The sequence below is a fragment of the Orenia marismortui DSM 5156 genome (assembly GCF_000379025.1).
Classification (GTDB): domain Bacteria; phylum Bacillota; class Halanaerobiia; order Halobacteroidales; family Halobacteroidaceae; genus Orenia; species Orenia marismortui.
The window spans coordinates 13,207-70,877 of sequence record NZ_KB900619.1; the positions used below are offsets into that span (position 1 = coordinate 13,207).

48 protein-coding genes, 1 tRNA gene and 2 pseudogenes (1 of these 51 running past the window's edge) are annotated in these 57,671 nt (G+C 31.3%); 9 read left to right on the forward strand and 42 right to left on the reverse strand.

Features of this window, described 5'->3' with window-relative positions; genetic code table 11:
* Positions 1-581: 581 nt before the first annotated feature.
* The 4 genes from OREMA_RS18340 to OREMA_RS0108415 form a co-directional block, all read right to left on the reverse strand.
* Complete coding sequence (locus OREMA_RS18340; RefSeq protein ID WP_018248826.1) at positions 582-1,781, reverse strand: TrmH family RNA methyltransferase; 1,200 nt, start codon at positions 1,779-1,781, stop codon at positions 582-584.
* 657 nt (positions 1,782-2,438) lie between these two features.
* Positions 2,439-2,579, reverse strand: coding sequence for a hypothetical protein (locus OREMA_RS18835; protein ID WP_018248827.1), 141 nt, complete (start codon positions 2,577-2,579; stop codon positions 2,439-2,441).
* A gap of 180 nt (positions 2,580-2,759) precedes the next feature.
* A complete protein-coding gene (locus OREMA_RS18345; protein WP_018248828.1) occupies positions 2,760-4,691 on the reverse strand; it encodes a methyl-accepting chemotaxis protein in 1,932 nt (643 codons plus the stop codon).
* 214 nt (positions 4,692-4,905) lie between these two features.
* Positions 4,906-6,798, reverse strand: a complete 1,893-nt coding sequence (locus OREMA_RS0108415) for a methyl-accepting chemotaxis protein (protein WP_018248829.1) — start codon at positions 6,796-6,798, stop codon at positions 4,906-4,908.
* Positions 6,799-7,608: 810 nt separating this feature from the next.
* Here OREMA_RS0108415 and OREMA_RS0108425 point away from each other — a divergent pair.
* From OREMA_RS0108425 to OREMA_RS0108440, 4 genes are read left to right on the forward strand one after another with little or no spacing between them, the layout of a single operon-like run.
* Positions 7,609-9,144: a spore germination protein gene (locus tag OREMA_RS0108425; RefSeq protein WP_018248831.1), complete on the forward strand. Its 1,536-nt coding sequence runs from the start codon at positions 7,609-7,611 to the stop codon at positions 9,142-9,144.
* Positions 9,137-10,288, forward strand: a complete 1,152-nt coding sequence (locus OREMA_RS0108430; RefSeq protein WP_018248832.1) for a Ger(x)C family spore germination protein — start codon at positions 9,137-9,139, stop codon at positions 10,286-10,288. Before OREMA_RS0108425 ends, OREMA_RS0108430 begins: the two co-directional genes overlap by 8 nt.
* A 2-nt stretch (positions 10,289-10,290) precedes the next feature.
* The gene (locus tag OREMA_RS0108435) at positions 10,291-10,497 is read left to right on the forward strand and encodes a hypothetical protein (RefSeq protein WP_018248833.1); all 207 of its coding nucleotides are present in this window, start codon (positions 10,291-10,293) and stop codon (positions 10,495-10,497) included.
* 48 nt (positions 10,498-10,545) lie between these two features.
* Positions 10,546-11,628, forward strand: coding sequence for a GerAB/ArcD/ProY family transporter (locus tag OREMA_RS0108440; RefSeq protein ID WP_018248834.1), 1,083 nt, complete (start codon positions 10,546-10,548; stop codon positions 11,626-11,628).
* Positions 11,629-12,020: 392 nt separating this feature from the next.
* Here OREMA_RS0108440 and OREMA_RS0108445 read toward each other — a convergent pair whose 3' ends face one another.
* The 13 genes from OREMA_RS0108445 to OREMA_RS0108505 all read right to left on the reverse strand — a co-directional run bounded on the left by OREMA_RS0108445 (position 12,021) and on the right by OREMA_RS0108505 (position 25,831).
* A complete protein-coding gene (locus OREMA_RS0108445) occupies positions 12,021-14,234 on the reverse strand; it encodes a BglG family transcription antiterminator (RefSeq protein WP_018248835.1) in 2,214 nt (737 codons plus the stop codon).
* A gap of 109 nt (positions 14,235-14,343) precedes the next feature.
* A complete protein-coding gene (locus OREMA_RS0108450) occupies positions 14,344-15,261 on the reverse strand; it encodes a transketolase family protein (RefSeq protein ID WP_051076775.1) in 918 nt (305 codons plus the stop codon).
* Between the two features lie 124 nt (positions 15,262-15,385).
* On the reverse strand, positions 15,386-16,204 hold the full coding sequence (locus OREMA_RS0108455) for a transketolase (protein ID WP_018248837.1): 819 nt from the start codon (positions 16,202-16,204) through the stop codon (positions 15,386-15,388).
* A gap of 14 nt (positions 16,205-16,218) precedes the next feature.
* Complete coding sequence (locus OREMA_RS0108460) at positions 16,219-17,577, reverse strand: PTS ascorbate transporter subunit IIC (protein WP_018248838.1); 1,359 nt, start codon at positions 17,575-17,577, stop codon at positions 16,219-16,221.
* A 24-nt stretch (positions 17,578-17,601) separates the two neighbouring features.
* Positions 17,602-17,868: a PTS sugar transporter subunit IIB gene (locus OREMA_RS0108465; protein ID WP_018248839.1), complete on the reverse strand. Its 267-nt coding sequence runs from the start codon at positions 17,866-17,868 to the stop codon at positions 17,602-17,604.
* A 20-nt stretch (positions 17,869-17,888) separates the two neighbouring features.
* On the reverse strand, positions 17,889-18,347 hold the full coding sequence (locus tag OREMA_RS0108470) for a PTS sugar transporter subunit IIA (protein ID WP_244871498.1): 459 nt from the start codon (positions 18,345-18,347) through the stop codon (positions 17,889-17,891).
* Positions 18,348-18,969: 622 nt separating this feature from the next.
* Positions 18,970-19,233 (reverse strand): DUF3343 domain-containing protein, encoded by a 264-nt coding sequence (locus OREMA_RS0108475; RefSeq protein ID WP_018248841.1) that lies wholly within the window; start codon positions 19,231-19,233, stop codon positions 18,970-18,972.
* Positions 19,234-19,248: 15 nt separating this feature from the next.
* Positions 19,249-20,295, reverse strand: a complete 1,047-nt coding sequence (gene selD, locus OREMA_RS0108480; RefSeq protein ID WP_157280053.1) for a selenide, water dikinase SelD — start codon at positions 20,293-20,295, stop codon at positions 19,249-19,251.
* A gap of 38 nt (positions 20,296-20,333) precedes the next feature.
* On the reverse strand, positions 20,334-20,903 hold the full coding sequence (gene yedF / locus OREMA_RS0108485; protein WP_018248843.1) for a sulfurtransferase-like selenium metabolism protein YedF: 570 nt from the start codon (positions 20,901-20,903) through the stop codon (positions 20,334-20,336).
* 67 nt (positions 20,904-20,970) lie between these two features.
* Positions 20,971-21,069, reverse strand: a tRNA-Sec gene (locus OREMA_RS0108490).
* Between the two features lie 49 nt (positions 21,070-21,118).
* Entirely contained in the window at positions 21,119-23,026 is a 1,908-nt protein-coding gene (selB, locus tag OREMA_RS0108495; RefSeq protein ID WP_018248844.1) for a selenocysteine-specific translation elongation factor, read from the reverse strand.
* Between the two features lie 2 nt (positions 23,027-23,028).
* The gene (gene selA, locus OREMA_RS0108500; RefSeq protein ID WP_018248845.1) at positions 23,029-24,453 is read right to left on the reverse strand and encodes an L-seryl-tRNA(Sec) selenium transferase; all 1,425 of its coding nucleotides are present in this window, start codon (positions 24,451-24,453) and stop codon (positions 23,029-23,031) included.
* Between the two features lie 229 nt (positions 24,454-24,682).
* Positions 24,683-25,831 (reverse strand): aminotransferase class V-fold PLP-dependent enzyme, encoded by a 1,149-nt coding sequence (locus OREMA_RS0108505; RefSeq protein ID WP_018248846.1) that lies wholly within the window; start codon positions 25,829-25,831, stop codon positions 24,683-24,685.
* Between the two features lie 356 nt (positions 25,832-26,187).
* Between OREMA_RS0108505 and mnmH the strand changes: the two genes are divergently transcribed.
* The gene (mnmH, locus tag OREMA_RS0108510; protein WP_018248847.1) at positions 26,188-27,252 is read left to right on the forward strand and encodes a tRNA 2-selenouridine(34) synthase MnmH; all 1,065 of its coding nucleotides are present in this window, start codon (positions 26,188-26,190) and stop codon (positions 27,250-27,252) included.
* A 161-nt stretch (positions 27,253-27,413) separates the two neighbouring features.
* On the forward strand, positions 27,414-28,334 hold the full coding sequence (locus OREMA_RS0108515) for a RelA/SpoT domain-containing protein (RefSeq protein ID WP_018248848.1): 921 nt from the start codon (positions 27,414-27,416) through the stop codon (positions 28,332-28,334).
* A gap of 300 nt (positions 28,335-28,634) precedes the next feature.
* On the opposite strand, the gene OREMA_RS0108520 is transcribed toward OREMA_RS0108515, so the two are convergent.
* On the reverse strand, positions 28,635-30,545 hold the full coding sequence (locus tag OREMA_RS0108520) for a DNA/RNA helicase domain-containing protein (RefSeq protein ID WP_018248849.1): 1,911 nt from the start codon (positions 30,543-30,545) through the stop codon (positions 28,635-28,637).
* Between the two features lie 443 nt (positions 30,546-30,988).
* Between OREMA_RS0108520 and OREMA_RS17480 the strand changes: the two are divergent.
* Both OREMA_RS17480 and OREMA_RS17485 read left to right on the forward strand, forming a co-directional pair.
* Positions 30,989-31,986: pseudogene (locus OREMA_RS17480) on the forward strand (IS30 family transposase).
* Between the two features lie 289 nt (positions 31,987-32,275).
* Positions 32,276-33,219 (forward strand): annotated as a pseudogene (locus OREMA_RS17485) (IS30 family transposase); the annotation flags it as partial.
* A 264-nt stretch (positions 33,220-33,483) separates the two neighbouring features.
* On the opposite strand, the gene OREMA_RS17490 reads toward OREMA_RS17485, so the two are convergent.
* The 16 genes from OREMA_RS17490 to OREMA_RS0108610 form a co-directional block, all read right to left on the reverse strand.
* Positions 33,484-33,717: a LysM peptidoglycan-binding domain-containing protein gene (locus tag OREMA_RS17490; RefSeq protein ID WP_018248851.1), complete on the reverse strand. Its 234-nt coding sequence runs from the start codon at positions 33,715-33,717 to the stop codon at positions 33,484-33,486.
* Between the two features lie 127 nt (positions 33,718-33,844).
* The gene (locus tag OREMA_RS0108540; protein ID WP_018248852.1) at positions 33,845-34,396 is read right to left on the reverse strand and encodes a host-nuclease inhibitor Gam family protein; all 552 of its coding nucleotides are present in this window, start codon (positions 34,394-34,396) and stop codon (positions 33,845-33,847) included.
* A gap of 233 nt (positions 34,397-34,629) precedes the next feature.
* The gene (locus OREMA_RS0108545; RefSeq protein ID WP_018248853.1) at positions 34,630-34,827 is read right to left on the reverse strand and encodes a hypothetical protein; all 198 of its coding nucleotides are present in this window, start codon (positions 34,825-34,827) and stop codon (positions 34,630-34,632) included.
* An 83-nt stretch (positions 34,828-34,910) separates the two neighbouring features.
* Positions 34,911-35,057: a hypothetical protein gene (locus OREMA_RS18840; protein ID WP_018248854.1), complete on the reverse strand. Its 147-nt coding sequence runs from the start codon at positions 35,055-35,057 to the stop codon at positions 34,911-34,913.
* Positions 35,058-35,213: 156 nt separating this feature from the next.
* Positions 35,214-35,657, reverse strand: coding sequence for a hypothetical protein (locus OREMA_RS0108555; RefSeq protein WP_018248855.1), 444 nt, complete (start codon positions 35,655-35,657; stop codon positions 35,214-35,216).
* A gap of 184 nt (positions 35,658-35,841) precedes the next feature.
* Positions 35,842-37,038: an ABC transporter permease gene (locus OREMA_RS0108560; RefSeq protein WP_018248856.1), complete on the reverse strand. Its 1,197-nt coding sequence runs from the start codon at positions 37,036-37,038 to the stop codon at positions 35,842-35,844.
* Complete coding sequence (locus OREMA_RS0108565; protein ID WP_018248857.1) at positions 37,035-37,712, reverse strand: ABC transporter ATP-binding protein; 678 nt, start codon at positions 37,710-37,712, stop codon at positions 37,035-37,037. Before OREMA_RS0108565 ends, OREMA_RS0108560 begins: the two co-directional genes overlap by 4 nt.
* A complete protein-coding gene (locus OREMA_RS0108570) occupies positions 37,712-38,764 on the reverse strand; it encodes an efflux RND transporter periplasmic adaptor subunit (protein WP_018248858.1) in 1,053 nt (350 codons plus the stop codon). Before OREMA_RS0108570 ends, OREMA_RS0108565 begins: the two co-directional genes overlap by 1 nt.
* On the reverse strand, positions 38,748-40,172 hold the full coding sequence (locus OREMA_RS0108575; RefSeq protein WP_018248859.1) for a TolC family protein: 1,425 nt from the start codon (positions 40,170-40,172) through the stop codon (positions 38,748-38,750). The genes OREMA_RS0108570 and OREMA_RS0108575 overlap by 17 nt, the downstream gene beginning before the upstream one ends.
* Positions 40,162-41,235, reverse strand: a complete 1,074-nt coding sequence (locus OREMA_RS0108580) for a TolC family protein (RefSeq protein ID WP_018248860.1) — start codon at positions 41,233-41,235, stop codon at positions 40,162-40,164. The genes OREMA_RS0108575 and OREMA_RS0108580 overlap by 11 nt, the downstream gene beginning before the upstream one ends.
* A 169-nt stretch (positions 41,236-41,404) precedes the next feature.
* Positions 41,405-42,229, reverse strand: coding sequence for a CREC-EF hand family protein (locus OREMA_RS0108585; protein WP_018248861.1), 825 nt, complete (start codon positions 42,227-42,229; stop codon positions 41,405-41,407).
* A 252-nt stretch (positions 42,230-42,481) separates the two neighbouring features.
* A complete protein-coding gene (locus OREMA_RS0108590) occupies positions 42,482-42,988 on the reverse strand; it encodes a hypothetical protein (protein WP_018248862.1) in 507 nt (168 codons plus the stop codon).
* Positions 42,989-43,235: 247 nt separating this feature from the next.
* Positions 43,236-44,651 carry a sensor histidine kinase gene (locus tag OREMA_RS0108595; RefSeq protein ID WP_018248863.1) on the reverse strand — a complete coding sequence of 472 codons (1,416 nt, stop codon included), beginning with the start codon at positions 44,649-44,651 and terminating at the stop codon, positions 43,236-43,238.
* Positions 44,635-45,315 carry a response regulator transcription factor gene (locus OREMA_RS0108600; protein WP_018248864.1) on the reverse strand — a complete coding sequence of 227 codons (681 nt, stop codon included), beginning with the start codon at positions 45,313-45,315 and terminating at the stop codon, positions 44,635-44,637. Before OREMA_RS0108600 ends, OREMA_RS0108595 begins: the two co-directional genes overlap by 17 nt.
* 288 nt (positions 45,316-45,603) lie before the next feature.
* Positions 45,604-46,239 carry a flavodoxin family protein gene (locus tag OREMA_RS0108605; RefSeq protein WP_018248865.1) on the reverse strand — a complete coding sequence of 212 codons (636 nt, stop codon included), beginning with the start codon at positions 46,237-46,239 and terminating at the stop codon, positions 45,604-45,606.
* 368 nt (positions 46,240-46,607) lie between these two features.
* A complete protein-coding gene (locus OREMA_RS0108610; protein ID WP_018248866.1) occupies positions 46,608-47,369 on the reverse strand; it encodes an IclR family transcriptional regulator in 762 nt (253 codons plus the stop codon).
* A gap of 229 nt (positions 47,370-47,598) precedes the next feature.
* On the opposite strand from OREMA_RS0108610, the gene OREMA_RS0108615 reads away from it, so the two are divergent.
* A complete protein-coding gene (locus OREMA_RS0108615) occupies positions 47,599-48,111 on the forward strand; it encodes a nitroreductase family protein (RefSeq protein WP_018248867.1) in 513 nt (170 codons plus the stop codon).
* 204 nt (positions 48,112-48,315) lie between these two features.
* Here the strand turns inward: OREMA_RS0108615 and OREMA_RS0108620 are convergent, their stop codons facing one another.
* From OREMA_RS0108620 to OREMA_RS0108655, 8 genes are all read right to left on the reverse strand, one after another.
* Positions 48,316-48,645 (reverse strand): LysM peptidoglycan-binding domain-containing protein, encoded by a 330-nt coding sequence (locus tag OREMA_RS0108620; protein ID WP_018248868.1) that lies wholly within the window; start codon positions 48,643-48,645, stop codon positions 48,316-48,318.
* Positions 48,646-48,916: 271 nt separating this feature from the next.
* Positions 48,917-50,167, reverse strand: coding sequence for an NAD(P)/FAD-dependent oxidoreductase (locus OREMA_RS0108625; protein WP_018248869.1), 1,251 nt, complete (start codon positions 50,165-50,167; stop codon positions 48,917-48,919).
* Positions 50,164-50,613, reverse strand: a complete 450-nt coding sequence (locus tag OREMA_RS0108630) for a 4Fe-4S dicluster domain-containing protein (RefSeq protein ID WP_018248870.1) — start codon at positions 50,611-50,613, stop codon at positions 50,164-50,166. The genes OREMA_RS0108625 and OREMA_RS0108630 overlap by 4 nt, the downstream gene beginning before the upstream one ends.
* Before the next feature lie 414 nt (positions 50,614-51,027).
* Complete coding sequence (gene cooS, locus OREMA_RS0108635) at positions 51,028-52,908, reverse strand: anaerobic carbon-monoxide dehydrogenase catalytic subunit (RefSeq protein WP_018248871.1); 1,881 nt, start codon at positions 52,906-52,908, stop codon at positions 51,028-51,030.
* 123 nt (positions 52,909-53,031) lie between these two features.
* Positions 53,032-53,448 carry an RrF2 family transcriptional regulator gene (locus OREMA_RS0108640; RefSeq protein ID WP_018248872.1) on the reverse strand — a complete coding sequence of 139 codons (417 nt, stop codon included), beginning with the start codon at positions 53,446-53,448 and terminating at the stop codon, positions 53,032-53,034.
* Between the two features lie 226 nt (positions 53,449-53,674).
* Positions 53,675-54,664, reverse strand: a complete 990-nt coding sequence (locus OREMA_RS0108645; protein ID WP_018248873.1) for a helix-turn-helix transcriptional regulator — start codon at positions 54,662-54,664, stop codon at positions 53,675-53,677.
* Between the two features lie 119 nt (positions 54,665-54,783).
* Positions 54,784-57,054: a leucine-rich repeat domain-containing protein gene (locus OREMA_RS18350; RefSeq protein ID WP_018248874.1), complete on the reverse strand. Its 2,271-nt coding sequence runs from the start codon at positions 57,052-57,054 to the stop codon at positions 54,784-54,786.
* On the reverse strand, positions 57,041-57,671 hold the 3' end of the coding sequence (locus tag OREMA_RS0108655) for a DUF726 domain-containing protein (RefSeq protein WP_018248875.1). It continues 3,095 nt past the right edge of the window; 631 of the gene's 3,726 nt are visible here — the last part of the coding sequence; the start codon falls outside the window, past its right edge; the stop codon is at positions 57,041-57,043. The genes OREMA_RS18350 and OREMA_RS0108655 overlap by 14 nt, the downstream gene beginning before the upstream one ends.

The following is a 57,671-nucleotide window of genomic DNA, read 5'->3' on the forward strand; positions in this document are numbered from 1 at the left end:
ACATCTTTTATCACTCCCGGGAGGTTTGTTGTTTGTGATGATTCAACATATCTTTCCCGGGTTTTAACTTTTCTATGCGGAGCATTTCATATAACTTAATTTAAACGACACCAATGTCATTTATATCACTGTATATAGGATTTTAACGAAGTTGATGTCGTTAAAATCCTATATATCTATAAAATTTATTTCAAGTTAATCTATTTTCTCTACTTAAACTGAATATACTGTACGTTCATCTTATCCATCAACAGTAAATAAGATAACTCTTCTTTAATTAGATCTTAATTATTATAATTTCTTCTACTCATTCTTGTTACTAGAATATCTTTTATAGCTTTATCACTAATTCTAATATCTTCACAAGAAGGAAAATCAATTAATTCACTATTTTTTAGAAAATATTTTTGACTTGTTAGTTTAATGCCTTTCTCTTAATCTATTGCTAACTAATTTCATCTAGTCCAATTATCAGACTTAAAAAAATTACGCATTTATTTTATAATCATCATCATATTAAAACTTCTTTCTAAATATAAAACCTTAAATAAAATATATCTATTTCTTTTTTCAAGATACTCTTAAGCTTCATACTTCATTATTTTTATGCAGTTTTGTTGAATCTTTTCCAAATAACTTTTTAGATTTTTTCTCTCTTCTCCTGTTAAACCTTCTAATAATATATTTTCAGTTTTCTCATGGATAGGCCATAATTTTGCCAATAAATCTTCTCCAGCCTTAGTAATTTCAATCTCTTCATACTCTTTTTTGATTAATTTATTTTCATATAAAGGACTAATGAACTTTTCCATCCTATCTCCAAAATATCCAAACTGCTCCTCAATCTGCTCTTCATTCATCTGCGACTTTCTTTTTAATACCATTAAAAATATGATCTGATCCCCACTAAACTCACTTATCTCCTTTAATTTAATATCAAAAGCTCTTCTAATCAGCTTTGAAGTCACACTAACTTCTCTTCCTAAACTAGATATAATCTTTTCTGCTAACATTGTTAAAACCTCCTTTAATCTTAATTCATAAATACTAATTCCAGTAGCCACTCCTACATTAAGAGATTCAACTCCTGTATGCATTGGTATTTGAACAATATGGTCAGCGGCTTCTAAAACTTCATTACAAACCCCCGCACTCTCATTGCCAATTACTAAAGCTATCGGCTTTTTATCCAACTCAACTGTAGATTGTAATGATTTTCCATAAGGGCTTGTAGCAACTATTTGATATCCTTTTTCTTTCAAAAAAGCAACTGCTGTTTGTGGAGTTTTATATCGCTTGAAGTTTACTTTAAAAGCAGTTCCACGAGAAGCATCAATAGTTTTAGGTATATAAGGATCAAAATCATCATTAGTTGTAATAAAATCATTAATTCCATATGCCTTGCCAGTTCTAATTATAGTTCCTATATTCCCATGGTCTTTAACATCATCTAATAATAGAACAAAGTCATCAAAATCATCATTATTAGGGGTAGCTTCAGCCACTCCAACACAAGGAATTAAATAATTTGTTTCAGTAATCTTCTTTAAAATCCCATTGGAAGTTTGATAAATAGGAGATGAGAAACCACTATAATCATCTACATTTTGATCTTCACTGATAAAGATACTCTTTATCTTAAGTCCAGCATATTTAGCCCATATCAACTGCTCCAAACTGCGCAATTGTATTTTATTTTTAAGAATTCTTTTCTTACTACTTGATAATTCTCTTGCTTCTTGGACTAACGGGTTTTTTAATTTATCAATCTTGTTTATCATTATTTTTGCCTCCATAAATTTTTATTAAGATGATTAGCTTAAGCTTAATTTATGTAAAATATTTCAAGAGTGTAATATCTTAATTAAGCTCTACAATTAGCTATCGTTGATATATTTTTAACAGTAATAGCCATCCTAATTTAATTAGACCTTTTTGAAAAGATTAAAATTATTAATCAGAAATTTTTCTTCTCTTCTAAAAAATCTAATCTTAATACTATTGATACTATTATAATTAAATACTTTATTCCTTTTATTTTCTATATAAAAGTTTATTTACCTCCAAAAATATCCATAAAACTCAAAATTATCACTTCTTATCAAGACAGATATTATAGTACTATAGTATAAATTAAATTTATAAATACTAAACTACAAATTACAAACTAACCTTTATCTTTTTATTTCCAAAAGCTATTGATATAAAAACGAAGAAACATTTAACTTTTATCATTCTTTATAACTATTGGCTTGCCATAGTTTCTTATATTCTATCTAAACTAAAAACATCTAGACCTAGGTCTAGATGTTTTTAGTAAGAAATTTAAGATTTTATGAAGAGTTAACTTCTTCTTTCTTGTGTAAATTAATAGATATTTCTTGAGCTTTTGTTTATGAGATCACCTTTCCCTGATGTAGAGAATACCTAATAGTAAACTATCTTCTAATGATATCATATTCATTTTCATCAGATAGTATAATTTTTCCTGCTACTATTCCAAGAAGTTTAACACTATTATAAGTAATTAAGTTAGTTATTTCATAATAGCCCATTAACTGACAGATATAAACCCTCAATATAATATATTTCCTATTTCTATCAGATAAATATATCTCTATTAAGAAAATATTTCTTATAATAGCATGAATATTTCGCTAAACATCAAAAATACCATATAAGAATATAATCCCAATTTACCATTAGTTACTTTCCTGCAAAATCTCTCTTTATATATAAGAATTCCATAATCTCTATCTTTAAACCTTAAACTTCTCCACTAAAGTTTGTATTTCTTCGGCCATAACTGCTAATTGTTGGGATGAATTAGCCACTTCATCAGACATCCCCTTGACATCCCTAGATGAACTCATAATAATATCAGTATCATCTGCTAACTTTTGGGTAGCTAGAGCTGTTTGCTCAATTTGTGCTGAAGTCTTTTCAGTAAAATCTTCTATTATTCTAAATAACTCACCACTCTTATCGGCCATTTTTTGACCTAAGCTGGCTTTATCTTCTACTTCTTCAATTGCCCTTAAACCATTTTCTGCTTGTTCTTGGGTCTGATTAACTAAAGCAGATATCTCTTCTGTAGCCTTAGCAGTTTCTTCTGCTAAAGTTCTAATTTCCTCAGCAACCACTGCAAATCCTTGACCATGTTCTCCTGCTCTAGCCGCTTCAATAGCAGCATTTAAAGCTAATAAATTAGTCTGATCAGCTATATTAGTAATTAACTCAATAATTCGACCTATCTTTTCAGAATTTAATTCAAGGTTATTAATAATCTTAACAGTCTTTGCTACAGAATTATTAACATCTTTGATACTATTAACAGTATCTTCAATCTTTTGACTACCTAATTGAGTTTGAGAGCTACTTTCTTCAGCCAACCCTGTAACCTCTTGAGTACCACTAGAAATCTGTTGGATGCTTGAGGACATACCTTCAATTAATTGATCAGTTGAATCAATACTAGCACTCCCCTCTTCTGCTGCTGCTGATAATTCTTGGCTATGTGCTGATAGATCTTCTGCATTATTTTTTAATTGAAGAATAATATTATATAGCTCATCCATAAAGGCATTAAACCAATAACCCAACTTTCCAATTTCATCTTTAGAATTAACCTCAATTCTTCTAGTTAGATCCCCACCACTTTGAGCCATCTCTTTTAAGAATTTAACAACTCTAAGCACTGGTTTAGTAATTATTCGAGTAACTATAACTGCAAATGTAATTCCAAAAGCTACTCCTAGTAGAAGAATCAATAGTAACTGTTTAACTCCTGAACTAACTGACTCTTCTATCTCATTATTCTTCCTTAGAGCCAAATTATTGAGTTTAGTTGATACCTGATCACCTAAGTTAACCATAATTTCTTTTTGTTCATCCTTTATCTTTTCACTTGTTACAATATCATTAAAAGAATCTCTTCCAACCTTTAAGGATACTAATAACTGCTCTGCTCTTTCAATATCTGAGCTTTCTTTAAAGACTCTTCTTAATCTATTTAGTTCTTCTTCAGCTTTATCAAAATAATTTAAAGCCTGATTAATATACTCATCTTGTCTATCATCATTAGCAAAGTTTATTACTAAATTTCTTTCCTGCTTGCCAATTTCATTGATATATTTAATTAAGTCTTGAATTATATTGATACTTTCCTCTTTAGCTTCTATAATCTCTATATCCTCATTTTCTTCAATTGCAGAATCTAATTCTTGATCCTGCAATTTAAATAATTGATATAATGGTTGAACTATAGCTGATTCTTTATTTAAAAATATCTTTCTATATTCTTGCTGCCTATAAGTTGTATTAGCATAGTTATTAAAGGCACCTTTGAAACTAGCAACTAATTGATTTACTCTTTCCATTTCTGCTTTCTCAACTTCTATCTCCATCTGATTTTGAATTTGTAATATCTTCTTTTCAAGTTTAGCCAATGAATTATTAATCTCTGTTCCTTTCTGTTTATTACCAGTCCTCATAAATTTAACCTCATCTATTCTAATCTTCAGCATTAATTTTAATATCTCGTTAGCTCCATCACCAATATCAACCTTATGAGAAACTAGTCTTAAACTTGAATAACCTACCAAAACCATTAAAGAACTTAAAATAATTAAAACTATAAAACTACTAGCAAGTTTGACGGATATACTTGAATCTTTCAACTTTTTCATCATATTTTATATCTCCTTTTCTCTTTAATTACAATAGTTTAATATTATATATTAAGACCTTCTTATTAGAATTGCATATCATTATCAATTTTCCTGCTTAAAAAATAATTTTTTTAATTTATATAGGTGAAAATTATAATAAAAAATAAAAAAAGCACTCAGACTAGTCTGAGTGCTTTTTGACAAACTTAATTTAAATTTTAAATAAATAAAACTTTTAAACTTCAAATTCTGAAATAATACTCTGAAGTTTTTGAGCCATTATTGCTAATTCTTGAGAAGAATTAGTCACTTCATGGGACATATTACTAATCTCATTAGCAGCATCCATTATATCATTACTATTTTGAGCTAAACTTTGAGTAGAAGCTGCCGTCTGTTGAATATGTGCTGAAGTCTGTTGACTAGACTCCTCTATTTCTTCAAAAACAGCATCAGTTTCTTTGGCTATATTCTTTCCTTCTTTAGCTTTAGCCTCTACCTTTGTAATTGAATCTATACCACCCTTTGTCTGTTGCTGAGTTCCCTTGACTAAGCTACTTATATCATCAGTTGCCTTAGATGTCTCTTCAGCTAATTCTCTAATTTCATCGGCTACTACGGCAAAGCCCTGACCATGTTCACCAGCTCTAGCAGCCTCTATAGCTGCATTTAAAGCTAATAGATTCGTTTGCTCTGCAATATTAGTAATTAATTCTACAATCTGTCCTATCTCTTCTGAAGTATTATCTAATTCATGCATTACCTTTACTGTCTTTTCTACTGCATCATTAATCTCATTAATACTATTGACTGTATTCTCAATATTCTCTCTACCTACATTGGTTTGAGCATTAGCTTCTTCAGCAAAACTAGTTACTTCTTGAGCACTAGCAGAAATCTGTTGAATACTAGCAGACATCTTTTCAATCAATTCATTAGTTGTCTCTATCGTAGCATTACCCTCTTCTGCACTAGCAGATAGTTCTTCACTATAAGCTGATAAATTCTCTATTGAATCTACTAAACCAACTATCAAATTCTTTAAATTATCCTTCATCTGATTAAAGTTTAGCTCTAATAGACCAATCTCATCTTTTCTATCAATATCAATGTTTTCTGTTAAATTACCATTGGCTACTTTCTTCATTCTTTCAATTAGATCTTTAATTGGTAATAACAATAACCTATTAATAACTAGATAAATTATAAAGCTTAATATCACTATAACAGCAACACTAAATATAATAATTTTATTTGTTAATGCTCCTCTAGCAGCATAAACTTCTTTAAACGTTTGCTGACCAAAAATAATCGCATTTATCCTATCAAGCTTAACATAAGAAGCTAGCTTTTCTTCTTTAGTATCAATATCTTCATACTCTAAGGAACCTATACCTTGCTCCCATAACGGTTTGATCTTGAAATCTCGATTGAGGTCATACCCCTCTTCTACTAATTTATATTTAGGGTGAGCCAGCATCTTTCCACTTTTAGCTACCATATATGCATAACCTGTGTTACCTATCTTCTTTTCATCTATTTTGTTACTTAATTTTTCTAAGCTTACATCAATTCCTAATACTCCAATAAAGTTCCCTGCTTTATCATAATGGGGAATAGCTACAGTAATTACAGGTTTCTTAGTATTAGCATCTAAATAAATATCAGTCCAAATCAGCTTATCCTCTGATGTAGCTTTTTTATACCAAGGTCTTGTTCTAGGGTCATAATTACTAAAATCAGCATCAGGATAAGCAATCATATCTCCTTTATTAGTTCCTAAATAAATAAAAGCAAAATCTGAGTACTCCTTTTTGATCTCTTCAAACCTTTCTTTCATCAAATCCAAATTATTACTTTCTAACTCTGTTTCACTATTAACTAAGCGCACAATGTGCTCTATCCCAATTAAATATTCATTAAATTCACTTTTTAATCCTTTTGCTACTTCTAAGTTTCTAGTCTTTGTTAATTGAGTTACCTCTTTATCAACAGATTTATTAATTATTACCCCTAAGATAAACATAGCAAAAATTAAAAATAAAATTATTATTCCATTAACCTTAGTTGTTAAACTATTTTTAAGAAGAATGTCCTTTCTTTTTTTATCTTTGTTATTGAAGTTCATTATAATTTCCTCCTCTACTTCTATTAATTGCTTTATTAGTCATTATTCTAGATAAAACTCTAACAACCTTCTTTGTTTTCATGGGAAATATTGTTTATAATTAGCTAGCTTCAAAAAAATATTTTAATGACTATTGAAGCTTAATTTACCTCTAATTAATATAATTTCCCAAACTATAATTTTCTAAAATATTATGATTTTTTAGCAAATTTTATTAATTAATATCTTTTTTAACTAAATTACAAAATAAAACACAACATATTTAATATTAACAAAAATTAGTTGGAAAATCTACTGTTAATATAAATTTGAAATATTCTGAATTCGAGCAGCCAATCTCCTACTAATTCTTCTGATATTAACTCTAATTTCAAATCAAAAATATTATTTGATTTATATAATTAGATTCTAAATTCAGTTTCAAATTGAAAATCTAATTATTTTGTAGCTCTGTTGAATTAATACTATTAATTAATAGAAAATAATGTTTTCGCTCATATAATCTGAAATAAATTTATCAAACTCTTATCTATTCCTTCCATTTCATCATCTAATAAATCATTTGCTTCGGCTTTAATTTTCATCTTGTCTTTTAATCTATTTATTTCTTTTAACTTATCCTATATTAATAAGCAACACTTTTAGATATAATAATAATTATGCCAACTTATTGTAATGCAAATATATTGCCAAGTATTAGCAATAGCTAGTTTGAATTTCAAAGCTTAAACTATGAATTAAGATTTAATTTATGTTAATAATACACTAATGAAAGCTTAACTTAATTATCTTATAAAAGGAGGTGCTATGATGTTCAAATTATTAAAAAGATTCTTAACTAGCAATAATAAAGAAACTAGTCTCCCACGTCATAAGCCACTCTTAAAAGAAAATATAGAAGATAATATCGACCTATTTGAAGACATTTTCAATAATGATGAAAGTATTAATTATCGCAGTTTTGAAAGTGATGATAATCTTAAATACTGTTTAATCTTTGCAAGTTCTGTAAGTAATCAAAATTTAATTAATAGAGATATTTTAAAGCCTCTAATGGAGAATAAAGCAAAAAATAAAATAAGTTCTACTGAAGAATTAAAAACTTTAATAACTCAGATCATTCCTTCTAGTAAGATAGAAAGAATATCTGATATTGATAAACTTGTAGGATCGATCTTATATGGAGATACTTTATTATTGGTTGATGGTATTAAAGAAGCTTTATTAATAGAGACTAAAGAATGGAAAATTAGAGCTATTGAGGAGCCAGTAACAGAAAAAGTAGTTAAAGGGCCACGGGAAGGTTTTAATGAATCAGCAATTATTAATATTTCTTTACTTAGAAGAAAACTTAAAACTCCAGATTTAAAATTCAAATTTAAAGAACTGGGATTAAGAACTAAAACTAATATTTGCATAGCCTATATCGATGACCTAGTTAATAAAAAGATACTGAAAGAATGTATTAAAAGAATTGATGAAATAAAGATAGATGGAATCTTAGACTCTAATTATATCGATGAACTGATTAAAGATTCTCCATTTTCCCCTTTTAGAACGATTGGATATACTGAAAGACCAGATGTTGCAGTAGCTAAATTATTAGAGGGCAGGATTATAATTATAGTAGATGGAACACCAATTGTCTTAACCTTACCTTTTTTATTTCTAGAACATTTTCAAGTTAATGAAGATTATTATCAGAATTTCTTTTTTGGTAGCTTTAATAGATGGCTGAGATATTTAGGCTTCTTCTTAACTATCAGTACACCTGCTATCTATCTAGCCTTTGCTACCTTTCACCAAGAGATGATTCCAACCCCTTTACTATTAAGCATCACAGCTGCTAGAGAAGGTGTCCCCTTTCCTACAATAGTTGAAGCCTTGATCATGATGGTATTATTTGAAATTTTAAGAGAAGCAGGAGTAAGATTACCAGAACCTGTGGGAGGGGCTATTAGTATTGTAGGGGCTTTAGTCTTAGGTCAAGCTGCTGTTAATGCTAGATTTGCTAGTGCACCAATAGTAATCATCATTGCAGTTACTGCAATAGCCTCTTTTTTGAACTATAAGATGGCTGGATCTTTAATCATGGTTAGAATATTATTTTTACTCTTAGCTTCAGTATTGGGATTATATGGCTATCTTTTTGGGGTGATGGGATTATTTATCCACTTGATGTCTATACGTAGCTTTGGAATTCCTTATATGCTAAATCTAAACTCTTATCACAGCCAAGATGTCAAAGATACTGCTCTTAGAGCACCTTGGTGGTATATGAATTATCGCCCTAAACTACTAAGTAATGAAGATCTATTAAGAGAAAGAAGTGACCAGGATGAATAAAGATAAGATAATTAATTTCTCTTCAATATTAATATTAACTTTACTTCTAAGCGGTTGTTGGAATTATAAGGAGGTTAATAATCTATCAATTGTCTCAGGAGTAGCAGTAGACTTGGATAAAGAAGATAATAAATATATTGTTTCAGTAGAAAATATAGTTCCTAAAGGAGGGACTGAAATAAAACTAGAATCTGAAGTTATCTCACTCAAGGGAGATACTATCTTTGAAGCAATACGAGATTTGATTATGAAAAATGCTAAGAGATTATATTGGAGCCATGCTACTGTGGCTATTTTCAGTGAAGAGCTGGCTAAAGATGGATTAATCTCTGCTTTAGACTTTTTTTATCGTGATTCTGAAGTCAGAGCAGATATGTACTTATTAATAGCAAATGAGAATAGTGCTAAAGATCTTTTTTATAGTAAGATTAAGCTTCATACTACTAGTTCCATCCATTTAGCTAAAATGATGCAGGCCCAAGGAAGTGTCGGCAAATTTGAAGCAGTAGAGCTATGGGAATTTCAAGATGCTTTAATTCAAAAAGGAATCAGCCCTGTCATTCCCCTAGTTAAGTTAGCAGTTCAAAAAGAAGAAAAAATACCAAAAGTAATTGGGATGGCAGTCTTTAAAGATGATAAGATGGTAGGTAAACTTGATGAGATAGAAAGTAGAAGCTTATTATTTCTTAAGAATCAATTATCAGGTGGCATCATTGTAATTAAAGATATAGCTAATAGTAACGCTAAGGTCACCTTAGAGATCTTTGACAATCAAACAAATATAAAACCAGTAATTCGTAAAGGAGAAATCATAATGCAAATTAATATAGAAACTAATGTAGGAGTAGCAGAAATAACTAAAAATATCGATGTAATTAGTAAAGAAGGTAGAAAAAAACTAAAAGAAGCTGCAGAAAAATTAATTAAATATCAAGTCAACACCTTGATTAATAAGGTAGAAAAGAATTATCAAAGTGATATTTTTGGTTTTGGTGAAAAAATTAGAATGGAAATACCTCAAAAATGGAAAGAGATCGAAAAAGAATGGGAGACAAGATTTTCAAGCCTTAACTATGAAACTAGAGTTGAAGTAAATATTAGAAGTAGTGCCTTAACTTCTAAACCAATTTTATTAGGTGAGTAACTATGAATAGAATTTTAATTATAATAGCCTATATTATTATAGCTTTGCTAGAGATACCAGCTTTAATGAAAGAAACGAATAAAAGAGAGTTAATTTTATACTCTCTTTTATTTTCTAGCTCTTTAGCTTTTAGTATATTATTGGGATTAGAAATTAAGCTTATTGATCCTGCAAAAATAATAGAAAACATAGTTAAATTAATAATCTAATAGAATTATTAAACTGCTTAAATAGATATACATAAGAGGTGATTAACTATGCAAAAAGAAATAATTTCTGATAAACAAGGTATATCTTTGGTAATAATGTTCATAATAGGAATTTCATCAATTATAGTAACAGGAATAGAGGCAAAAGAAGACATTATTTATTCATTCTTATTAGCACTTTTAGCAGCTATAGTGATGGCTTTAGTTTATATTAGAATTACCTCACTCTTTCCTAGAAAAGACTTATTTGATATTCTAAATAGTTGTTTTGGCAAAGTCTTTGCTTCTATAATCACACTCTTATATATCTGGTTTAGCTTTCATTTGAGCTCATTAATTCTCAGAGATTTTGGAGAATTTTATATTAATGTTGCAGCCCCTGAAACACCAATGATAGTTCCTGGGCTATTTATTACTATTTTAGCTATTTGGATAGTCAAAGAAGGAATCGAAGTTATTGGACGCTGGGCTGAATTCTTCTTACCCTTTTGTATTGGATTGATATTAATTATAGCAATCCTATTAATACCCCAAATGAATCTTAATAATATAAGACCTCAGTTATACCAAGGAATTACTCCAATTTTAAAGGGAGCTTTTGCTATCTTCTCTTTGCCCTTTGCCCAAATCATGATCTTTATGATGATCTTTTCTAACTTACAGAAGCAGAAATCTTATCGTAAAGTTTATTTTATGGGGCTATTGATAGGTGCAGGAATTTTGTTAATTAGCTCCTTAACTGATGTCTTAGTCTTAGGAGTAGTTAGAACTGCTAGAGTTTATTTTCCTACTTATTTGGCAGTAGCTAGATTAGATATTGGAAATTTTCTACAACGATTAGAGATCACAGTCTCTATTGTCTTTTTATTAAGCGGATTTGTAAAATTCGTTATTAACTTGTTAGCTACTTGCAAGGGGATTGCTAAGTTATTCAATTATGATGATTATAGATTTCTAGTTACCCCTGTAGCCTTAGGAGTATTAAACTTAAATTATCTATTAGCAGATAGTATCATGAGCTTTATAGAATGGAACATTATGATTGGGCCTTATTATGCTTTTTTCTTTCAAGTGATTTTACCACTTATAATTTGGATTGGAATAGAGATCAAAGTAGCTTCTAAGCCTTGATTTAAATAATTATATTTAGCTCTCTTTAAAACCTAAACTACAACTAATAAAAGTAATTTGATCTCTCTTAACTTATCTACTCTAACTTAAGTTTTCATCAATCAAGATTAAGAATAAATTATTATATTGTGATCTATGTCTAATGAATTTGGGGATAAAAAAACATCCCCTTTGGAGTACTTGAATATTTGAAGATAAACTTATAGATAGGGATTACGGAACTTCGGTAACTAGTTAGAAGTGAAAAGTAAGCAGTAAATAACTTAACTTGTCACCTATTACTAGTCACTCGTTACTATCTCTTTATACCCATTAATTTTTTCTTTAAACTTTAAAATCTGTATAATATCTAAAATTAAAAAATAATATATATTCCTGCTCAAAATTATTAATTATAATAATTCTTTAATCTTCTTTATAACAGCCTTTTTGGTATTTACTGCTAAAATTTCTTCTACAAAGTTATTTCTATTAAGTAATTTCAATAATCCTGATAAAGCAGGTAAATGTGATGTCTCATCTTCAGGTGCTAAGATAAAGATTAGATGTACTGGATCATAATCATGACCAAATTTGACTCCTTCTTTGATAACAGCCAGTCCTATGCTTTTAGCTATGACTCCATCTTCTGGCCTAGCATGTACTAAACTAATATGAGGGGCAATCACTACATAAGCTCCCTTATCTTCAATTATTTTAATTGTCTTCTTAATATAACTCTCTTTTATATAACCCTTGTTCAATAAAACTTCTCCTATTAAAGAAATTCCTTTCTTCCAATCATCTACTTCTTCTATTATTGATATCTTATCTATTGTTAATAATTTTAATAAATCTTCATCAATATTCTCTTTAGTATCTTGGTTAGTCTTTAAATCATCATAGACATTAATTCCTTTATATTCAAAGAAATCTTCTAAGGATTCTTTTAAAGCATTCTTATCTCCAATAATTGCTTCTTCTTCTATAACTTCGATTAATTCTTGAATATTAAAAGAATAATTCTCCGCGTCTTTAAAGTCATAGTTATCTTTAAGAACTTCTTTTTGATTATTGATAATTTTTCTGATCTTTTCCTTATCCTTTTGACTTAGTAGTGGATTAACCTCTAGTACTTCACATCCTTCAATATCTATTGGAATGGTTGTAATAATTAAATCAATATTAGCAAAATCAACTTCTCCACTCTCTAGTTGAAGTACAGAAAGAATATTAGAAATTTTAATCTCAGAAAATTCTTTTCTCAGTCTTGAAGCCAATAAATTACTTGTTCCCATTCCACTAGAACATACTAGGACTACTCTAAGAGATTTATTAGCACCTGTATACTTTTTCCTTTCAAAAGCAGCCCCAAAATGGAGTGCAATATAACCAATTTCATCAGCTGTAATATCTTTTTGTAGCTCACTTTGTAATATTTTAGCTGCTTTTTCAGCAGCTTTGTAGATCTTTTTATAGCGATTTTTAATATCTAATAGTAATGGGTTTTTTAGTGGTAAGTCATATTTAATCCGATTAATTGTGGGTTTTAAATGTAAAGCTAAACCAATTATTAACTGAGCATCATCAATTAATTCTAATCCCAAATAGTCCTCAGCTATCTTAACCATTTCCCTAGTTAAAACGATTAACTCTGGATCTAAATCATTCTCATTAAAATTGCTATAGTTATCTCCTTCTACTTTCTGCCATAACTTAGCACCCATTAAGTGTAAACTTATATACCCAATTTCTGAATCTGGAACCTTTATCTCAAATAGCTGTTCTACAATACTTCCTATCTTTTCTGCTATATTATATTCGTTACTCTTCTTAAGTAACTTTAATCGTTCAGCAGGTAAATGAATATCCTTTCCTTCTAATAATCTACTTATTGCTAATGATAAATGAACTAACAAACCTGCATAAGCACCATCAGCAAATTGAAATCCTAATTGTTTTTCTGCAAAAGAAATTACACTTTCAACCTTATTTAAATCAATACCAGAAATAAGTTTATCAAATTCAGTAAAAAAGCCTGGATTTAGATTTCTTGTTTTTAATGCTTTATTTTGAATCTGGCGTAAAAAATCAATTAATTCAGTTTCATCTGCTGTTTCTTCTAGAATATTTGTCATTGCATGTCTGAAATCTATTTCCGCTCCACAGATCTCTAAGCCATAATTAGTTTTACGAATCAACTCTAAATTATGCTTAGTCAACCACTTTTCAACTTCATTTAGATCTTTTATAATAGTTGATTTACTTATCTGTAGCATTAATTCTAACTCTTTAATAATGATTGCTTCATTGGCTTGAAATAATCTAAATAGAATTAAGCGCTGCCTTTCTTGGGGAGACAAAATTCGTTCAAAGCTGTGAATATCGATTAATTCTCTTCTAACTTTATTTAGCTCTGCTTCTTCTCCTTGCAGATAAACTCCTACCCGTGTTTTTCTGACTAAGCTAAGTTCATAAGAAGAAAGACTATCTTTAATATCATCTAGATCATATCTAATAGTTCTAGGACTAACCTCAAATTCATCTGCTAAATCTTTAATAGCAACTGGAGCTTGTTGATCAATTAAATAGTTCAATATTTGGCATGTTCGTGGCTTCAGACTCAACTTCTTACCCCCTTCTTTCTTATCATGCAAAAGGATAATAACCCTGTAGTCAAAAACTACAAGGCTATTATCATTTAAGATCCTTGATAAAGATTAGATTCTGTATAATCTATTTAGCTAATAACTCCTTAATTCCTTTAATAATGTCTAAATAACTAAGACCATACACTTTCTGTAAATAATCCAGCTTACCTACCTGCCCAAATCTATCTTGCACACCAATTCTCTTTAACTTAACTGGATAGTTCTCTGCTAATACCTCTGCTACTGCAGAGCCTAAACCATTGATAATATTATGATTTTCTGCAGTCAAAATTGCCCCTGTCTTTTGAGCATACTCAATGATCAACTCTTTATCAATTGGCTTAATCGTAAACATATCAATTACTGCCACTTCAATACCTTCTTCTTTTAAAGCTTTAGCTGCCTTTAAAGCTTCATAAACCATAATACCACTGGCAATAATAGTAGCATCTTTAGCATCAACTAATACATTCGCCTTTCCAATAGTAAATTCTGAGTTGTTTCGATAAATTTTATTGGCATTCTTTCTAATAGTCCTAATATAATGAATCCCTTTTTCATCTTTAACAGTTTTTAATACTGACTTCAACATAGTAGAATCACTAACTTCTATAACTTTCACCTTAGGAATAGCTCTCATAATTCCTAAATCTTCAAAAGGCATATGAGTTCCACCATTATGCTGAGCAGTTATCCCCGAGTCAGAAGCAATTATTTTAATGTTATTATCAGAGTAGGCACCAGATAAAAATACTTGATCATAAGCTCGTCTAGTAGCAAAAGATGCAAAGGTGTGTACAAAAGGTATCTTCCCTGTCATTGATAATCCTGCCGCTACTCCCATCATATTTGCTTCCATAATACCACAATTGATCATCTGTTTAGGAAACTTATCTTGAAAATCATTAGTCTTAATCGCTCCCATTAAATCAGCCTCTAAAGCAATAAGATCTTCATCTTTCTCAGCCATTTCACATAAGGTCTGACTATATACTTGGCGCATCTCTAGATCTTCTTTTAGGTTATCTTTAGCTAATTTAAACAAGGTCTTACCTCCTTAGGATTAATAATGAATAATTTAATTTAAAATCCTCAATAAAAATTATTGAGGATTTTAAATTAATCTCTTATTGATCTATGAAACTATCAATTGCCTTAATATCTTCATCATTAAAGCGCACATGATGATTTGATTCCATCTTTTCAAAGTAAGAAATCCCTTGTCCTTTAACCGTATCTAAAACAATAGCAACAGGTTTATCCTGTGATTTTGCCCAGTTAATCTTTTCATAAATTTCCTTAATTGAATCACCCTTAACTCTTTTAGCTAGAAATCCAAAACTTTCAAGCTTATTGACAAAATCAAAGGTCTGGCATATATCATCTGTTCTTCCATCAAGCTGTTTTTTATTCTCATCAATAAATAAGATGAAATTATCCAATTTTTGATGGGCTGCAAACATAATAGCCTCCCAACATTGCCCTTCATTTAATTCTCCATCTCCTACTATACAATAGGTATAGTTATTTAGAGATTTTAGTTTATTACCTAAAGCAATACCAACAGCTACAGAGATCCCCTGTCCTAAAGAACCAGTAGTAGCATCAACTCCAATAGTTAATAAGCGATCAGGATGACTTGGTAATTTAGTAGCATTTTGATTAAGAGTCTTTAACATTTCTAATGGAAAGTATCCTTTTAAAGCCAAAGTAGAATATAAAGCTGGTCCAGCATGGCCTTTGGATAATACAAAGTAATCTCTATCTTCCCAACTTGGATTTTTAGGATCAATTTGCATTATCTCACCATATAATACAGCTAAGGTTTCTATAATTGACATACTCCCACCAATATGACCAAAACCTAACTCCTTTAACTCCTGCAAAGTCTCTACTCTAATTTGATGAGCAAACTCCTCTAATTTTTTTATTTTTTGATCACTCATTAATCTATACCCTCCTAAATTTCCTCTGTGATTTCCTCCTGCTTAGCTTTGAATTTTATAGAAATTAAAGCAATAACAACAACTACTCCAACAATTATACTTGTTATCATACCTTTACTTAAGGAATCTGCCATCTTCCCTAAGATAATTCCAACTAAGCCAAAGTCAGCATCAGAAAATGTAGTATTAGCAAAACCTAAGCTTCCTAGTACAGGCATCAACATTACTGGTAGTGCAGTAATTAATAAACCATGAGAGAAGGCTCCTAAAACCGCTCCTCTTCTACCCCCTGTTGCATTACCAAATACACCTGCTGTAGCTCCACAGAAGAAGTGAGGTACCACCCCTGGCAAGATTAAAGTCCATTTTAGTTGACCTAAGATAAATAATCCTACAACTCCAGCAGCAAAACTGGATAAAAATCCAATTAATACAGCATTTTGAGCATATGGAAATACAATTGGACAATCTAGAGCAGGCTTAGCATCAGGAACTAATTTCTCAGAAATACCCTTAAAGGCTGGTACAATTTCTGCTAAAATAAGTCTTACACCTTGTAGGATTACAAATACCCCTGCTGCAAAGGTTATTGCTTGCAAGATTGCAAAGACAATAAAGTTCTGTCCGTCACTTAGATTACTTTCAACATAACTTGCTCCACTAGCAATAGCTACTATAATATATAACACTCCCATTGTTAATGAAATAGAGATTGAACTATCTCGCAAAAATCCTAAGTTCTTAGGTAAATCCATCTCCTCAGTAGATCTTGAGTCTTTTCCTACTAACTTACCAACCCAAGCAGATAATACATACCCAGTTGTGCCAAAATGGCCAAAGGCAATATTGTCATTACCAGTTATCTTTCTCATAGTTGGTTGGGCTAAAGCAGGAAATATAGCCATAACCAAACCTAAAGTTAAAGAACCTACCAAAATTAAATTAACTCCTGTAAATCCAGCCACTACTAAAATAACAGCAATCATACATGCCATATAAAAGGTGTGATGTCCAGTTAAAAAGATATATTTTAACCTTGTAAATCTAGCGATCAAAATATTAGCCAACATACCAAAGACCATAATTAATGCAGTAGCAGTACCATACTCTTCTAAGGCTAAAGCAACAATCGCCTCATTATTTGGTACAACTCCTTGAACATTAAATCCAGCTTGGAATAATTCTCCAAAAGGATTAAGAGCACCTACAAGAATTCCAGCCCCACCACCTAATACAATAAAACCTAATATAGTCTTTAAAGTTCCTTTAATCACATCTGAGGCCGATTTCTTTTGCAATAGTAAACCTACCAAAGCTATTACACCTACTAATATAGATGGCACACTTAAAATATCAACTAATAAATCTAACATTATACATCCCCCCCTTAAATTAATTTAGTCAACTAAAGTCTCTTCTAACTTCTGCTTTAACTCCTCTTTATCAATAATACTATCTAATGATATTACATTATTAAGATGTGGTGCACTATTGGCAATATCCTTGCCCATAACAAACCAATCTGCCACATCTTGAGTAGCTGATGCCAGATCTGAATGATCTACTTCTGCTTCAATACCTATCTCTGTTAAAACATCTTTAATATTCATCTCCAACATAAAGCTACTACCTAATCCTGAACCACAGACTGCTAATATTTTCATAGTAAAACCCCCTTATTAATTTATTTAGTAATAGATTCTTTTATATACTTAAATACTTCTAGTGAAGTAGTCTTATCAAAGATTTGATCAACAGCATTCTCCCTCATCAAAACTCTCATTAATTCTGATAAAGCACCCAAATGCCTATCTCTATCCAAGGCACAAAAAGCAAAAGCTATTTTTACAGGATCATTAGTTTCATGCCCAAATTCAACTGGAGTATCCAGGGTAACTAAACTCATTCCCAAATCCTTAACTCCATCTTCAGGCCTAGCATGTAAAATTGCTACCCCTTTTGCTATTACAATATAGGGGCCATTAACCTCTATCGACTTAATCATTGCATCTATATATTCACTTTTAATCAGATCATCTTTTAAAAGCATATTTCCAGTTTTTCTAGTAAGATCACGCCAATTTTCTGCTCGAACTTTAGTGGCTATACGTTCTTGAGATAATAGCTCTAATAACATCTTCATCCACTCCTTCCTAAAAATCAAATCTCAACTTAACTCTTTTCTGTTACTTCTATTTTACAAGCTATAAAGCAGAGATTCAATCTATCATTGTTGCTTTTCTATTCTAAAAAATTGTGGCAAATTTATAATATTTACAATGAAATTATCGCTAAAACTATAATTATAATTTATAACTTACTTTTTAAAATTCTGAGTTAAATAATACCTTTATACTACTTAATAATAACTATAGGGATTAAGAGATTAATCTTCTATTTAAGCTAAAGATGATAATAGATCTTCTTAAGTTATTTATATTAATTCTATAACTAAAAAACAATGATTAATTAGTTCATTTTCTTTCTAAGTAATTATGGCAAAAGCTATAAATTCAAAATATCTTTTACATTATTACCCATTTTAAAGATGAAGATAGCTCATAATTTGACCTTAATATTCTCCAGAGCCATAGATTAAACATTACTTTAATAGATCGATATAATATCACAAATCTCTTGTTCTCCTATAATTTATACAAAAACTAAAAAGAGATTGGCATAAATGCCAATCTCTATGATTTAATAGCTTACTTTTTCTTATTAGCTTTATTATATTTTTAATCTGTTAAATTTTTATCTTAAATCTACTTGCTAATCTTTTTAATCCGTTTTTCTAAACCTTCTTTTAGCACATGATAAAAAGCAGCAAATTCAATCTTATTATCCTCTAGCAGAGAAGTTATTTCAACATCCTTAACCTCTGTTTTAATAGCCATCCCACAATCTGCACTAATCTCAGGTAAAATAGGAATCATCATGATCTTATATCCATTAGCTTTAAGAAACTTTTCAGCTTGTAAGGAGTGGTGTGTTGAATTAAAGACCAATAAATTATACTCTTCTATCAAGCTTATCCCTCTTTTCTATCTAACTCTAATAATTCCTTCTTCATCTATAACTTCACCTATCACTGTTGCCTTATCTACTCCTAAAGTATAAAGTTCAATTAATAAGTCAGCAGCTTTATCTGCTGGGACTGAAATTAATAGTCCTCCTGAAGTTTGAGGATCAAAAAGAATATCAATTAAACTCTTTTTAATATTAGCATCAAACTTAATCTTATCCTTTAAATATTGTCGATTACTGTAAGCACCCTCAGGTACTAATCCCATCTCTGCATAATCAATAATTCCCTCAAAGATAGGTAATTCAGCGGAAAAAATCTCAATTCCCACCTTACTTCCTGCAGCTAACTCCCATACATGTCCTAATAGCCCAAAGCCAGTAATATCAGTACAAGCATTAACCTTAAGCTTTTGCATTGGCTCTAGAGCCTTATTATTTAAGGTAGTCATAGACTTAATTACTGGATTATCAATCCCACCAGTAGCTAATCCACCTTTAATAGCAGTAGACATAATCCCCATTCCTAAAGCTTTAGTTAAAATTAGTTTATCTCCCACTTGGGCATTAGAGTTAGTAAGTAATTGCCCCTTCTCTGCTACTCCTGTCACAGATAAACCATACTTAGGTTCATCATCTTGAATAGTATGTCCTCCTGCTATGATTGCACCAGCCTCTGCTACCTTATCTGCTCCACCCTGTAAAATATCCCTTAAGATTGCATCATCTAAGCATGAAGGAAATCCTACTATATTCATTGCTAATATGGGCTTAGCACCCATTGCATAAATATCACTTAAAGCATTAGCAGCAGCAATCTGACCAAAGAGATAAGGATCATCAACTATTGGAGTAAAAAAATCTACTGATTGAACAATAATCTGCTGATCATTTAATTGGTAAGCAATAGCATCATCAGACTTATCTAAACCAACTAATAAATTATCATCTTCTGCAATAAAATCTATTTGTCGCAAAACTTGCGACAGAGCCTCAGGGCCCATTTTTGCTGCTCAACCAGAAGTAGTACTATATTGTGTTAATTTAATTTTTTCAGTCACCTTCATCACTCCATTCTATAGATATCTTGTCACTTATCACTAATTTATACTTCTACTACATCTCCCATATTTAAACTATCTAAGATCTCATACATATTACTAATATTCCCTAGCTGCAATTTATCCTTCAAGCCATAATACTCTAAGCAAGTTCCACAAGAAAGAACTTTAACTCCTTGTTGCTCTAATTTATGTAAATTTTCTTTAGCTTCTGCATTAAGTGTAGGAACTTTAACCCCAGAATTTATAAATATAATCTTATCTGGCAAAGGATTAACCTCTAGCAAAGTAGCAATAAATCCCTTCATTAATACCTCTCCCAGCTCTTGCTCCCCTTCTCCTAAGGTATCTGATTTAATAAAATAAACTTTTCCTAGCTTATCAGTATTACTTTCTTGACTATGATCTCCATTTTGAATAATTGTTAAGATGAATTCTCTTTCCTCTTCTAAAACACTTACCTGAGCACCCAACTTTGTAGCTAACTTACTTACATTATCAGCTGCTACTTTATTATCTACAGTTACAACTACCTTTGAATAATCTTCTAGTGCCTTTTTAGTCTCAATCACTGGTTTAGGGCAAGCTAAGCCACGTGCATCTATCTTTTTCAAAATTAACACCCCTCTCAATTATATAAAGAAAAATCAGGCCTTCATACCTGATTTAGATAAATCATATTGGCGGGAATATGTGGGAATCGAACCCACCACAGATAACTTAAGTCACCTGCCATCAGATTTGAAGTCTGTGGCATCCACCATGGATACAGCTATTCCCACAATTATAATGATAATTTTATCATATTAAAGAATAAATATCAATTTGCCTATAGTAATATTCTCTGATCACCAATCCGCTTAGTAAGGCCTTGTTGATCAAAGTATTCCAATAATAACTGTGTATATTTGCGGCTACTCTTTAATAGATCTCTAAATTCTCTTAACTCAATCTCTCCTTCTTCTTCTAAATAATCTTTAAGTATCTTTTCACTTCTTCTAAAATATTGATCATGCATATATATTTCACTATTAATTTTAATTAACTCTTCTCTTTCAACTAACAGATCAACTATATCTTTTACTAGGCTTTCTTCTCTAAACCTATCTATTACTTCTTCTATTTTAGGAGGGATAAATCCAGCTTCTTGATAAGTTTTAATGATTTCCTCCTTAATTTTCTCTTCCTTTAGATTTAATTTAACTTTAAATTCTCTTAATTTTACTAAAGAACTATTTACCTCTATCTTCTCCTTCTGTTCTAATTCCTCTAATATAAGATCATATTCATTAACAGATAATTTAAGAGCAAGCTTAGTTCTTAATTCTTCTTTAGCCATTCCCAATCTCAAAGGATACTGTTGATGATACTCTTCTAAATTTTTTAATGTTTCTGCTTTTAAGCTCAGATAATGCTCAATATGTAGCCAAGTTGATTCTATACCTGTTTTCAATTCTATAGCCTGCCTTCGAGCTTTTAAATCTAACAAGGTTGAATTCAGCCTTCTAGCATCTAGGCTTGTTTTTTTAATTAAATCTGAAACTAATAAAGGTCTATGGTCAGAGAGCTTTAACTCTAGTTCTATTCTTTCTTCCAAACTTCCTTTAGCCTTAATTTCTAAAGTCTCAATTACTTTATCATCAAATTTGCGGTGAAGAGTAGGATTATTATCTAAAATCTCACCACCACCGATTGTGGTCATTGGAGAATAACGCCTTAGAATATAAGGCTCTTTAGAATTTGCTACTACCTCTTCCTCTAATTTAAACTCTACCAAAGCAGTCTCCCCAGGATACAACTCTTTTTGATTCAATAAATGTACTCTCCCTAATACTTCTTTTGCTCCTAAATGTAGTCTAATCCGCTGCCCAGACTCTAGAACTAATGGAGCAGTAGATAGCAATTTTAATTGAGCATGAAGATATTTAGTAGCTACTAAAGTATCTATAGTAGCTAGAACATCTCCTCTATTTAATTGCTCTCTATCCACTCCAGCCAAATTTATTCCTACTCTCTGTCCAGGGTAGGCAACCTCAACCTCTTGATTATGTACCTCTATACTACGTACTCTTGATTCTATTCCTTGAGGATAGACTCTAAGCTTCTCTCCTACCTTTATACTTCCTTTAAGCAAAGTTCCAGTAATAATAGTTCCATGCCCAGATAAAGAGAAGACTCTATCAATAGGAAGATAGACATTCCCTCTTTGATCCTTGTTAGTAATTTTAGCTGTCATCCTTTCTAGCTCACTTTTTAAGCTATCTATTCCCTGACCTGCGACTGCTGAGATCGACAAGATAGGTGCTCCTTCTAAAAAACTCCCCTTAATTTCTTCTTTAATCTCTTCGATCACCAATTCTAACCATTCTCTTTCTACCAGATCACTTTTAGTAACTACTATAATCCCTTCTTCTACATTTAATAGCTCTAAAATTGCTAAATGCTCCTCAGTCTGAGGCATAAAACCTTCATCAGCAGCTACTACTAATAATGCTAAATCAACCCCACCTGCCCCAGCCAACATATTCTTAATAAATTTTTCATGGCCTGGAACATCAATAATCCCTAGCTGTAAGCCATTAGATAATTCTAAATAACTAAAGCCTAATTCAATAGAAATACCTCTCTTCTTTTCTGCTACCAATCTATCTGTATCTATTCCTGTTAAAGCTTTAATTAAGGTAGTTTTACCATGATCAATATGTCCTGCAGTTCCAATAATTAAATTCTTCTTCACTTTTATTCCTCCCTAAGAATTTCTTCAAAGGCCTTAGCTATCTGCTCAAAGTCTTCTTCTTGAATAGTCCGCAAATCAAAAATAAGTGCATCTTGATAGATTCTAGTAAATATAGGAGGATTATTAAGCCTTAAACTCTGAGCTAAATCTTGAACACTATACTTTTCACTGGATAAGTCAATTACATAAGTTTCTAATCTTTCAGTAGGATAAGCCCCTCCCCCAACTTGTGAATTACCTCTTCTTAACTCAACTTTAAAGTCAGAAGAAAGCTGATTTCTAAGAAGCAAAAGTAAATCTTCTGCTTTTGCCTTTAATTCTTCAAGGGAAATAGTCAACATTTTAAGAGTAGGGATCCTTTGCTGCACTCCTGCTAAATTTCTATACTCTGCTAAGGTAGCTTCTAAGGCAGCCAAGGTAAATTTATCTACTCTTAAGGCTCGATTTAATTGATGTTCTTTCATCTGATCGATATATTTCTTCTTTCCAACAATAATTCCAGCCTGTGGACCTCCTAATAATTTATCACCACTAAAGCTTAATATATCAACTCCAGCTGCAATACTTTCTTGTACTGTAGGTTCATAACTTAAACCCCAAGGCCTTAAATCTACTAAGCTACCACTGCCTAGATCTTCAATTACTGGTAAATCATAGTGGTGAGCCAAATTAACTAATTCTTTAAGGCTTGCTTCTTTAGTAAAGCCCACAACCTTATAATTACTAGTATGAACCTTCAAGATCAAGGCAGTCTCTTCTCTAATTGCCTCTTGATAATCTGTTAAATGAACCTTATTAGTACATCCTACCTCTTTTAATTCAGCTCCACTCTGTTCCATTACAGCTGGAATCCGAAAGGAACCACCGATCTCTACTAATTGCCCCCTTGAAATTATTACCTCTTTATCTTTAGCTAAAGTACTTAAAATCAATAAGACTGCTGCTGCATTGTTATTGACTACTAAAGCAGCCTCTGCTCCAGTTAATTCTTTTAAAATTCCTTCTACAACTTCATAGCGAGAACCACGCTCACCACTAACTCTGTCAACCTCCAAAGTTGAATAATTCTTACTCACCTGTTCTAAAGCCACTTGAGCAGACTGAGATAAGAGGGAACGACCAAGATTTGTATGGATTACTACACCAGTAGCATTAATTACAGGCATTAGCTTAGAACTTTTCTGAACTCTAAGTTCTTCTCTAACTTCTTTTAAGATTTTGCTCTTCCTTAGATCAATTAACTTAGCTTCTAACTCTGCTAAACTGGCATCTAATATCTTCTTCCTTAATCGACCTAATAAAGATCTGATCTCTTCTACCAGTAACTGATGGCCATATTCTGCTATTAACTCTTGACCTAAATCTTCGGCTAATAAATCATTCACAGCTGGAATTTCTCTTAAATAAGACCTTCTTTTATCTTCCATCAAATATACTCCTTTCAAGAAAAGCTTAGGATAAATCTTGTATTATTCTATCAATTTTAAGAATAAATCATAATAATCAATACTGTGTGAAAGTATCTTGTAATGGGTATAGTGCAACAATTTTCGGTGTTAGGCTCTAGGGCATAGGAGTTAGGGTTTATCTAGTCCCTATCTCCTATCCCCTATCTCCTATCCCCTATCTCCTATCTCTATTGGCACAATAAATTAATTACTTAATTTCTTTTAGTATTTCATCTATAGCCTTTAACAGGGCCTCTACATCCTGTTTAGTATTGAAATAAGAGAAACTAACTCTAATCATCCCCTGTTCTAGAGTTCCTAAAGATTTGTGGACTAAGGGAGCACAATGAAGTCCAGCCCGCAGAGCAATTGAATACTTATTTTCTAATAGATAAGCTACCTCTGCAGCTCCTTGTCCCTTAAGGTTAAAAGCTACAACCGGAGCTCTAGAAACAGTATCTTTTCTGCCATAGACAACAACTTCTTCTCTAGCAGTTAAGCCTTTTAGCAACTGATCAGTCAACTCTAATTCATGCTCTTTAATCTCTAGCAGACCAGTTTGATTAATAAAATCTATCCCTGATCCCAATCCAATAATTCCAATTGTATTCTGAGTTCCACTTTCATATCTATCTGGAATTACTTGAGGTTGATAAGGGTCTAAGGAATTACTCCCTGTTCCTCCCTCTATTAAAGTATCCAACTCAATTCCTTCTCGAATATATAATACACCTATTCCTGGAGGCCCATACAAAGATTTATGGCCTGGCATTGCTAACAGATCTATCTCCACCTCTTCTAGATCAATAGGAAATACCCCAGCGGTCTGGGCTGCATCTACCATATATAGAATATTATTCTTTCTAGCTAGCTGAGCAATCTCCTTAATATCAACCAAAGTACCAATTACATTAGATGCATGGCTAGTTATAATCAGACGAGTATCTTCTCTGATTGCTTCTGCAACTGATTTAGGATCTAAAGTTCCAAATTCATCGACATCAATATAGCTTACTTCAATCCCCAAATCCTTTTTTAGCTTATTTAAAGGGCGTAAAACTGAATTATGTTCAAGGCAACTAGTAATAACATGATCTCCTTTCTTCACTATTCCCTTTATCCCTAAATTCAAGGATTCAGTTGCCCCAGAGGTGAATATAATCCTTGCTGAATTTTGAGCATTAATTAAAGCTGCTAACTTCTCTCGAATTCCGAATATTTTCCTCTCTACTATAGAAAGACCTAAACTCCCCCCTCTACTAGGATTTGTCCCATAATTTCTAAAGAAATTATCTATCTCTTGATAAACTCGCTCTGGCTTAGGCCAAGTTGTAGCTGCATTATTTAAATATATCACCTAAATAACCTCCAATTAATATAACTATCTGATCCTAGAGTAAAATCTAATAAGTATATTGCAATACTTTTTAATCTACATTATTCTAAATTAACCTATTAACTTCTACTCTAAGTTTGGACCTTTATAATGTATTTATTAACCATAATTGATTAAACTATCTATTGATAAGCTTTATATTATCTATACCTCGCAATCTTTCTACTAAAGCAAGCTGCTAATTAATATTATAATAAATCATCTAAACATTAACAATGTTGATATCTATATTATGTGATTTCAGAAAGGAATTATCTAATAATTAAAGAATACAAAGTAATATAATCCAAAGTTTAAACTAAATAGGAGCGTTGAAAATGAAAACTATAACTTATCAAGAAACATTAGATAAAGATTCCATAGCCTATATCGATGTTAGAACTCCCAAAGAGTTTGCTGAATCTACTATACCAGATGCTATTAATATTCCTATTTTCACTAATCAAGAGCATAGCAAAATAGGAACAATCTATACTCAAAAAAGCCCTGCTGAAGCAAGATTACTGGCAGTTGATCTAGTTTCACCTAAGATTCCTAGTTTTATTAGAAAGATCAAAAGATTAACTAAAGAGTATAAAGATGTAGTTGTTTTCTGTGCCCGAGGTGGAATGAGAAGCGAAAGTATTGCTGTTTTTTGCAAATTGGCTGGCTTAAAAGTCTATAAATTAACTGGAGGCTATAAAAGCTATCGCCATTTTATCTTAGATGAATTAGAAAATTATAAGCTTCAGAGCAGATTAGTAGTACTCCATGGATTTACAGGTGTAGGCAAAACTGAACTACTCTATCGACTAGAAGCAGCTGGAATTCCTATCATTGATCTAGAAGGTTTAGCAAATCATCGTGGGTCTGCTTTTGGTAGCATGGGGCTTGGGCAACCTACCAATCCTAAGATGTTTGATTCATTACTATGGGAGAAGCTACAAGAACTTGAAGACGAAAGTATAATTGCTATAGAAGCCGAAAGTAAAAGGGTCGGTATTTCAGTTGTCCCTGAATTTCTATTAGAGGCTATTGCTAATGGAATTCACATCTTGATTCAAAGATCTCTAAGCAGCAGAGTTAAATTAATTATTGATGAATATAAAGGTAGTTATGAAGAAGATTATCAAAGCCTAATTGATCAAGCTGTAGAATCTATTAGTGCAATCCAAAAACATATTATTAAAAAGACAGGTAAGAAGAATTATGAGAGATTAATTAACCTCTGCCAAGATGGTGAACTAGAAAAGGTAGTCAGCTTCATTCTAGAAAATTACTATGATCCCTTATATCAATATTCTCAAGACAAATACGATAACTTTGAACTAGAAATCCAAGAAGATAATCTAGCTAAAATCAATCAGAGAATAATTGATTTTATAAATCAATCTCTTAATTAAAGGTGGTATGTCTCAAACATACCATCTTATTTTTTAGCAAAGGTCTTAACTATTGACTAAGAATGAAATTACTCTTTAACAATGTTATAATAGAAGATGTATCTAGAAAATCAACTGAAATTTAAAGCTATAATTATCAGATTATACATAGGAGGTATAGAATGGACTTTAAGCAAAAAGACTTCTTAAAAAAATATCATCTAAGTAAAGATGATATCAGCAAAGCTCAGATAGATTGGAATACTTTAATGGAGATATATCATGACTTTAATACATATAGAACCAGCTATGAAACCCAGGCTGACTTTATCGCCAATACTCTTAGAAGGCATGAGAAGATACATTCAGTAAAATCTAGAGTCAAAGATCCTGACCATTTAATTGAAAAGATTATTAGAAAGACACCTAATCGAAAGGAGAAGTATGGAGAAAATTTTCAGTTCTCTATTGATAACTATAAAGAGGAGATCACTGATTTAATCGGAGTTAGAGCTATACATATCTTTAAAGATGATTGGGAAAAGATACATAACTTCATCTCAAAGACTTGGAAGGTTATTGAGATAACTGCCAATGTTCGTGAAGGTGACGATACCAAAAGATTTGAAGAGTTAAATATTCAGATTAAATCTAGAAAATCAGGCTATCGCTCGGTACATTATTTGATCGAGTTCTTTCCAACCAATCAGAAGGTTATCACTGAGATTCAAGTTAGGACAATCTTTGAAGAAGGTTATGGTGAAATAGATCATCAACTAAGATATTCCCACCAAGAGATCCCAGAGGTATTAGCCTTGAATCTATTATTGCTTAATCGAATAGTTGGTAGTTCAGATGAGATGGCTTCCTTCATCAATCTACTTAATAGAAACTGGACTAAAATGGAAAGTGAGTATGAACGGATAATAGATTTGAAGAACAAGCAGATCAATGAATTGAAGAATAATATTGAAGAAAAGGCAACTATAACTTCAGAGGATAAAGAAGAACTTATAGCAAGACTTAATGAGATAACTATTAATGATAATATAGTAGGCTTGATGGGAAATTTAATTAAGACATCCAATCCAAGGAATAAGTAAGGTAGACAAATTTAAACTGTAAAAAGAATATCAACCTTATGAAACTAAAAAATACTTTTTGGATAAGTTCATCCACTCTTCTATAATCATTAAACTTAAATTTTAAATCATAATTAAATGCATAACTCCTTAAAAAATAACACCTTTTTAGACGCAGACTAAAATCTGATCAAATCATGAATTAAAATTCACAATGATTCCATTTTTTCAACCTTTATCTACTTTTTGATCAAAAACTTAGTCTGTGTCAAAATTATTTTTAATTCCTAGTTCATAAAATTTTATATTAATTTGTCAATCCTACAACTCCCAAAGCCCCGCCTTCACTAAAAATTCATAAGTCTTATCCAATCTATCAAGTTCTGGAATATAAATCACCATCCCCTTACGAGCTCTTGACAATAATACTCGATAGACATTCTCAACTATCTTAGAAAAATCTTTATACTTACTAGCATTATACCTTCTAACTCCCTCTTCTATCTCCCACTCTTGACCATTATAATAATAGTCACCTCCAAAGCAGACTATTGGATAATCTAACTCCAATCCTTGACAAGCAAATTCTGAAGCCCCTTGATTTAAATGCTTATTCTTACCTTTAAACCACTCTTCAACCTCTTCAGGCTTCATAAAACTTCCATAATAACGACCACCATTTATCTTATACTTCACATCCTTATCTCTAACCTTAGATGAAATCAACAATCCATAGCTAATATCCTTATGCTCAGTCTCCTGCTTTTTGACAAAATCTTGGGCTTTTTGAAAATCTCTAGTTATCCTCAAAACCAAACCATCTTCATATATCCTAGCTAAATTCTCACTTACACTCCTAAGATCACCTTGAAGTAGAGCTTCTATCCATGGACTTGTATCTATTAAATTGTTTCTAATAGAATAATCAAGACTTAAGCTCTGATCTACTGTTAGACTTGCTGCATCTTTAAAGAGGTCTTCATACTCAGCAGAGCAATATACATTCCAATTATTAATCCCTCTCTTACTTAAGGCTTTTTGCCATAGTTCAATCCCTTCTTCTTCACCAGTATGTATAGCTTGTCCTGCTCCGATTAAGCAGATTATTGTTGCACTGCCCTTAGTTCTATAAATCTTATGGCCAGTCTTTAGCAGCACATCAGCTTCTGAATCACTGCTCTTCATCCGTTTTTCATCCCAAGCTCTTTGGGCATCATCAAAGATTAGTACATTCTCCAAAGGAACCTTAGGATTATTCATATGTTCCCTCTTATAACTATAAACACTTCGTAGAGATGATTTTAAGTCTCCTGGAATTTCAGCTAATTTATCCTTTAAGATACTGATTAAGCTTCCATTTTTTGATAAGTAAACTGCTGCTAATGGATTATTATCCTTTCTCAACTTATAATTATTATAATCATGGATCAACTTTATAGCAGCCAAAGTCTTACCTGAGCCAGGTACTCCTCTAAGAAAGACCAAATTCTTCTGCTTATACTTAACCTCATTATAATGAATAATCTGCTTTAAATAATCTATTGTATCTCTAATCTCTCTTCCTTTAACACTTCCAATTTCAGCTAATTTTTCTTCTTTAAATACTTTAACAATAGACTCTATAATATTAGAAGAGGATTGATACTTAGAGCTTAACCAGCTCTCTACATATTCCTCACTTACAGGGACTAAATTTAAAGCACTTAATTCACTGCTGAAATTACTTTGATTTAGTATCTTAATCCCAGCTTGATCTCCATAATTCTTTATTCCCTGCTTTAATACTAGATAAGACTTAAGCTTTAACTCATCTTCTCTAGTCTGTTGATGATAATTACTCAAATCCCGCTGATATGATATAACTCTTTCTAGATCATCATAGTTATAAGAAGCTTTTCTCTTCAAATCTAAAATAATAACCCTGTCCTTAGAAAATAATACCAAATCTGCTCTCCTAGCATTCTCCTTGGCAAATAAATATTCAAAGGCTATGTATAGCTTGCTATAACTTTGATCTAGCTGAAGCAAGCCTTTAAATTGCTCACTTAAAAAGTCATAATTATTCTTCCAAAGCTCAATCTGTGGATCTCCAACTTTAAATTCTAAATTGCTATTTACAAACACATCTAAAGCACTTAGATACTCATCTAGATTACTATCTAGAAAATCTTCTATACTTCCATATCCACCACAATTTATATTGCTACTTTGACTATACCATTTAAAAGCCATAAATCTACTCTCCCTATATTTCTTCATATTATATACAACTATTTAATATTTATAATTTGATCTTTATCATTTTATCATTAATTATCTATATAGATTGAATTAAAGAATTTGATTAAAACATAAGTACTTACTAAAATAATTTTTAGCCACGAATTAACAGGACTAAAGGATTGAAGAATTAATTTATTATTATATACTTAATTTAAAGAATACAAGATTATTAAGGTTTAAATCGGAATTTAATCAGTGATAATCAGCGTCAAAAAAAGGTTTAGGATTCAATTTCTTTCTAAGGAAATTTGAATTATTTGTGTAGATTTGTTAAATTCATAAAAAAGCTTCATTGTAAAATCAAATTGAACAAAATAAAAATAGCCATAGGGCACCAAACTGTAATATAATTAAATCACCACAAAGTAACCAATTACAGGAGGGTGCACACTATGACTTACTTAAATGATACACCAAAATCCCGAAAAAATAAACACTTAAATGCTTATGAACGTGGTCAAATTGCATTATTACATTCCGAAGGAATGAATCCAAATGCTATTGCAAAACGTTTAGGTAGAGCTTCTAATACGATTAGAAACGAGCTAAAACGTGGTACAGTTTCTCAAATTAAAGCTAATAAAAAGGTTATGGCTTATTATCCTGACACTGGTCAAAGAGTTTATGAATCTAATCGCAAAAATTGTGGTCCTAAGTTTAAGCTTTTACAATGTGAATACTTTATTGACTATGTTGTGGAACAATTCTACCAAAAAGGACATTCTCTTGATGCTATATGTGGTGCAGCAAAACTTCATAATAAATTTTCAAAGTCAGAAATGGTGTCTACTAAGACGCTGTATAACTATGTTAACGCTGGATTATTGACAATCAAAAACATTGATTTACCCTTAAAGCTTAAACGCTCTTCAAAAACAAATCGTACTAAAAATAATAAAAAGAAGCTTGGTATAAGTATAGATCAACGCCCTGAAAGTATTAATAATCGTAGTGAGTTTGGTCACTGGGAAATTGACACTATGATAGGCAAAAAGACTAAAAATGAATCAGTTTTACTTACTATGACAGAACGTATGACTCGTAAAGAAATTATTCGTAAAATACCTGCCAAGACTGCTCAAGCAGTTCAAGATGCTATTTTAAAGCTCGTTAATGAAGCAGGAGATTGTTTTCCAAAAGTATTTAAAAGCTTCACTTGTGATAATGGCTCTGAGTTTGCTCAAATGTCATTTTTAGAGCAAATTAGTGATACTAAAGTATACTTTGCACATCCCATATTCATCATGGGAAAGAGGAACTAATGAGCGTCATAATGGTCTTATAAGACGCTTTATCCCTAAAGGTAATAGTCTAAACCAATTCTCTCTTTGAATCTATTGCTAGAGTCCAAAACTGGTGCAATACTTTACCAAGAAAAATCTTAGGTTAAATCGAATTTAATCAGTGATAATCAGCGTCAAAAAAAGTTTAGGATTCAATTTCTTTCTAAGGAAATTTGAATTATTTGTGTAGATTTGTAAATTTTCAAAAAAGCTTCATTGTAAATTTAAGAAAATTAAAAATTCCAACGTATCTAGCATAAATAATTAATTATCCACAAAGTAACCAACTTTAAGCTATTGATTATTCATCAATTATTATAAAATTTAACACTAAATCCTTATAAACCCTATAGCTTTGTATAAGATTTATTGCCCATTGCTTAGGAATAATCAAATGCTATTGCAAAACGTTTAGGTAGAGCTTCTAATACGATTAGAAACGAGCTAAACGTGGTACAGTTTCTCAAATTAAAGCTAATAAAAAGGTTATGGCTTATTATCCTGACACTGGTCAAAGAGTTTATGAATCTAATCGCAAAAATTGTGGTCCTAAGTTTAAGCTTTTACAATGTGAATACTTTATTGACTATGTTGTGGAACAATTCTACCAAAAAGGACATTCTCTTGATGCTATATGTGGTGCAGCAAAACTTCATAATAAATTTTCAAAGTCAGAAATGGTGTCTACTAAGACGCTGTATAACTATGTTAACGCTGGATTATTGACAATCAAAAACATTGATTTACCCTTAAAGCTTAAACGCTCTTCAAAAACAAATCGTACTAAAAATAATAAAAAGAAGCTTGGTATAAGTATAGATCAACGCCCTGAAAGTATTAATAATCGTAGTGAGTTTGGTCACTGGGAAATTGACACTATGATAGGCAAAAAGACTAAAAATGAATCAGTTTTACTTACTATGACAGAACGTATGACTCGTAAAGAAATTATTCGTAAAATACCTGCCAAGACTGCTCAAGCAGTTCAAGATGCTATTTTAAAGCTCGTTAATGAAGCAGGAGATTGTTTTCCAAAAGTATTTAAAAGCTTCACTTGTGATAATGGCTCTGAGTTTGCTCAAATGTCATTTTTAGAGCAAATTAGTGATACTAAAGTATACTTTGCACATCCATATTCATCATGGGAAAGAGGAACTAATGAGCGTCATAATGGTCTTATAAGACGCTTTATCCCTAAAGGTAATAGTCTAAACCAATTCTCTATTGAATCTATTGCTAGAGTCCAAAACTGGTGCAATACTTTACCAAGAAAAATCTTAGATTACCTAACCCCTGATGAAATATTTGAAGATAAATTAAAACAAATTCTTTATGACTAAATAACCAAATTATTACAGTTTGAAAATGTTCAATTTATTATTGCAATTTAAGAAATTATTACTTCAACTTATCTAGCATAAATAATTATTTATCCATTAGATTAAAAAAACCTTTAAGCTATTGATTATTCATCAATTATTATAAAAAATTAACAATAAATCCTTTACACCCTTATAGCTTGTAAAGGATTTATTGCCATTGTTTAAATATAAGAATATTTCAATTAGATAGACTTTGATATCAGAGCCAATATCTATTTTAACTTATTGGCGTGGACATGGAGGACAAGGAGGTCCTGGCTCTCTTCTTGGCACGCAAATAACTTGACCAGGTCTAAGCCTATTTGGATTGATTCTTGGATTTAATCTCCTTAGTTCAGCTACTGTTGTATTAAAATCCCTTGCTATTGAAAAGAAAGTATCACCTCGTCTAACTGTATATTCTCTTGACCCTACAGGACATCTGCGCCGACGTGGCGGACGCGGATAAGCACCCATAAATTCACCCCCTAATTAATCAGATATATACTATTATATTCAAATTAATCAGAAGTGTTAATTTATACCATAGGGAAAAGCATTTGCTATAAAATATATTAATCAGATTAAGACTGAGAATTAGTATTTAAATATCTATGCTAAATTTCTCACCTCTTTCTTCAATCTCAACTCCATCAATAACTTCTCCTGTCTCAGTATGAACCACTTTATTGCCCACTATCTTAACCATATTTTTTAATGCCTGCCTATCGACCTTTTCTTTCACTTTAATAACATCTATACCTGTTAGTTTCAAAAATCTCAATAATTTACCTTCTTCATACTTCCACTTGGGTTTCTGCTTTCTAAACTTTAATTTACCAAAAGGAAGTGAATAAGTCTTAAGCTTGGGATCTCTTTCCTTCAACATTCTAGCATAACCAGCTAGTAAATCTTCAAAATATTCTATCTTAGTATCAATCTTAGAAGTTTCATCTGACAGCCATCTATCGATCATTAGCTTTCTTTCTTCTGCCAATTCTTCTTTCTCTTTCTTTCTAGCTGTTAACTCTCTTAGCTTTTCCAAGGCCAAGTCTGCTTTGGAATCATCACTAATCATAAATTGCTCTTGATTCTCTTCACTTACTTCTTCTGCTACTATCCCACTTAAAAGATTTTCACTTTGTGCTTCAAACATTTTTATTCCTCCTTAGCTTTCAAAGCCTTTAGACAATTCTCTCTCTATTTATACTCTCTGCCATAATCTAGAGATTTATTCTTCCCTTAATCATTTTTGATAAACTCCATTTCTGGAAGCTTGAACTCCTATTTTAAAGTCAGCTAAACTTATCCTCTTATTATCTTTGTTACTAATTGCTCTAATCTAAATTTTGGAAATTTGATTTTAATCTTCACTTTTAATATCACTTATTATCTATTTTTGCTAACTTCCCCTACAACTTTAGTATCGCTAATCAATCCAATAATGCTCTTACAATTGCTAATCGATTCTTTAAGCTTATTCTCTATTATTCCCAAATTTATCTCTTCTTTCTGCAGCTCTAAATCTACTATCATCAAGTCACATAATAGATCATTAAGTAACTCTTCTTCACTTAACTCTTTCATATTTTCACCTCATTAAAATAAAAAATACCTAGCTTAATGCCAAGTACTCTCCATAAAATTTAATTTATAATGTAAGAGAAGAACTAACTCTCTAAAATATTCTTTTTAAATAATTCTAAATCTCTAATCATATTTGCATATGCTAATTTTGAGAATTTAGAAAGATTTGGATCATCAGCTTTAGACTGATATTTCTCTATCAGCATCTCAATCTCAGAAATTTGATTCATCGGATAACCTCCTTTTTCAACCTTAGAATTACTTTTAATATATGTAGATAAAATAAGATATGTTACATCTTTTTAATTTAATGCCAAAGAAGATTATCTAAAACAAAAAACACCCATCTATTGATCAGTGTTTGACTTCTATCAATATATTTAATTTTATAATTTTTCTTCTTTTATCATCAGATAATAAATATAAACTACAATATAAGCAAATAAATAAGACAGAAATGTCAAGTATATATTCCACCCTTTATGGTATGAAACTCTATTAATCAAAAGCAATAACCCTTCTCCTAGAGTTGTAATCAGACTTATCAATAATATCACTATATAATTATTCACTCTATGATAGTTAATCAAATATACCATAGCACTACCTGCAACAGCATATACACCAGTATCATAAGGTAATCTTTCTAAACCTTTAGCAGTATCAGGCTTAACACTCCAAAATTCATAATAGATAAAGATTGTATTTATTATATTGGCTACAACAGCACTAACAGGAGCAATGAATAAAATAATTTTAGATGATTTCTTGTAAATCATCACTCCTAATATCCAAGGTAGTACAAAACCTAAAAGAATATTAAATAACATTTCACCACTTCCTGAAATATTGATTGTAAGCTTATTATGGATCAATATTTGAAATATTATTAAAAAGCAAAAGCACTCAGATTTTAATAATCTGAGTGCTTTGCTTATATATACTGATTTGAAATAACTAACTTCTGCCTGTCATTTCTAGATCTGATAAAAATAGATCATCTATCACATTATTCTATTCATAATTCAATGCATCTACTGGTGCTAAATTAGCTGCTTTCATGGCTGGATAAATTCCAAAGAAGATACCTATTAATAAGGAAAAACTAAAAGCGACTACTACAGATGATGAGTTGACGACAAAAGGCCAATCTCCTATGTTTGAAATCAAATAGGCAGCTACATAACCTATTCCAACTCCTATAGCACCACCAATACCACTAAGACATAGAGATTCAATTAAGAATTGGGTTAAGATATCCTTCTTCTTGGCACCTAAGGCTTTACGAATACCAATCTCACTTGTTCTTTCAGTCACCGATACTAACATAATATTCATAATCCCAATTCCACCAACAACTAAGGAGATAGCAGCAATTCCTCCTAACATTAAACTCATAGATTCTGTCACACTACTAATTGTATCTAAGATCTGATCTTGACTTCTAATTCGAAAATCATCTTCATCACCAAGATATTTAGTCATAAAATACTCTATCTGTTCTACTGCTTCTGTGGCCTCTTCAGAAGAATTGGCTTGAGCAATAAAACCACTTACCTCATTAGAATTAGCTAATTTATTTAAATAAGTGGTCATAGGGATATAGGCTTGATCATTTAAATCATCAACAATACCTCTACCTTTCTCCTCCATTACCCCAATTATAGTAAAGACAAAAGTACGACCATTATAATTAAACTTTATCTTCTGACCTAAGGGATCTTCATTAGCATATAGTTCTTCTACCAACTCAGAGCCTAAGACTATCACATCACTAGCATTATCTATAACTGATTGATCAATAAACTTTCCTCTGCTAGGATAATATTTATTTAACTTCTGATAATATGCTTCCGTTCCTACTATAGTTGCTCTTAAATCATTCTCACCACTAATTAATAAACCTGATGCTTCAAGGTTAGGCATTACCATTTTAACTGCTGGACTTGTCTTCTCGATATATTCAGCCATCTCTAAAGTGAAGTCGCTAGAGGAAGAGCTTAACCTTCTACCCCATCCCTGATTAATATTAATTACATTAGATCCTAAATCAGAAATATTTGCTGTAATCTGTTGCTGACTACCTGTTCCGATAGAAACAATGGCAATTACTGCCCCAACTCCAATAATAATCCCTAGCATAGAAAGTAATGTTCTTAATTTATTAGAATTTAGGCTCCTTACTGCAATAATAAAGGTCTCTAAAATCATCCTATCACCTCATCCTTTACTAACTCTCCATCAAGGATATGAATGATTCTATTGGTCTGCCTTGCTACCTCTTCAGAGTGGGTAACTATGACAATAGTATGGCCTTGTTGATTTAACTCATGAAATAGATCAATAATCTCAGCTTCTGTCTTGGAATCAAGATTTCCTGTTGGTTCATCAGCTAGTATCAAAGAAGGGTTATTAACCAAAGCCCTAGCTACAGCCACTCTTTGCCGCTGTCCACCTGAAATTTCATTGGGATTATGGTCTAAGCGATCGCCTAACCCGACTTTAGTAAGTAAGTTAGTTGCCCTCTTTATTCTCTCCTTCTTCTTAACCCCTGCATAAATCAAAGGAGTCTCTACATTATGAAGTATGGAATCCCTAGCTAAAAGGTTGAATTTCTGAAAGACAAAACCTATCTTATTATTTCGTACTCCAGCCAGCTCATTATCATTGGCTTTACTAACATCTTTAGAGTCTAGAAAATAGTTTCCCGAAGTTGGAATATCTAAACAGCCCAATAGATTCATCAAAGTAGATTTTCCAGAACCAGAAGGTCCTACAATAGCTACCATCTCCCCATCTTCAATCTTAAAAGAGATCCCTTTTAAAGCTTCAACAGCTATCTCTCCACTTTGATATACTTTTTTTAAATCAGCTACTTCTATCACTATTTTCTCCCCCTTCCCATACCTCCAGGAGGAAATGGACCTCCAAATCCTTGCTTAGAGTTCTGAGCATTAGTAGTTCCAGCATTATGAGTGTTAATTAAGATCTCATCACCTTCAACTAATCCATCAAGAACAACAACATATACTCCACTACTTACACCTGTCTTAATATTGACTGGAACTTCTTTACCATCTACTATCTTCATAGCTTTAGTCTGTCCCTTTTCATTAAAGATTGCTGTTAAGGGGATCATCAATTTATTATTAACCTCACTAACAATTATCTCAACCTCTGCTGAAAAGTTAGATTTAATAAACTCAATTTCATCCTTAATTAAGATAGTAACTGGTACAGTAACAACTCCACTATCTTCTTCGGCTATCGCAGAGATATCAACAACCTCTCCCCTTAACTCTTCACCAGGTAAAGCCTCCATAGTTATTCTTGCTTTTTGCCCCAATTTTAATTGTCTACTTTCACTTTCATCAATATCTATCTCAACCTCATAGGCACTATTATCTATTACTTGAACTACAGTATCATTTGATTCAACATAATCACCCTCTTCTACAGCAACTTCAGTAATTATTCCGGTAAATGGAGCTTTTAACTTAGTACCACCTAAAGACTTTTTAGCTATCTCTAGCTTTAATTTGGCCTCTTCAATCTCTGTTTTTGAACCACTGATTAGGGTCTGTTCGTAATTATTCTTAGTATTCAAATAATCTAATCGTTCATCATCACTATCAATCTCTGCTAGAAGCTGACCCTTCTCTACTCTATCACCTTCTTGAACCTTAATCACCTCTATCTCTCCTCCAGTAGCACCACGACTAGCAAAAGATAATGAATTTTCTTCAATTGGCTTTACATAACCACTACCTGAAATTGTCTCTTCTAAGCTAGACTTATTAACTGTGATAGTCATATTTCTACGTCTGCTTCTTTGAGTAGAGGTAGCTGCTTTATCAGCTGAATTCTTCTGCCAAAAGAAGAATCCTATACCTCCAATTAAAATAACTATTAAAATAATACTAATTGATCTTTTCAAGCTTATTCCCTCCTTCAAAATACCCCATGCCTAGCAGCTTAATTAATTCTAATTTATTAACTAATAACTCATCTTCTACTTCCTTTTGATTAATCTCAGCCTCTCTTAAAGCCAATTTTTTCTCTTTCAACTCCCACTTATCAATTAAACCTCTAGCCAATTGTTCTTCAGCTATCTTCTTTTCTAATTTTGTTTTTGATAGACTAAGCTTCTTTGTCCCTAATTTAGTCTCAGTTAGTCTAATTTGATCAATAATTTCCTCTAAGTCTAAGCTTAAATCTCTAATCAGATCATTATGCTCTCGTTCTAGAGAATTTAATTCTGCTTCTAAATCTTCTTCTGCTAATTTCTGCTTACCAGAATCAAAGAGATTATAGGATAAACTAAGACCTACACCCCAGTCTTGATCAACACTATCATAACTACCTGTTAAATCAAGATTTGGCTTATCCTCAGCTTTACTCCATTCCAAATCATCTCTGATACTATCTTGTTGTAATTTATTCTTCAATAGATCTACACTATTAACACTGCTTAAATCTAATAATTTAGCTTGATCATCAAAATTAATTTCTTGACTTAAAGCCATCTCTTCTAACATTACTAGGTATTTAGAATCACCACTTAAGACTAATTCATCTTGATTCTCCAGCTTTAATTGATGATAGAAGGATTTTTTAGCTTGCTGATAATTATTATCTGCTTCCTTTAAATTGTATTGACTCTCTTCTAATTCTATCTGAGCTGTTAAGATATCTATTTCACTAGCTTCATTAATTCTCTTTTTATCATTAACCTCTTTAAAATTATTAAGAGCCAACTCATTCTTCTTAACTGCAACTTCATACTTTTCTTTTAAACGCAATAAATTAAGATAATCTCTTATCCAAGTAATGATCTTTGCTTGCTTCTCTTCCTCTAATTCACTTTTAGCTGCCTGCAGATCCAATTGGGTCTTAATATAACTCTGTTCTGATTGATTTGCTATTCTTGGATAAAGATCCTGGCTTAGCTTTAATTTAAGACCTGTTTCATCATCACTTAGATCTTCCTGTGAAGAATAATCACCACTTCCATAAAGTTCAGATTCCAAGGTCAAACCTCCCCAATAAGTTTTACTACCTGTAATAGAAAATTCTACATCACTTAATTCATCATCTAAATCCAATTCATGGGCATAGCTATCTACATTTAGATCTAAGTGCCAATCATCATCTGCTTGCAATTGCTTTAATTCTCTTTCTATACTTACTAGATTATCTTTAGCATCTAAAATATCTGAATTATTATTAAGTCCTGCTTCAATAGCTTCTTGAAGAGTAATCTCTGCAGCAAAAGCTGTCATCTCAAAAGAAGCTAGCAGAATCATCATAACTGATAATAGTAATAACTTATAGCTAAATCTCATCGATCAACACCTCTATCTCTACACCCATATCAATCTTTAATTGTAATTTATTCAAATAATAATCTGCTATAGCTGATTGATAATTATATCTTGCTTCTAAAAACTCTATCTCGGCAGAAAGTAAATCATCAGCAGATTTTAACCCTTTCTCTTCTTCTTGCTTTAGAAGTTGATAATCTTCTCTGCTCGTAGTTAATTTATTTTCCTCTGATGCTATCTTCTTAACTGCCTGCTTAAAGTTGTAATAATTCTTTTCTGTAGTTATAGTTAAATCATTCTCTGCCTTTAATTTCTCTAATTTGGCAATCTTAAAGTTGTTTTTAAGCTCTTCTAAATCTAGTTGTGGACTAGATATCTGTTTTGCTTTCTTTAATTCTCTTTGAGCCAAATCTATAGCTTCTTCTTTTAATTCCAGATCAAAACTATTCTTTATGGCACTTTCCATTGCCTCGGCTTTATCTATCTCCCATATCTGATCTGAAGACCAAAGCTGTAAAGCAAGCTTTTGATCTGTATTTAAGTCAAGATTTAATTTGAGAGTTATTAGCTTTTCTTCATAATCATCTGCTAACTCTTCTAAACTCAATACCATCTCATTATAGTCATTTCTCTGTTTCAATAATTCTAACTTATCCTTATAACCTCTTTTAACTGCTAACTCTACTTTATCTAATAAGCTCTTTTCTAATTCCACCTTCTTCTCAGTTAATTCTAACTTCTGCTTAAGTAATGTAAGCTCTGAATATTCTGTTAAGATTTGATTAATTAATCCAGTCTGACTTTGATAATAATCTTTTTTAGCCTGTAATAAATTCTCTTCAGCTACTAAATTAGCATAAGCTGATTGAGTTAGTAAATTTTCTGCTTGACTTTTTTGGTAATTAAGTTCTGCATTATCTAAGTCTAACTTTGCAATTTCTACATCTATACTATCTTCTAAGGCAATCTTTACAGCCTCAAATCTATCTATCTTCTCTTTACTATCAGCGAATACTGGCATAGAAATTACAGGAAACATTATTAATAAGAATACTAATACTTTAATCTCTTTAGCTAACTTCAACTTTAAATCCTCCTTTAACTCATATTATAGTTATAGTTTAAACAATCAAGATTAAACTCCTCTTAGGCTAAGATTAAAATTTAATTAAAAATTTTTTATCTCTATACTTAATACTACCCCTGTAAACTATAAAAAACCCTAGTTGCTTAAGCAACTAGGGTTTAATCCTCTATCCAATCATATTAATTAAGTTTTCAGAATCCTCAGTATTAAATGAAGGCTGATAAGCTTCTAACTTTTGACTCATCATAGGTGGTCTATTTTCTTGGTGGAAGTCTTCCATTTCAGCCTTAGTAACACTACCATCTTCATCTGAGTCCATTTGAGCAAATAACTCCTCAGCATTAATATCTTGTCCTATCTTTTCTGATAGGTCACTTGCAAAGTTTGAGAATTCACTCTCATTTAAAGCTTCGTCTTCATCTTCATCAAAGCTAGATATCGCTTCTTCAGTCATTGAAGCTTGAGGAGGCTTTGGACCTCCTCCCATCATAGGTGGTCTATTCTCTTGCTGAAAAGCTTTCATCTCAGCCTCAGTAACACTACCATCTTCATCTGAGTCCATTTGAGCAAATAACTCCTCAGCATCAATATCTTGTCCTATTTTTTCTGATAGGTCACTTGCAAAGTTTGAGAATTCAGTCTCATTTAAAACTTCGTCTTCATCTTCATCAAACTCAGCTAAAATTTGAGCTTCTCTTCCCACAGCACCTGATTTCATCTGTTTCATATGTTCTTTAGGCCCCATTAGATTTTTTAGCTCATTTTGATTGACTACTCCATCTTCATTCTCATCAGCCTGAGCAAAAGCTTCTTCACTATCAATAGTTATTCCAGTATCTTCAGATATTTTTGCAGAGAGCTCTTCAAATTCAGCTTGGCTTAAGGCTTCATCTCCATCTTGATCTAAATTTGATATCAACTCTGCTTCTTTATTTTTTGTTTGGTAATAACTTGATACTGAATAACTGCTATTGCTTATTCCACTAATCATTATCTCACCCCCTTTCGTTTCTATGAATTATTAATTATATTTGCTACTATAAGTATAAATTACCAATATTAAAACTCAATTAGCTAAAGATTAAAAAAAGATTAGAATTGAATTAGAAATTTATTAATAATCTATAAAAAACAAAAAAATAAAAAAAGAATCTTATAAGCAAGATCCCCAAAAGTAATTACTATTTTTTATTGTTTATTCTCTATATTTGATTCCAACTCCAAATTAATATATTCTATATACTTAAATTTTAATGTTAATTCCTTCTTGACTAAGTTCTTCTATCTCTTCAATTAATTTAATATTCTTCTTTAAATTATCTTTATTAATTTTCTTAACTTTTTCAATCATTTCTTGCTTCTTAACCTCATCAGAATCTAAATTAGTACTTTCTTTAGCAGAAAATTTATTCTTAATTTCTACTATATCATTTTTTTCTAACTTATTCTTTTCTACTTTAACCTCTTCTTTCTTCTCTTCTATATTCTTTCTCTTCTTTTTTTGTAATTCCAACTTTCTTAATTTAATCTCAATTTTTAATAATTTTTGCTGTAATCTAGATATCTCTTTCTTTTTATCACTTTTGCTGACATCTTGTTTTGTTAATGCTTCTATTTTATATTCTAACATCTCTTTTTTTAGCTTTAATTCTTCAATTTGCTTATCTAAGTCATTAGCTCCAGTTAAAGCATTATTGTTCCCCATTGATCTTACAATAGGACTATCATGTATATCTACTGATATGCTCATAATTAACCCTCCTTTATTTTTCTCAACTTACTATTCATATCTAAGTTTACGATTTAATGATAGATCAAATAAAGACCTAAGTTTATTTAACAGTGCACAATTACTTATATTGTTATCTTACTAATATTTTATTATAATATATAAAATATGTCAATGATAGACATATTTAATTATCTTGTCACGCTAATATAAATAGTCCTTAAGTTACTTTCAACTAGTTTAATAAAATAAAAACCTACCTGCTAAATTAGCAAGTAGGTAATTTTATAATTACTTTAGTCCCACAATTTAATTCACTTTTAACCTCAATCTTCCCTAAATAGCTATCTACTATCCATTTAGCAATAGATAATCCTAATCCAGTGCCTCCAGTCTCTCTATTCCTTGATTTATCAGCCCGATAAAATCTATCAAAGATATTATTTAAATCCTCTTTAGCAATCCCTATTCCTGTATCTTCTATGGTGATCTCTACAAAATGATTTAGTAGCTTAGAATCAATACTTATCTTCCCACCACTTTCTGTGTACTTAAGGCTATTATCAATTATAATTCTTAAAAGCTGCTTGATTAATTGTTCATCTCCATTAACCTTTAGCTTATCATTATTGTTTAAAGTAATTTTATGCTCTTTATCTATCAATTCTGTCTCCCTATAAACCTCAGCTATTAAAGCATCTAATTCAAAATCTACTCTTTCAAAACTATCTTTCTCTCTATCACTACGAGCTAAGAATAATAACTGCTCTAAGAGCTTCTTCATATTCATAGTCTCTGATTTAATTGCTTCAATAGATTCATTTAAAACCTCTTGATCAGATTTGCCCCACCGATCCAATAAATCAATATAGCCTTGAATCACTGAAATTGGAGTTCTCAATTCATGGGAAGCATCAGAAACAAAGGCTTTCTGCTTCTCAATAGATTCCTGTAAGCGATCAATCATATTATTAAAGGTAGTAGCCAACTCTCTAAGTTCATCTTCAGGCCCTTCACTATCTATTCTATCATCAAGATGATTAATCGTTATCTTCTTAGCTGTATCAGTTATTTGACCTATCGGTCTTAAGATCTTCTTGGAAATATAATTACCAACTATTATTGAGACTATAATCCCCAAAATATTAGTAGCAATCAATACCAGCATTAAAATGTTGAATATATCATCTCTCCCAGCTAAAGGAAAACTGACTTGTATATAAAAAATTTCTCCTTGATAGCTAAGCTTATTATTTAAATAGACTGTTCTTTTAAAGAATCTTTTCTTCTTATCATGATTCCACTTTTGCTCATTTATCTCTAAAATACTTATTTCACCTAAATTTCTTTTCATATCAATAATAGGAGCATGGGGACTATTTTTAAATAAAAGTTCTCCATCCTGATTATAAACCTTTAAGTCCATAGGCCTTCTAATATTAAGATTTTTAAAGATAGATCTATCAAGATCTCTTCCTGATCTGATATAATCAGCTACCTCTTGATTAATATTCTTAATATCCTTTTTAATTCTTTGAAAACCAAGATACCTGCTAGTATAGAATGTAGTTGCACTGATAATTATTATAGCTAGAGAAAAGATAAGTGCATAGGTTAAAGTTAATCTCAAAGAGATTGGAATACTCTTCTGCCAAAATTTTAAATTCTTAATCTTTGATAACATAGCCTACCCCTCTTACTGTATAAATATAATTTTGATTATACTTATCATCAATTTTTGACCTTAAATATCTAATATATACATCAACAATATTGGTATCTCCAGGATAATCATAACCCCATACCTCTTCAATAATCTGGTCTCGTGTTAATACTAAACCTTTATTCTTTAATAAGTATAATAGCAAATCATATTCGGTCTTAGTTAGATCAACTACCTCTCCCTTAATGGTCAACTGTCTAATATCAGTATTAAGAACTAATCCTTTGATTGATAAGATATTAGTTTGAGTCTCATTAGGCTTGTTTCTACGTAATATCCCCCTCATTCTAGCTAAGAGTTCTTCTATAGCAAAGGGCTTAGTTATATAATCATGAGCTCCCAAATCAAGTCCCATAACTTTATCCATCACTTGATCTTTAGCAGTCAGCATAATAATTGGAATATCAGATTCCTTTCTCACTCTGCGGCAGATCTCCAACCCACTAAGACTAGGGAGCATTAAGTCTAAAAGTACTAAATCAAAATCTCCACCCCTTATCTTCTCTAGGCCTTCTCTGCCATCATAGCTTAACTCTATCTCATAGCCCTCATGCTTTAATTCTAACTCTAAAAAACGCGCTATCTTCTTCTCATCTTCTATAATAAGTATCTTATCTGCTGCCATTTTCAACCCTCCAACTTCATTTAAAACTAAGTATTAGTAATTATATCTCATTTAAATTAAAGGCTACTTAATAAAAGATTAAATTTTGATTAAAAATAATACCCTCTTTTAAATTCTTTGCTTTTATACTTTAGTATATCCTAGAATATCTAGAAATTGAATCTTATATTTGCTTATATTTTATTATCTCTTATAGCTACTGTCAATTATTTATATCTTATCTATATTCATAATAAAAACCACCTTTAGCTTTAAAGCTAAAGGTGGTTTTTCTCATTAAATTATATTCTATCTAATAAAGTTCATAAATCTCTTCTGCTCCCTTACTGGTGCTTCTACCTCATCAGCTCCATTCTCAACCAACTTCATCAGCCAAGCCATATTCTTTCCTAGTACTCTCATAATTTGTACACCCTCTTCATCCTCTAAAACATCTCCAGGTTTAGTACCATGAATAACATTCCAATAGTTTGAAGTTGGCATAATCATCTCAGAATAATTGATATAATTATTTAATTGATTGAAGGTTGGTAATCCACCTGATCGTCTTACAGCCACTACAGGTGCTCCTACTTTATGTCTTAGCATCATATCATTAACACTTGTCACATAAAAAGCTCTATCTAAAAAGCTCTTCATAGTCCCTGCAATTGCAGAATAATGTACTGGAGAACCTAAGATAATACCATCTGCTTCCTTCATTTTCTGAATCCAATCATTAACTGGATCATTAACAATGGCACATTTCTCATCTTTATTCTTAACACATTGATTACAAGCAATACAACCTCTAATTACTTTATTGCCTACCTGAATAATCTCAGTTTCTATTCCTTCTTTTTCTAATTGATCTAAAGCTATTTTAATTCCATGATAAGTATTTCCTTCTTTTCTAGGACTTCCATTAAAAGCTACTACCTTCATATATTATTCCTCCCTTAATAATTTTCATTTTTTAGTTTGATATTATAAAACTGGTTTTCTCATTGCAACTTAATTATATATACTCAATTAATCTTTGTCAACAAATCAGAAAAATTATATTCTAATTAAAAAAAGAGCATATCTGCTCTTTCACCAGTTAAGTTGAACTATTTTAAATTATAGCTATTATATAGACCTAAAAAAAGAATTTAAATACTTAGCCACAGCACTTAAACACAGCTACTAAAGAAAAAACTAAAAATATTTTAAACTTATCCCTGAAAATTAATGTTCATTCATGCTTAGAAAAACATTTTGAATTATATTTTCTAGGAAATTAATTACTTCTACTTATATAGCTTCCAGATTTAATCTCGATATCCCAAAATCTCTGATAATTGATTACCTAATTCTATTAGTCTATCTTTAATTTCTAATAATCTCTTTTCTGGAACCCGACTTATAGGAGCACTGATTCCAATAGTAGCAACTACTTGATTACTATGATTTTTAACTGGAACAGCAACACAATTTAAACCTAGCTCTGATTCTTCTCTGTCAAAGGCATAACCCTGATCTTTAACAATCTTTAATTCTTCCTTTAAAGTCTCCTGATCAACTATTGTATTTGAAGTATAGGGTTCTAACTTTTGCTCTAAAATATCCTTTATCTTATTCTTATCCAGATATGCTAATAATACCTTACCTGTGGCGCTACAATGTAATTTACTTGTTTCTCCAGTTGTACAGGTCATCCTTAAAGTATGCTTAGATTCTACTGTATCAATGTATAAGACCTTCCCTGCTGCTAAGATACCTAATTGAACTGTCTCTTGAAATTCTTCTACTAACTTATTTAGAAGAGGTCTTGCCAATCTCGTAAGAGACATGTCCTTTTCATATATTCTTCCTAAAGTAAAGACCTTACTTCCTAAGGAGTATCTTTGATTATCTTTGTTCTGTTCTACATAGCCTCTTTCTTCTAAGGTTGAAATTATACTATGCAAAGTACTCTTATTTAACTCCAAAGAACGACTAATATCTATCAACCTAACATTATTATCATTAGCACCTATATAATCTAAGATTTTAGTTGCTCTAACTACAGATTGTATTAACCTTTTTCCCATATCAACTTCATCCTCCCATATTCTCAATTTCTAAATCTATATGATGTAACTTTTTAAGTATTAATATCCTTTAAGAAATCATTTATTCTTCCTCAACTATTATAAATAAAAGATAAGATTTTGTCCAATAATCAAAAACAAGTTTGACAATATTAAAGTTATTACTTATAATTTCTTTGTAATCAAAATACCAGTTCTACAATAATACACAACAAGGAGGAGAACTTCAATGTCTCAAATTTTAAAAGTTATCAAAAAAAGAAGAAGTATCAGAAAATACACAGACCAAGAAGTATCTCAAAAAACTATAAATCAACTACTTGAAGCTGCTATGGCTGCACCTTCAGCTGGTAATGCTCAACCTTGGGAATTTATAATCATTGATCAGCAAGAAATTATAGAGCAGATCCCTAAAATTCATCCTTATGCTAGTATGGTAAAAGAAGCTGCCAAACTTCTTCTAGTTTGTGCTAATCTAGAAGAAGAGATATACCAAGGTTTTTGGGTACAAGACTGTTCAGCAGCAACCCAAAATATTTTATTAACAGCAGCAGCTAAGGATTTAGGAGCTGTCTGGTTAGGTATCTACCCTGAAGAAGATAGGGTTAGAGGATTAAAAAGATTATTAAACTTGCCAGAACATATACTCCCATTCTCTTTAATCCCAATTGGCTATCCTGCTGAAATTAAAAAAGCATCTGAACGATTTAGAACAGACAAAATCCATTATAACAATTGGTAGCAGACTTTTAGACTACAAACAATATATTAATATCTATATTTTAATTGAACACAAGTCAGAAGAGCAGTTAACTGCTCTTCTGACTTGTGTCTTTTATTTTTATCCTTTATTATTATTTCTGTTATAAACTTGATATATTACTTTAAATATTAGTAAAATATAAATTTAGATATCAATGATAAAATAATAAGACCAAAGACCTATTTAACGTAAAGAAACTGGCACTACTAATCTCTGACCAGGTTGAATCAAATTAGGATCAGAGAGATAATTAAATTTGACAATAGTATCTACTTGAGTACCATATTTTTGAGCTATTGAACAGAGTGTATCACCAGTCTGGAGTGTACAAATGATAGCTTCTGCAGGAGATTGATGGATAGTTAGCTCTTGTCTAGGACTGATAAGGTCTGGATCTGAAATAGAGTTAAAAGCCAATATATTGGAAACAGTTGTATTATATCTTTCTGCTATTGTAAAGAGAGTATCTCCTGGCTTTATAGTATAGAAGGTTCCTAAAGGTGCAGTAGGCATCTTATTTACTTCTTTCTAAGATAATTAAGATCACAATATAGGATATTTAATATAGAAGGAAAAAGTGCATATCAATCCTTAACTCTTGAATACGATCTCATTAAAACTCATGCATAAGATATGCCCAAGGTTAAATAAGATTTAAATAAGTACCTTAAGAAAATTACTACATAGGAATTGTCTAAGTTGCCTTCAGATTTAATTAATAAAGCACTAAAAAAATATTGCTGCTGGTAATAAAAAAAGCCCTCAAAAAATTCGAGGGCTCATCTTAATAACTAAACATAGCTTTTTGATTCTCTTTGAAGAAATCGGCATAGGTCAACTTGAAGATATTATTTGATTGATCACTTAAATCTATTTTATTCTTGATTAACCTTCCATAAATACCAGCTCCATCTATCTCACCTTGAAAGATGGCTCCTTTTAATTTACTATCCTTTAAAATCAATTTCTGATAATTCTCTCCATCTTCTCTGCATAAAACTTGATAATTATTATCTGGAGCTTCTATTAAGCCATAAGTTATTGTTGATAAACCTAAAAATCTCATTGAATTCTGATAGGCAAAATTATCACTTAGCTTAGTAGCTATACCTGCCATATTATAAGCTGCTACCTCTCCTTGTTTAGTAGCTAAGGGCCAGATAGGGGTTAAACTAGATTCTTGACTGAATAACTCTCTAGACTGAGCTACATCTCCAGCTGCATAGATATCAGTTAAATTACTCTGCTGATATTCATCAACTACTATCCCCTTATCAACCTTAATCTCTGTATCCTTGATTAAATCTATATTCGGTCTAACTCCTGTAGCTACTACAATTAGCTCTCCATCTATTATAGTTTCATCAGCCAATTTAAGCCCTGTTACATTATTATTCTTATCAGCTAAGATTTTATCTGCTCTAACTCCAGTCAAGATTTCAATCCCACTCTCTTCAAACCTTGATTGATATCCAGCGGCTGCTTTATCATCTAATTGTAAGGGTAATATTCTATCTGCCATCTCTACAATAGATACCTTAACCCCTAATTCATCTAAGCCTATAGCAGCATCTACCCCTACCAGACCTGCTCCAATAATTATAGCCTTATCAATCTCTTCTCCTATCCTTTTTATATGTAAAGCATCATCTAAATTTCTTAGTCCATAGATATTCTTAGCTTCAGCTAAATTCTCTATAGGTGGGAAGAATGAACTTGCTCCAGTCGCTATTAATAATCTATCATAGTTAATCTTCTCTCCATTATCTAACAAAAGACTCTTTTTATCTGGCAGAACAGACTTAACAGCCTTGCCTTTAATCCAATTGATATTATTCTCTTTAAAAAAATTAGCAGGAGTAAAATCTAGTTCCTCTATATCCCTTTGTCCACTGATTAAATAATGTAGCATACAACGAGAATAAACCTTATTATCTTTAGAAACAATAGTGATCTCACTAGTATCATCTAACTCTCGTAACTTCTTAGCAGCATTAATACCAGCCGCACTAGCACCAATAATCACATATTTCATTCTACTCCCTCCCCTACTTCAATTAATTGTATAGCCCCTGTGGGACAGTTTTCTATACAGGCAATTTCTTCTCTATCATTACATAAGTCACATTTAAAAGCTACATTAGCTTGGGTATCCTTTTTGATCATTCCATAGGAACAACTCATTACACACATCCAACACCCTGCACACCTATCCTGATCCAAAGAGACGATTCCAGTCTCCTTATCCTTGCTTAAAGCCCCAGACATACAAGCTTCAACACACTCTGCTTCATCACAGTGGCGGCAAAAAAGCGGAGAAACCTCTCCTTGATTGCTCTGTTCAACTAAATTAGCTGCTTGATTACTCATATCTAATAAATCCAATGTATCAATATTTTCATCATTATGCTTAGCCATACAAGCTAACATACATCCTTTACATGCTTCACAAAGCTGACGGTCTATATATATACGTTTCATATATTCACCCCTTTTGGCTGATTATGAACTCAAAGATTCCTTTCATATTAAAGTTAAATATAATCTATATAGTAATAGAGTTTCACTTTTATAATTAGAGTCAAAAGATTTTTTCACCACGAATGAACACGAATAGTCACGAATAAAAAATTTAAAAACAAAATTCATATTACTAAATTTTAAAGTAAAGATATTTAAATCCTATTTTAATCTAATAAATTTTCAATAATATTAAATTGTTTATTTTAATAAGAAAATTGTGAAAATATTTTAAGATTTTGAATTATATTAGTGTTAATTCGTGTTCATTCGTGGTTCCAAAAAAAAGTTCTTGAACTTTTGTTTTTCTTTTTTAGTTTTTGGAAATAACACTATATTACTAAAAATCCATAAAACAATATCATTCCTTCTACCTTATATACCTAGACCATTTCTGCGGTCAAGAATAATCTCTTCTAATTTATCTGCTGCACTCTCAATCTCACCATCTATGATCAACTGACCTCCTGTAATGTCAGGTAAATTCTTAGTTAGAGTATCAACTATAATCTCACTTCCTGTTACAAAAGGAGGTAAAGCCAAGTGTAATGGTAATCCTAACGCCAATCCAAAGGCACCATCAGCTAATGCTTGTTCTTCTAACCATTGAGGAGCAGATAATACTGCTGGTAGTTGTGGTAAATCAACCTCTAAAGCTTTGGCTAATTCTACAGCTACTTCTTCTACTCTACCAATTGATAAACAAGGACCAAAGTTAAGTACCGGATGAATTCCTAACTCCTCACAAACCTCTCTTAAATTATCTCCTGCTAATTTAGCAGCACTAGGAGATACCAATCCACAATTCTCTAATCCTCCTGTAGTACAACCAGCTGATAAGACTAAGATATCACGCTTAATTAACTCTTTAGTTAATCCTACAGAAAATACATCATGGCCTCCTGCTGTTAAGTTAGAACAACCTACTACAGCAGCTACCCCCTTAATCTTACCACTAGCAATTAAATCGATTAAAGCTTTATAATTTCCTCCTAAGAACTTACGTAAAGATTTTTCACTAACACCTGTTACTACATCATCATAGCCATGATCTTTTGGGATATCAATCTCTACTTTATTACGACGATTCTTATAACTATTTACTGCAGCTTTAATAATTTTATCAGTAATTTGTGGTGCCTGAGCTGGATCAAATTTAATCATTTCAGCACTTGCCTTCTTAGCTACATCATCAATAGCAATCATCTTGACATCATACTCTTGAGCTACTAACTCTAAGCCAGGAATTGTACAATTAAATTCTGATACTATTAGATCAATTCCACCAGTAGCTACTAAAGCTTCACTTGTATAATTGTTACCAGCATGACCAGCAAAGACATCTTTATAATGAGCTCCACGCAGTTGTAAGTCTTGACCTACACAAGTTGAACCAACTATCTTAAAGCCTTTAGCTCCCACCTCTTGAGCTAGTTCAGTAGCCTCCTCAGTAATCAAAGCATCCTGTAAATGAGCAATCATTGTATGTTGATGACCTGTTACAACTATATTAATATAATCTTCATTGACAACTTTAAAGCCAACTGTATCTTGAGTAATCTCTGGTTCTCCTAACATAACATCATTTAGTAAGTTAGTCATATGTAATCCATATAATCCTGTAGAGATTCCTAAATTAAGTACATGCATCAACATATCCACTGGATCACTAGATAAGTTAGTACTTGTCTTCACTAATGCATCAAAAACTTCTGATTTAGCTCCACCAGGCATAATATCTAGCTCTTTCCACTTTTCTATCCTTGGTCCATAGCCTAGCTTTTCAACCAATTCCATCTTTTCGAAACGAGGTTTATAAAGATCAGCTATTACCTTATCAGCCACTTGAACTGCTTTCTGATTTGCATCTTCAGCTTCAATCTCAAAGATCTCAGCTAATTCATCTAACATCTCTAATCCCTTTAATTCTGTAGCATAATTACCAAGACCAGCCTCTTTTAAATTACGAGCTGTATTCTCAACTACATGGAGATAACAAGCTGCACCTGCAGCTACATTTCTTAGAAAATTACGGGCTACGATTGTGTCAGCATCAGCACCACAAACTCCTCTTGGTGATTTAGGAGTTATTCTACAAGGTCCATTAGAACAAAGACGACAGCATACCCCCTTCTTACCAAAACCACATTTAACAGATTGTTTTGGCTCACGATTAAATGAAGTCTCCAATTCTACTTTACTATCTAAAAAATCACATAATCTACAATCAGCAGAAGTACATCTTTCTTTAACCATTATAAATCCCCCTTATAACTATACTGTTTTTGTATACTTTTAGTTAAAAAAATAAACTTTGTTTTGTAAATATACCTTTTTGGTATACTTTTGATTAAAACATTTAGCCAATAGTCTAAACTATTAGCTATTTAATAAATCTGCAAAGCTATACTCATCTAGCCTATTGATAATTGTCTGCTGTACATCAAATAAAGCCCCATGAATTGTACAGGTCCTACATGAACTACCATTTATCTTATTGCACTCATCAGGATCAACTAAACAACGATTTACCACAATTGGTCCATCTACTGCTTCGATTACATCCCTTAAGGTTATCTTAGCAGGCACTATAGCTAAAGCATAGCCTCCATTCTTACCACGGTAAGATTCAATAATACTAGTTTGAGCTAACTCCCTAAAGATTTTTAAAAGAAATCTTTTAGGAATATTCTCTTCTTCACAGATAGTCTGTGCATCTACTATGACTCCTGTTCCTTGCTTTGCTAAATATAACACAGCACGTAATGCATAGTCTGCTGCTTGGCTTAGTCTCATTTAATTACCTCATTTCTCAGTCATAGGATAAATTATCAACAATTAAATTATACTAATCTGGTATACTTATGTCAATGATCTCTTAAAAATACAAATGATTATCATTGTCAAGTACTCCTTGGTAGATTTAAATTTATTGCTAAAGCAATCAGTGTTATAACAGATTCCTACTAATAGGAGGCTGTTTTATATTTATATTCTGCATGTTATATTATCTAACTAAATGCTAAATATAATTACTTAACATCTTCTGAATAGTCTCTTGCACCTCATTGCGAAAACTAATTGGTTCTATTATTTCAAGATATTCTGCTTGGCTTAACAACCACATCTTAATTCCTTGACCATAAACCTCAGCTTCAACAATATATTTATTATCTTCTTGACCTATTATCTCTGCTGTTGGCAATCTATCTAATACCGCCTCAATAGACCTGCCCCAAAATTTAAACTTAATCTTCATTAACTTTCCTGTATACATGAACTGTACCCGTTTTCTAAACTCCCCTTCTTCAAAACGTTCACTATAGGGTATCTTAAATCTATCATTCTGAATTTCATATGCTTTAATTCTATCTAAGCGATAAACTATTGGAAAATCTAAATCAGAGTTAGAAATATAAGCTATTAGATAAAAGTAAAATTCTGAAAATATAATTCCTACTGGACTTAACCTTCTCTTCTTTATAGTAGAAGAAGTGGCTTTAAGATAATCAATCTCTACAAATCTCTTTTCTCTAACTGCCTGACTCAAATCCCAGATTATTGCAAATAAATTCTCACTATGCTTGACAGGATTATAATGAAAGCGCTCATTTCTGATTACTTCTTTAATATGCTTCTTCTCCACTGTAGCAGCTTGTAAGATCAACTTATGCAACAACTGATTCATCTCTTCTTCATTAAAAGAACGACTCTCTAATAGAACCTTTGATATAGCGAGTATCTCTTCTTGAGTTAACCAGCTGCCATCTCTTCTTTCTAATCTATAACCCTTCTGCTCTCTATCATAAATCAATCTAATATTCGCATCATAATTAGAAGCATCTGTAAAATACCTTCTTAAATCCTTAATGTCTCGCTGAATTGCCTTTTCACTTACACCAAACTTCTTAGCTTCTTCTGCTTTGTTTAAAATTGCCCCCTTATGTAACCTCTCAAAAATAGAGAGCAATCTTAATGACTTTGGTAAGTCTTCCTTGTTAATTATAATCACCTCTCTTTTGCCTTGATAATATTAGCACTAATAGATTTTAGTAGTCATATTTTGAGCGTGATTGAACTAAAAAGAAAAAGCATAGTTAACTATGCTTTTTCTTGAAAACTCTTAATATACTATTCATTAACCTTTACTCCCCTATCCTTTAACTTTTTAACTACTTTCTCATACTTAGGCTTATCATCTATATAAAGATTTTCTAAATTATTCAGATCTAACAAAGGACTTATATCTGATATTTCATTCCCGCTTATATCTAAAGCAACTAGCTTAGTTAAATTAGAGAGTGAACTTATATCAGATATCTGATTATTAGCCAAGCCTAGAATCTCTAATCTCTTTAAGTCTGCTAACAAACTAATATCTGCTATCTGATTATCATTAAAGCTTAGAGCTTCTAAATTTATTAATTTAGCTAATGGAGAAATATCAAAGATCTGATTATTATCTAAGCCCAAAGATTCTAAATTAGTAAGCTTAGTCAATGAACTTAGATCAGATATCTGATTATTATTCAAATATAACTTTTGTAACTTAGTTAAGTTAACTAATGCACTTATATCTTTAATTTGATTCTTGTCCAAATCTAGGGTATGCAAATTACTTAAATTAATTAATGGACTTATATCTTCTATCTTATTATTATTTAAATTTAAAGTTTCTAAATTTATTAAATTTTCTAAAGAACTAATATTTGATATCCTGTTCTTATCTAAATCTAAGCTTTTCAAATTATTTAAATTAGATAATACACTAATTTCTGAAATAAGATTATTATCCAAATACAGTTCTTCTAAAGCATTCAAATCAGACAATGAACTTATATCTTTGACTAAGTTATTATTAATATCTAAATATCTCAATTCACTTAGCTTGGATAATGCATTAATATCTGATATTTGATTAGACCCCAAACCTAAAGTATCTAATTTCTTAAGTTCTTTTAAAGCTTCTAGATTTATAATATTATTCTTAGCAAGAAAGACTTTCCTTAAGTCAGATAGACCAGCTAAATAACTTATATCTTTTATCTGATTATTATATAAACTCATACCTCTTAATTTCTTCAAATCTTCAAGCATACTTACCTCTTCTATTTGATTATTAGCTAACATTAGAACTTCTAACTCTTCTAGCTTAGACAGTTGATTCCAGTCTGTGACACTTAGATTATCTGAAAAGTATAGCTCCTTTAAATTGGATAACTTAGCTAAAGGACTAATTGTAGTTAATCTACTTCTATTAAGAGTTAATTTTTCTAAATTGCTTAACTTGCCAATCTTATCTATAGAGCTAATATTCTGACCAGTTAAATCTAGTTCAACTATCTTCCTAAGCTCCTCTTTAGAAATGCTTTCCTCTTGATTTCCTATCTTCTGAACTATAGCACTCTTTAATGCTGGATCTTCAAAATCCACCTTACCCTGATTAAGAAAGAAATTAAATCCTAAGAATATAATCAGCCCTAAAATTGACAGCTTAAAGAAAGCCTTAAACAGAGATGACTTCTTGCTAGATCTTTTATTCTCAGCAGTACCTAACAATGATTTTAGAGTCTTTTTATGGTCTTCAAAGATCTTCTCTTGATAATCAGCATTAACCCAATAATTTGCTATGAAATTAGGTATCAGCTTGCTTATAAATTTATCCTTCAGATGGCTTCTTCTCTTTAATAGGTCAAAAACCGGCACTTGCTTAAGTTGTTTATTAAACTTATTAACAAAATCAATAGCTTGTCTATTGGCTAATTTAGCTTTACTTCCTTGACCTGCAAAAAGATCTGCATCAGCTTCTGCTGATAATAATTTTTCAATTACCTCTTCATTATTATATTTAGCAGCATACATTAATGGGGTATAATGGTTAAGTCTATCTTTAAGATCAACTTCTGCTCCAGCCTTTAGTAAAGCTTCTATTACTGCACTAGATTGATTATATCTAGCTGCAAAAAATAGTGGAGTCCAGCCATCTTTATCACTAAAATTAAGATCTGCTCCTGCTTCAACTAACATTTCAATAACTTCAGCCTCACTACTATATCTAGCCGCTAACATTAGAGGAGTAATCTTTCCTTGATGATAATTAACCTCTGCTCCTTCTACTAAAAATTTATCTATTACTTCTAAACAGCTATCATATCTAAGTGCAAACATTAAAGGAGTCCATTGCCTTAGGTTACTAAAATTAACATCTGCTTTTGAATTGATTAAACTCTCTATAACCCCAATATCTTCATTTTCGCTTAGTGCCAAGATTAAAGGTGTAAGCCCATCACTATCTTTAACATTGGGCTCAGCACCTAGCTTTAACAATCTATCAACTACCTCTAACTTATTATTACAAACAGCATACATCAAAGCTGTCCAACCTTGTTTAGATCTTTGCATTGATATCAGCTCCTGCTTCTACAAGTTTAGTTATTACTTCAGGATTAGGATTATTAATTGCAGCATACATCACTGGATCAAAGCCTGCTCCATCTCTTACATCAACTTTAGCTCCTGCATCAATTAAAGCTGCTATGATTTCAGAGTTTTGATTATATTTGGCAGCTATCATCAAAGGAGTAGCATTCTCCTTATTTAAAGTTTCAATTTCTCTTCCTTCATTAACTAAAATCTCAATCTCTTCTGGATCATTACTATCAGCTGCAATACTGAGCATTAAATTCAATTTACATTTAGGGCATTTATTATATTTAGCCTTAACCTGCTTCTTACAACTTGGACAGGTTACCTTTAAAGCAAAAAGATCATTTAAAGCATACAAAGCATTAATATTATTTAGAAATCCTATAAATCCTTCTCTTTTTGAACCACCATACTTAACCTTCTTACCATTAATTCTAACAGAAGTTATTCCTTTATCCTCTGCTCTTAAACTTTTTAATTGCATTGGGCTATATTGATGGCAATAAAATCTATCCTTAGTGATTATAAAACCTTTTTTAGCACTTCCAAAGACAGTGCTATCACCCAAAATTAATATATCTTCTTTTTTCAAT

Coding starts and splice junctions, on each gene's coding strand:
- OREMA_RS0108625 (WP_018248869.1), bottom strand. CDS start 50,167: ATGAAATATGTGATTATTGGTGCTAGTGCGGCTGGTATTAATGCTGCT.
- OREMA_RS0108430 (WP_018248832.1), top strand. CDS start 9,137: ATGAATAAAGATAAGATAATTAATTTCTCTTCAATATTAATATTAACT.
- OREMA_RS0108575 (WP_018248859.1), bottom strand. CDS start 40,172: ATGAGATTTAGCTATAAGTTATTACTATTATCAGTTATGATGATTCTG.
- OREMA_RS0108415 (WP_018248829.1), bottom strand. CDS start 6,798: ATGAACTTCAATAACAAAGATAAAAAAAGAAAGGACATTCTTCTTAAA.
- mnmH (WP_018248847.1), top strand. CDS start 26,188: ATGAAAACTATAACTTATCAAGAAACATTAGATAAAGATTCCATAGCC.
- OREMA_RS0108455 (WP_018248837.1), bottom strand. CDS start 16,204: ATGAGTGATCAAAAAATAAAAAAATTAGAGGAGTTTGCTCATCAAATT.
- cooS (WP_018248871.1), bottom strand. CDS start 52,908: ATGGTTAAAGAAAGATGTACTTCTGCTGATTGTAGATTATGTGATTTT.
- OREMA_RS0108545 (WP_018248853.1), bottom strand. CDS start 34,827: ATGAAAGAGTTAAGTGAAGAAGAGTTACTTAATGATCTATTATGTGAC.
- OREMA_RS0108465 (WP_018248839.1), bottom strand. CDS start 17,868: ATGAAAATATTAGCAGTCTGTGGTTCAGGATTAGGTAGTAGCTTTATG.
- OREMA_RS0108560 (WP_018248856.1), bottom strand. CDS start 37,038: ATGATTTTAGAGACCTTTATTATTGCAGTAAGGAGCCTAAATTCTAAT.
- OREMA_RS0108440 (WP_018248834.1), top strand. CDS start 10,546: ATGCAAAAAGAAATAATTTCTGATAAACAAGGTATATCTTTGGTAATA.
- OREMA_RS0108520 (WP_018248849.1), bottom strand. CDS start 30,545: ATGGCTTTTAAATGGTATAGTCAAAGTAGCAATATAAATTGTGGTGGA.
- OREMA_RS0108610 (WP_018248866.1), bottom strand. CDS start 47,369: ATGGGAAAAAGGTTAATACAATCTGTAGTTAGAGCAACTAAAATCTTA.
- OREMA_RS0108605 (WP_018248865.1), bottom strand. CDS start 46,239: ATGAAGGTAGTAGCTTTTAATGGAAGTCCTAGAAAAGAAGGAAATACT.
- OREMA_RS0108435 (WP_018248833.1), top strand. CDS start 10,291: ATGAATAGAATTTTAATTATAATAGCCTATATTATTATAGCTTTGCTA.
- OREMA_RS0108450 (WP_051076775.1), bottom strand. CDS start 15,261: ATGCGCCAAGTATATAGTCAGACCTTATGTGAAATGGCTGAGAAAGAT.
- OREMA_RS0108640 (WP_018248872.1), bottom strand. CDS start 53,448: ATGAGACTAAGCCAAGCAGCAGACTATGCATTACGTGCTGTGTTATAT.
- OREMA_RS0108600 (WP_018248864.1), bottom strand. CDS start 45,315: ATGGCAGCAGATAAGATACTTATTATAGAAGATGAGAAGAAGATAGCG.
- OREMA_RS0108460 (WP_018248838.1), bottom strand. CDS start 17,577: ATGTTAGATTTATTAGTTGATATTTTAAGTGTGCCATCTATATTAGTA.
- OREMA_RS18840 (WP_018248854.1), bottom strand. CDS start 35,057: ATGAATCAAATTTCTGAGATTGAGATGCTGATAGAGAAATATCAGTCT.
- OREMA_RS0108540 (WP_018248852.1), bottom strand. CDS start 34,396: ATGTTTGAAGCACAAAGTGAAAATCTTTTAAGTGGGATAGTAGCAGAA.
- OREMA_RS18345 (WP_018248828.1), bottom strand. CDS start 4,691: ATGATGAAAAAGTTGAAAGATTCAAGTATATCCGTCAAACTTGCTAGT.
- OREMA_RS0108555 (WP_018248855.1), bottom strand. CDS start 35,657: ATGTTATTTAATATTCTTTTAGGTTTTGTACTACCTTGGATATTAGGA.
- OREMA_RS0108515 (WP_018248848.1), top strand. CDS start 27,414: ATGGACTTTAAGCAAAAAGACTTCTTAAAAAAATATCATCTAAGTAAA.
- OREMA_RS0108615 (WP_018248867.1), top strand. CDS start 47,599: ATGTCTCAAATTTTAAAAGTTATCAAAAAAAGAAGAAGTATCAGAAAA.
- selA (WP_018248845.1), bottom strand. CDS start 24,453: ATGGAAGATAAAAGAAGGTCTTATTTAAGAGAAATTCCAGCTGTGAAT.
- OREMA_RS0108595 (WP_018248863.1), bottom strand. CDS start 44,651: ATGTTATCAAAGATTAAGAATTTAAAATTTTGGCAGAAGAGTATTCCA.
- OREMA_RS0108425 (WP_018248831.1), top strand. CDS start 7,609: ATGTTCAAATTATTAAAAAGATTCTTAACTAGCAATAATAAAGAAACT.
- OREMA_RS0108470 (WP_244871498.1), bottom strand. CDS start 18,347: ATGAAGATGTTATTAGAGCTATTATCTCAAGAACGTATAGCCACTAAA.
- OREMA_RS0108585 (WP_018248861.1), bottom strand. CDS start 42,229: ATGATTAGTGGAATAAGCAATAGCAGTTATTCAGTATCAAGTTATTAC.
- OREMA_RS0108620 (WP_018248868.1), bottom strand. CDS start 48,645: ATGCCTACTGCACCTTTAGGAACCTTCTATACTATAAAGCCAGGAGAT.
- OREMA_RS18350 (WP_018248874.1), bottom strand. CDS start 57,054: ATGCAAAGATCTAAACAAGGTTGGACAGCTTTGATGTATGCTGTTTGT.
- OREMA_RS17490 (WP_018248851.1), bottom strand. CDS start 33,717: ATGGGTGCTTATCCGCGTCCGCCACGTCGGCGCAGATGTCCTGTAGGG.
- OREMA_RS0108630 (WP_018248870.1), bottom strand. CDS start 50,613: ATGAAACGTATATATATAGACCGTCAGCTTTGTGAAGCATGTAAAGGA.
- OREMA_RS18340 (WP_018248826.1), bottom strand. CDS start 1,781: ATGATAAACAAGATTGATAAATTAAAAAACCCGTTAGTCCAAGAAGCA.
- OREMA_RS0108590 (WP_018248862.1), bottom strand. CDS start 42,988: ATGAGCATATCAGTAGATATACATGATAGTCCTATTGTAAGATCAATG.